Origin of the sequence: Ideonella alba, assembly GCF_018069845.1 — a bacterium.
GTDB classification, from domain to species: domain Bacteria; phylum Pseudomonadota; class Gammaproteobacteria; order Burkholderiales; family Burkholderiaceae_C; genus Ideonella; species Ideonella alba.
In genome coordinates, this window is the sequence record NZ_JAGQDD010000030.1 from 1 (window position 1) to 42,688 (window position 42,688).

Here is a 42,688-nt window from a genome sequence, read left to right on the forward strand (position 1 = left end):
AATCCGGGGCTGGCAGCATCACATTCCGACCTGATCAGGGCATCAGCACGCCGTTCGGTGTGTTGTGCAGACCTTCCCTAGCCGGCATAACCAGCCCGGCGTATGCAGTTTTCCAGATCGACGAAACGAAGGTCAACCGCCGATTTGCACACGCGCTGTTTCGCTCGAACCTGGCAAAGGCCTACTTTCGAACGGAATCGACAGGAATCATTGAGTCACGGCTGAGGCTATATCCCGAATCGCTACTCTCCCTTCGCCTAGCCCTGCCTTCGCTTGAGCAGCAAGCGCGAATCGCAGGCTGGTTGGACCGCGAAACCGCCCGCATCGACGCCCTGATCGAGAAGAAGACCCGCTTCATCGAACTGCTGCGCGAGAAGCGGCAGGCGCTGATCACGCAGGCGGTGACGCGAGGGCTGGATCGGGACACACCACTGAAAGACTCGGGCGTGGACTGGCTGGGATTGGTCCCGTCGCATTGGCGTGTGATGAGTTTGAAGCAGGTTGTCGCGATACCGATCACCGATGGCCCGCATGAAACCCCTGTGGCTTGTGCAGAGGGCGTTCCCTTCGTCTCTGCGGAGGCAGTTTCCACAGGAAGGATTGACTTCAGTAGGATTTGGGGATTCATTTCGGAAGAAGACGATGCGCGATTCAGCAAGAAGTATCGGCCGCGGCGTGGGGACATCTTCATGGTGAAGTCGGGTGCGACCACTGGCGTCACAGCGATCGTCGACACAGATGAAAGGTTCAACATTTGGTCGCCTTTGGCTGTGATACGTTGCGGTGACAAGGTACTGCCCGAGTTCATGTTGAATTTCATGCGCTCGCGAAACTTCCAGGAAGCGATTGCATTGAACTGGAGCTTTGGCACTCAGCAAAACATCGGGATGGGGGTGATTGGGAATCTGCGTGTCGCGGTCCCGCCTATCGAGGAACAAATCGCGGCCGTTCGACAGTTGGATGTTTGGCTGTCGCGCATTGCCTCACTTGAGTTGGCCACAGCAAAGAGCGTGGGGCTGCTCCGCGAACGCCGCGCCGCACTGATCACCGCCGCAGTCACCGGCCAGATCGAAGTACGCGCCGAAGTGCCAGAAGAACAACCGGAGCCGGCGTGAGCCAGATCCACCACGAGTGCGAGCTTGAGCGCCACATCGTGGCCCAACTCGCCGCAGCCGGCTGGTTGGTGGGCACGTCGGACGCCTACGACCGCGTCCGTGCGCTGTACCCCGAGGACGTGACCGGCTGGCTGCAGGACAGCCAGCCCGAGGCCTGGAAGAAGCTGCAGCGCCTGAACGGCGACAACACCGCCGCCCTAGTGCTGGACCGGCTGGTGAAGACGCTAGAGGGCGCCGACGGTGGCACGGTGACAGTGCTGCGCCGGGGCTTCGCTGTGGCCGGCGGCGGCCAGTTGGCGATGAGCCAGGCGCTGCCCGAGGACGACCGCAACGCCACCGTGATTGCCCGATACGCGGCCAACCGGCTGCGCGTGGTGCCGCAGCTCGTCTACTCGGTGGACACGGCCGACCGCATCGACCTGGTGTTCTTCATCAACGGCCTGCCGGTGGCCACGGTGGAGCTGAAGACCGACTTCACGCAGAGCGTGGAGGCGGCGATGGCGCAGTACCGCGACGACCGGCCGCCGCGCAACGCCAAGACCGGCCGGGCCGAGCCGCTTCTGACCTTCAAGCGCGGGGCGGTGGTGCACTTCGCGATGAGCGACAGCGACATCCGCATGGCGACGAAGCTGGCCGGCGCCGGAACGTTCTTCCTGCCTTTCAACCGTGGCAACGATGGCGCGGCTGGCAACCCGCCTGGCGAGGGTGGCACCTATCCCGTGGCCTACCTGTGGCAGCGGGTGCTGCAGCGCGACCAGTGGCTGCGCATCTTCCACCGCTTCGTGCTGCTGGAGCGCAAGGCGGTGGAGGACGCGCAGGGCCGCACCAGCTTCCGCGAGACGCTGGTTTTCCCGCGCTTCCACCAGTGGGAGGGCGTCACGCAGATGGTCGCTGCGGTGCGGGCCGAGGGCTGCGGCCAGCCCTACCTGATCCAGCACAGCGCCGGCTCGGGCAAGACCAACACCATCTCCTGGACGGCGCACGAGCTGATCCGCATCCGTCGACCCGACGGCGAGCCCTACTTCCACAGCGTGATCGTGGTGACCGACCGCACCGTGCTGGACAAGCAGTTGCAGGACGCCATCGCGCAGATCGAGCACCAGACCGGCGTGGTGCGAGCCATCGACAGCGAGGCATCGGCCCTGCCCAAGAGCCAGCAGCTTGCGCAGGCGATGCTGGCCGGCACGCCGATCATCGTGTGCACGCTGCAGACCTTCCCGCACGCGCAAAAGCTGATCCTGGGCGAGCAGAGCCTGCGCACCCGGCGCTTCGCGGTGGTGATCGACGAGGCGCACAGCAGCACCGGCGGCACCACCGCCGACGACCTGCGCTATGTGCTGACCGGCCAGAGCGAGGCCGAATGGGAGAAGCTGAGCGCCGACGAGCGGCTGTCGGTCTGGCAGTCGTCCCGCCAGCGGCCCGGCAATGCCAGCTACTTCGCCTTCACCGCCACGCCCAAGCACAGCACGCTAAGCCTGTTCGGCCGGCCGCGCGATGTCAAGGCGCCGGTCAGCAAGCACAACCCGCCGGCGCCGTTCCACACCTACACGATGCAGCAGGCGATCGAGGAGGGCTTCATCCTCGATGTGCTGCGCAACTACACCAGCTACGCCACCGCGCTGCGCCTGGGCACGCAGTTCGACCAGGGCGACGACCGGCGAGTGGACAAGAAGGCCGCCGGCCGTGCGCTGGCCCGCTGGCTGAGCCTGCACCCGACCAACATCGGCCAAAAGGTGCAGTTGGTCGTCGAGCACTTCCGCACCAACGTCGTCCACCTGCTGGGCGGCCAGGCCAAGGCGATGATCGTGACGCCTTCGCGCGCGGCCGCGGTCAAGTACCACCTGGAGCTGCAGCGGTACTGTCAGGCCAACGGCTACAACAACGTGCACCCGATGGTGGCGTTCTCGGGCGACGTGGCGAACCGCGATGCCAAAGAGGATGGCTTCCCGGACAACCATGCCTTCAACGAGCAGAACCTCAACCCGGGGCTGAACGGCCGCGACATGCGCAAGGCCTTCGACACCAAGGACTACCGGGTGATGATCGTCGCCAACAAGTTCCAGACCGGCTTCGACCAGCCCAAGCTGGTGGCGATGTACCTGGACAAGAGGGTGTCGGGTGTGGAGGCGGTGCAGACGTTGTCGCGGCTGAACCGCACGATGGCCGGCAAGGACAAGACCTACGTCATCGACTTCGCCAACGAGGCCAAGGAGATCCTGGAGGCCTTCCGCACTTTCTACCGCGACGCCCAGGTGTCGGATGTGCAGGACCCGAACATCGTCTACGACCTGAAGCAGAAACTGGACGCGATGTTGCTGTACGAAACGGCCGAGGTGCGCGCCTTCGCTGCGGCGGTCGTAGATGCTGGCGTGACGCACGAGCGGCTGTTCAGCTTGACGCAGGCGCCGGCCGATCGCTTCAACGTGCAACTGAAGGCGTTGAACGAGGCCATCGACACCTGGGAACTGGCTTGGCGCAAGGCCGACGAGGCGGGCGACGAGAAAGGCAAGGCCGACGCCGACGCCCAGCGCGCCGAGCTGACCAAGCAACGCGACGCGCTGATGATTTTCAGCGAGGGACTGAGCAAGTTCGTGCGCACCTACGAGTATGTGGCGCAACTGGTGGACTTCGGCGACCCCGACCTGGAAGGCTTCGCCAGCTTCGCCCGGCTGCTGCGCAAGCGGCTGAAGGGGCTGACCGCCGAACAGGTGGACCTGGGCGACCTGCTGCTGACGCACTTCAAGGTGAAGGCTAAGGATCAACTGGACGGCGTGAAGACGACGCGGGTGCCTGCGGGCGAGGAAACGCCGGTGCTGCACCCGATCACCGACAACGGCCTGCGCCAGGCCAAGGACCGGGAGAAGGCCTACCTGTCAGAGCTGGTCAAGCGGTTGAACGAGGCGCTGGGCAAAGAGGTGAGCGATACCGACCAGGTGGCGCTGGCGGTGCACGTCACCGAGAAGCTGCGCACCGATGCCGTGGTGATGGCCCAGGTGCTGAATAACCCGAAGGACCAGGCGCTGAAGGCCAACCTGCCCGGCGCGATGGTGCAGGCCATCGTCGGCGCCATGACGACGCACAACGCGCTGTCAACGAAGCTGCTGAGCGACGAGGCGGCGCGGGGTGTGTTCCTGGACGTGGTGTACGAGTTGCTGAAGCGAGGGCAAGTGGACGGCATGTTCGGCGCAGACGCCGGGCGTTGATCGGACGCTGGTTGAGAGGGATGCAGTTGTGTGGTTAGTGGGCGAGACTGATGCTCCAAGGGCACTTTGGTACGAGCAAGTCAGCCGCGGAAGCCGCCTGAAGTGGCTGACGGTCCCCGGCACTTGGGGTAGTGGCTCTTCGTTGGCTTGCTCCCCCTACATGTTCCTGTTGGCAGCGACTCGCGCAATGGTGCTGGGCGCAAAGCCCGGCTGGCGAGGGCACATGGCCGCGCGGTTTGCGGCTGCGTCCGCGCTTGCCTACATGCAACGTGCCAATAGCGGCGGCAGTTACCATCTACAACTGCATCCCGACATCGATGACGCCAAGGACTATTTCGGCCTGTCAGTCAAGGGCACGGTAGGTGCTGGCTTCGCAGTGCTTGAAATGCAGGCGCAGGGCTACGCTTGGTTGGGGCACTGGGAAGAAGCGTTTTACACACCAGGGGAGAAGTGCCCAGACTTTGTCTTTGGTCGGGATGATGTTGTGGCTGCAGTCGAAGCCAAAGGGACGGAGGCCATCGGCTCGCAACTTGAGCGTGCGATCAAGGACGGTTGGCGGGAGCAGGTGCGGGATAGCGCAGCCTGGGGCGCTGACGAGGGCTGGTTGATTGCCACATGCCTCAGCAGGACCACGCCAACTTCACTTCGGCGGGCCTATCAGGACTTCGCAGGTGGGGCAGCCCCCTCAGGGTTTCCTGTGGCTCCAGGAGCAACCGACCGCAATCGCATGACGACTCAAGCCGCACTGCAGTGCGTCTTGGCTGGAGTCTTGAACTGGGTCGGTTTGGGCGTTCCGCCCTCATCGTCATCGAATCGCGTCCTGGCAAATGCCTACAGATTTCTTCGCGGCCCGGGCAATGAGTCTGTGCTCCTAGGCGAGTCAGGCACTGTCTCGGTGTCGGGCCTGGGGACGCTGACGATGACCCCGCTCTGTCGAAGGCAAACGATTCGTGACTTGGCCAATAGACTCAGGGACAGGTCGCGATTCCCTGAGCCTGATGTTGATCGAGCGACCGACTACCGGAAACCTTTGGCGCTTGAGCCGGGGGGCGGTGTTGAACTTTGGTTGTTGGACGGGACAGGAATGAGGTTCGAGCGGGGATAGATCGCGCCTGCCTTAAGAGGGCATGCGGTGCATGCCTACGGGTAACTTTGCGGGTAACTTGTGGTCGTTTGGCAACGAATTCATAGGTGGATGTGAGTGACCCCGGCTCCACCATCACACTGCACGCTCCGGCGTGCTTGCTTCAAGGCCCTGGCGCATCGGCGCCCGGGCCTTGTTCATTGGGGCGTCGCCGCCCGCTCCAGCATCAGCGCCCGGATCGCGCCGACGGGCGCATTGCCGTAGCTCAGGAACTGCTCGTTGAAGTCCTTCACGCGGAAGCGCTCGCCCAGCTGGGCTTGTCGGGCCTCGCGCAGCGCCATGATCTCGCTGTAGCCGCTGAAGTAGCTGGTCAGCTGCACCGAGGTGAGGGTCACCCGGCGCCACTTCTCGCGCGCTTCCTGCGGGGTCTGGAAGGCCTGGCGTGTCAGCAGGTCCAGGGCCTCGGCCTCGGTCATGCCTTGCACATGCACGGCGTAGTCGAGGATGGCATTGGTGACGCTGCGCAGGTTCCACTTGCACCACATCAGCCACATCTCGGGCGCGTGGTCGCCCCAGCCGTTCTCCAGCATCATGCGTTCGCTGAACACGGCCCAGCCCTCGATCATGGCGCCGTTGCCGAACAGCGTCTTGACCAGCGACGGTGAGCGGTTGGCATGCACCAGCTGCGTGTAGTGGCCGGGCACCGCCTCGTGGATGTTGAGGATCTGCAGGATCCAGTGGTTGTACTCGCGCAGCGTGCTCTCAGCCTGCTCATCGGTTAGCTCGTCGAGCGGCGTGACGTTGTAGTAGGTGCGGTCCTGCGGCCGGTAGGGACCGGGGGATTCGATGCCTGCGCCTGCCACACCGCGCTGGTACACCGGGGTTTCGCGCACCACCAGCGGCTTGCGCGGGTCCTGGCTGATCAGGTCCTTCTGGCGCACCCAGTCCTGCAGCGTGGCGATCTGGCGGCGGATCTCGGGGTAGAAATCGGCGCGCGCCACATGCCGCTCGCTGAGCTTGTCGATCACCCGGCCGATCAGCGCCAGGCGGTCGGTGGGTGGTGCGGCCGGGCCGATCACGCGGGGCCACAGGCCGCGCGCCAGGTCGGCCATCTGGGTCAGCAGCTGCTCGCGGGCCTGCAGGGCGGCGTCATAGGTCTGCGCAGCGCTGCGCTCGGACTGGATGTCGAGGCGGAACTTCTGCTCGTAGAGCGCGCCACCCAGGCGGAACGGTCGGGCGTAGCCGGGCTCGGCGTCCATGCGGCGCAGCTGCGCGCGCAGGAACTCGACATACCCGTCCACCGCCGCCTTGGCGGCATCCAGGCGCGCCTCGAACTGGCGCCGCTCGGCAGCGCCCAGCGCCTTGGAGGCACGCGCGGCACGCCCCAGTTCGTCCAGCACCGACAGGTTGCCCGGTGCCTGCGCGATCGCCAGCGCGGTGTGCTCGCGCGTGGGCTGCTCGATGGCCTGCTGGGCCGCCTGGTAGTAGGCCGGGACGGCCTGCAGGCGTCGCAGCAGCAGGCGCAGGCGCTGGGGCTCGGGGGCGAAGCGGGTCTGCAGCATCAGGTCGATCGGGCCGGCGATGCTGTAGGCGGACGGATCCCAGCGGTACTGGCGCAGCACCTCCAGCTCGAAGCGGTCCTGCTCGAGCTTGTTGCGCAACTGGATCAGGTCGGTGCGCTGCTGGATGCCCAGTGTCCGGGCGTCCACCGCGGCCAGGCGCTGCTGCCAGTCGGTGACGAAGGCCAGGCGCGCCGCGCGGGCCGCCGCATCGGGCACCGGCAGACGGCCGCTGCCTTCGTAGCGGCCGGCGTAGATCGCGGCATCCGGGTCGATGCGCCACAGCGCCTCGATGAAGGCGTGGCTCAGGGCGGCGAAATCGCGTTGCGCGCTGGTGGGCATGGGGGCAGGGCGGTGGTGGGCGGCCAGGCTGGGCACAGGGGCCAGGACCAGGCCGGCCACCAGGGCGATGGCGGCCAGCGGGGCCTGGGCGCTGAAGCGCCGATAGCGGTGGGGGTGACTCATCGTGAAGCCCAGCATAACGTGGCCCTGCCGGCTTGAGCCATCCGGAGCATTCCAGGGGTCTCACGCGCCTTGGTACGATGCGCGCCGTTCCAGATTTCCGCACAGGAGAAGACCATGGCCATGGATGTGGTGGACTACGAGATCAAGGGCTCGGAGATGCAGTTCGTCGAGGTCGAGCTCGACCCCGGCGAAGCGGCGGTCGGCGAGGCCGGCAGTCTGATGTACATGGAGGCCGGCATCGGCATGGACACCGTCTTCGGCGACGGCTCCAACCAGGGCGGCGGCTTCTTCGGCAAGCTGCTGGGCGCCGGCAAGCGCCTGATCACCGGTGAGTCGCTGTTCACGACCGTGTACACCAACAATGCGCCGGCCAAGCAGCGCGTGGCCTTCGCGGCGCCGTACCCAGGCAAGATCATCCCGATGGACCTGCGCCAGATGGGCGGCATGCTGGTGTGCCAGAAGGATGCGTTCCTGTGCGCGGCGCGCGGGGTGTCGCTGGGCATCTACTTCCAGCAGAAGCTGTCGGTGGGCTTCTTCGGCGGCGAGGGCTTCATCATGCAGAAGCTCGAGGGCGACGGCCTGGCCTTCGTGCACGCGGGCGGCACCGTGGTCAAGCGCGAACTGAAGCCGGGCGAGACGCTGCTGGTCGACACCGGCTGCGTGGTGGCCTTCACGCCCAACGTGAACTTCGAGATCCAGTACGTCGGCAAGATCAAGACCGCGCTGTTCGGCGGCGAGGGCCTGTTCTTCGCCAAGCTCAGCGGCCCGGGCACGGTGTGGCTGCAGAGTCTGCCGTTCTCGCGTCTGGCCAGCCGTGTCTTCGCCGCCGCACCGCAGATGGGCGGCTCGCGCGAGGAGGGCTCGGTGCTGGGCGGCGTGCTGGGCGGCGGCCTGCTGGGTGGCGTGTTGGGTGGCGACGACGAGTGAGGGACTTTCGGCCCGCGGCGGCGGCCCGCAGCGTGCGGCGCGCGGCCCCCGTGCGGGTTATCCCGTGGGGGCGTCTACACTGACAGGTTTGCTGTTGCTGGTGTTGACGTGATCCTTGTGAACCGCTTCTTCCGCGCCCTGCGCGACGCTCTGGTCTGTGGCCTGGCCGGTGTCCTGTGGCTGGGTGCGGCGCCGGCCGTTGCGCAGTCGGCGACTGCGGTCCCGCCGCCGGGCCAGCGACCGATCTTCGTGCTGAACTCGCTGGATGCGAACGTCAGCGTGATCGATCCGGTCAGCTTCAAGGAAGTCAAGCGCATCCCGGTGGGCAAGGAGCCGCACCACCTGTACCTGACCCCGGACGAGAAATCGCTGCTGGTGGCCAACGCCGTGGGCGACACGCTGACCTTCATCGACCCGCTGACCGCCCAGGTGCAGCGCACGCTGACCGGCATCGTCGACCCCTACCAGCTGCGTTTCTCGCCCGACATGAAGTGGTTCGTCACGCTGGCCAACCGCCTGAACCATGTCGACATCTACCGCTGGCAGCCCGAGAGCAGCACCGAGCCGCTGAAGCTGGTCAAGCGCATCGCCACCGGCAAGACGCCCAGCCACCAGTGGATCGACAGCAAGAGCTCGGTGGTCTATGCGTCGATGCAGGACAGCAGCGAACTGATCGCGGTGGACCTGACCACCCAGACCATCCGCTGGCGCGTGCCCACCGGCTCGCTGCCGGCCGACGTGTACCTGACGGCCGACGACAAGACGCTGTTCGTCGGGCTCACCGGCGACCGCTTCGTCGAGGTCTACGACGTCTCCAGCGGCCCCGCCAAGCTGGTCAAGCGCATCGAGACCGGCGAGGGCGCGCATGCCTTCCGTGCGCTGGGCGACAAGCGCCACATCTTCGTCAGCAACCGGGTGGCCAACACGATCAGCATGATCGACACCCAGAGCATGAGCGTGGTGCGCACGCTGCCTGGCCCCGGCGGCCCCGACTGCATGGACGTGTCGGCCGACGGCAAGACGCTGATGCTCAGCTCGCGCTGGGCGCGCAAGGTGACCTGGATCGACATCGAACAGGGCAAGGTGATCCGCCAGGTCAACGTGGGCCGCTCGCCCCATGGGATCTACACGCTGGACCATGCCCCGCGGCAGTGACGCGCTGCGCCGCGGGCTGCTGCTGGCCGCGGTCGCCTGGCCGCTGGCGGCGGGTGCCGCCTGCGATCGACCGATCTACCTGAGCTTCGACACCGGCCACATGGGCGTGGCGCCCTTGGTGGCCGAGGTGCTGCAGCGCCAGCAGGTGCCGGCGGTCTTCTTCCTGGCCAACGAGCGCACCCAGGAGGGTGGCGGCAGCCTGGATGAGCGCTGGGCGCCCTGGTGGAAGGCGCGTGCCGACGAGGGACACCTGTTCGGCAGCCACACCTTCGACCATGTCTACTGGCGCGCCGACCGTGCCGATGGCGGCTTCGAGATGCGGCCCAGCGCCGGTCCGCACAACGGCCAGACCCTGCACTGGAGCGCGCAGGACTACTGCCAGGAACTCGAGCGCGTGCGCACCCGCTTCACGCAGATGACGGGCCGCAGCATGCCGCGCCTCTTCCGCGCGCCGGGAGGCAAGACCTCGCCCGCGCTGCTGCGCGCCGCGGCGTCCTGCGGCTGGACCCATGTGGGCTGGAGCCCCGCCGGCTTCCTGGGCGACGAGCTCTCCAGCGAGCGCTTCCCCAACCGCGCGCTGCTCGACAAGGCGCTGCGCGACATCCGCCCGGGCGACGTGCTGCTGGCCCACCTGGGGATCTGGTCGCGCCAGGACCCCTGGGCGCCCGCGGTGCTCGAGCCCTTGATCACCGGGCTGAAGGCGCGAGGCCTGTGCTTCGCGTCGCTGCGCGACCACCCGGCCTACCGCGCGGCGCTGGCCGCCTCGCCGCCATGAGCCTCGTCGACACCGCCCAGGCCGCCGTCGACGCGCTGACCGGGGCCTTCGGCGACGCCCAGCAGGCCTTGTTCGAGGCGGTGGTGCAGCCACTGCTGTTCCACGCAGGCCTGGGCTCGTTCATCAGCGACGCCTTCGACGCCACCGGCTGGTTGCTGGTGGGCGTGTTGCAGATCGCCGCGATGCTGCTGCTGATCGCGCCGCTGCAGCGCTGGCGCCCCGATGAGCCGCGGGCCACCAGCGCCGTGGCGCAGACCGAGCGCCGGCAGGCGGTGCGCGTGGACGTGCTCTACACGCTGATCCACCGGCTGGGCCTGTTCCGGGTGGCGCTGTTCTTCGCGGTCGATCCGCTGTTCAACGCGCTGTTCGGCTGGCTGGCCGTGCATGGTGTGGACGGCTGGCACCTGGACCAGTGGATCGCGCCGTGGTGGCCCGGCGTCAGCGACACGCAGTTGGCCGGCTTTCTGGTCTACCTGCTGGTCTTCGACCTGCTGAACTACGCGCTGCACCGCGCCCAGCACCAGTTCAACTGGTGGTGGGCGCTGCATGCGCTGCACCACAGCCAGCGGCATGTGACGATGTGGAGCGACAGCCGCAACCACCTGCTCGACAGCCTGATCGTCGACGCGGTGTTCGTGCTGGTGGCGCGCGTCATCGGCGTGGCCCCGGGGCAGTTCGTGGCCTTGATCGCGCTGTCGCAACTGGTCGAGAACCTGGCGCACGCCAACCTGCGGCTGTCCTTCGGCTGGTTGGGCGAGCGCCTGCTGGTGGGGCCGGCCTTCCATCGGCGCCACCACGGTGCCGGCATCGGCCATGAATCGCATGGCAAGGGCACGCTGGGCGGCTGCAACTTCGCCGTGCTGTTCCCGCTGTGGGACATGCTGCTGGGCACCGCCGACTTTCGCCATGACAACGGGCCCTGCGGCATCCGTGACCAATGGCCTGACGAAGGCGGTCGCGACTACGGTCGCGGCTTCTGGGCACAGCAGCGCCTGGGCTTGCTGCGCCTGATCGGGCGCGCATGATCCGCCGCACCTGATCCGCCGCACCTGAGGCTATCCTCCGCACCATGAAGCTGCTGCTCGATTCGTTCTGGCGCGCCGGCGCCTACCTGTTCCTGCCCCGGGTGATGGGCCTGACGCTGATGCCGCTGCTGCTGTCCTCGCTGCTGGCGCTGGGTCTGGGCTGGCTGTTCTGGGAGTCCGCGGTGGCCGGCGTGCGGTCCACGCTGGAGGGCTGGTCGCTGGTGGCGGCGATGCTGCAGTGGATCGAGGTCAACCTGGGCGCGTCGTGGCGGTCGCTGGTCGGGCCGGTGATCGTGCTGGCGCTGGCGGTGCCGCTGATCGTCGTGCTGAGCCTGCTGCTGGTGGCCTGGTTGGCCACGCCGGCGGTGGCCCGTCTGGTGCGCGAGCGGCGATTCCCGACGCTGGAGCAGCGCCATGGCGCGTCCTTCGTGACCGCGGTGCTGTGGTCGGTGGGCTGCACGCTGGTGGCGCTGGCGGCCCTGCTGGTGACCATGCCGCTGTGGCTGATTCCGCCACTGGTGCTGATCGTCCCGCCGCTGATCTGGGGTTGGCTGACCCGCCAGGTCATGGGCTTCGACGTGCTGGCCGACACCGCCAGCGCCGCCGAGCGCCGCACCGTGGTCGCCGAGCACCGTTGGCCGCTGCTGCTGATCGGCGTGGTCACCGGCTATCTGGGCGCGGCGCCCTCGCTGATCTGGGCGGTGGGCGGTGCGGCGGCGCTGATCTTCGCGCCGCTGATGATCGCGGTGGCGGTGTGGCTCTACACGCTGGTCTTCGCTTTCGCGGCGCTGTGGTTCGCCCACTATGCGCTGGCGGCGCTCGACGAGTTGCGCCGCCGCCAGACGGTCGAGGTGGTGCCCGTCGAGCCGCCTGCCGCACCGCTGCCCCCCGTCACCGACGCACCGAGGTTGCCATGAGTTTCGGTCTGCTCGTGATCGGCGACGAGATCCTCTCGGGTCGCCGCCAGGACAAGCACCTGCCCAGGCTGATCGAACTGCTGGCGGCCCGCGGCCATGCGCTGGGCTGGGCGCAGTTCATCGGCGACGACCGCCCGCGCATCATCGCCGCGCTGAAGGAGGCCCGCGAGAGCGGCGACATCGTCTTCTCGTGCGGCGGCATCGGCGCCACGCCCGACGACCACACACGCCAGTGCGCCGCCCTGGCCGCCGGCCTGCCGCTGGCGCTGCACCCGGGCGCCAAGGCGCTGATCGAGGAGCGCATGCGCGAGGTGGCCGCCGAGCAGGGCGTGGCCTGGGAGCCCGAGCGGCCCGACAACGTGCACCGCCTGAACATGGGCGTGTTCCCGGCAGGCGCCACGCTGATCCCCAACCCGTACAACAAGATCCCCGGCTTCAGCCTCGGGCGCCTGCACTTCGTGCCCGGGTTCCCGGTGATGGCGCACCCGATGATCGAGTGGGTGCTCGACACCTGCTACGCCGACCTGCGCCCGCAGCCGCATGCCGAGCATGCGCTGTACGTCTACAACGGCCTGGAGGCCACGCTGACGCCGCTGATGGAGTCCATCGAGGCGCGCTTTGCCGGCGTGCGGGTGTTCAGCCTGCCCAGCGTCGACCATCCGCAGCGCGGGCGTCACATCGAGCTCGGGGTCAAGGGCGAGCCGGTGCTGGCCGCCCAGGCCTTCGAGGCGCTGAAGGGCGGATTGGCGGCCTTTCCGGAGCTGCGCGTCAGCACCGAATGAGGGCGCCGCGAATGCACCAATATGATGCATATTGATCACCAGGACGGTGCATTGCCTCAGGTGACGTCCGTCAAGTCCCGTGCTTCCTCGGGGACCCGCCCCGCTGAAACCCCCTGGCCGATCACCAGATTTGGGCACGCTTTCTGCTACATTCCGCCCGCTGCAGTCGGGTTCCACGGGTGAACCCTGTCATGGGGCCCTGTACCGCCCGACCGCCGTTCCCGGAATTCATTCCCGATTCTTCTCAGCCAACCATCCGCCAGGAGCCTTTCTGATGGCCAAGACCGTCGCCGACGTGATGAAGCTCGTGAAGGACAACGACGTCAAGTTCGTTGACTTCCGCTTCACCGATACCCGTGGCAAGGAACAGCACGTCTCCGTGCCCGTGTCCGCTTTTGACGAAGACAAGTTCCAGTCGGGCCATGCGTTCGACGGCTCGTCGATCGCTGGCTGGAAGGGCATCGAAGCGTCGGACATGCTGCTGATGCCGGACCCGAACACGGCCAACATCGACCCGTTCTTCGAAGAGCCGACGCTGATCCTGACCTGCGACGTCATCGATCCCACCGACGGCAAGCCCTACGAGCGCGATCCGCGCTCGCTGGCCAAGCGCGCTGAAGCCTACATGAAGGCCTCCGGCCTGGGCGATGTCGCCTACTTCGGTCCGGAGCCCGAGTTCTTCGTGTTCGACAGCGTCCGCTGGGGCAACGAAATGGGCGGCTCGTTCTTCAAGATCGAGTCCGAGGAAGCCGCCTGGAACTCCAGCAAGGAGTACGAGCACGGCAACACCGGCTACCGTCCCACCGTCAAGGGCGGCTACTTCCCGGTCCCGCCGGTCGACAGCGGCCAGGACATGCGCTCGGAGATGTGCCTGCTGCTCGAGCAGCTGGGCATCCCGGTGGAAGTGCACCACCACGAAGTGGCCAACGCCGGCCAGATGGAAATCGGCACCAAGTTCAGCTCGCTGGTCCAGCGCGCTGACTGGCTGCAGCTGCAGAAGTACATCATCGTGAACGTGGCCCATGCCTATGGCAAGACCGCCACCTTCATGCCCAAGCCCATCGTTGGCGACAACGGCTCCGGCATGCACGTGCACCAGTCTGTCTGGAAGGACGGCAAGAACCTGTTCGCGGGCGACGGCTATGCCGGCCTGAGCGAGTTCGCGCTGTACTACATCGGCGGCATCATCAAGCACGCCCGCGCGCTGAACGCGATCACCAACCCCGGCACCAACAGCTACAAGCGCCTGGTCCCCGGCTTCGAAGCCCCGGTCAAGCTGGCCTACTCGGCCAAGAACCGCTCGGCCTCGATCCGCATCCCCTACGTGGCCAACCCGAAGGGCCGTCGCGTGGAAGCCCGCTTCCCGGATCCCTCGGCCAACCCGTACCTGTGCTTCGCCGCGCTGCTGATGGCGGGCCTGGACGGCGTGGAGAACAAGATCCACCCGGGCGAAGCCGCCACCAAGGACCTGTACCACCTGCCGCCGGAAGAAGACGCGAAGATCCCGACCGTCTGCCACAGCCTGGACCAGGCCCTCGAGTACCTGGACAAGGACCGCGCGTTCCTGACCAAGGGCGGCGTGTTCACCGACGCCTACCTCGATGCCTACATCGACCTGAAGATGCAGGAAGTCACCCGCTTCCGCATGGCCGTGCACCCGGTCGAGTACGACATGTACTACGCCCTGTGATCCCTCGCGGGATCGCGCACGAAAGGGACGGCCTGGCCGTCCCTTTTTCTTTGGGGCGCCGCAGTGGCGTCGGCCGGCGGGCGGCGCCGGGCGTTGATCCCCAGCCTGTCATCACGCTGCGCTGCCAATCCAGCGACAATGCCGCCATGCGATCCCCTCCTGCCCCCCGTGCTCCTGGTGTGCTGTTGGTCCTCGGCCTGGGCCTGCTGGCGGCGTCGGCCGTCCGGGCCCAGTCGGGCACGCAGGTGTACTACGTCTGCCCTGGCAACGTGTTCACCAACACCATCACCGCCAAGGAAGCCGAGCAGCGCGGCTGCAAGGCGCGCGAAGCCCAGCAGCCCACGTCGGTGGCCATGCCCAAGGCGCGGCCGGTGCCCTCGGCCTCGCCCGGCAGCGCCAAGGTCAATGACGCCGACCAGCGCGCCCGCGAGAGCGACGCCCGCCGCATCCTCGAGTCCGAACTCGCCAAGGAGGAGGCCGCCCTCGAGGCCTTGCGTCGCGAGTACAACAACGGCGAACCCGAACGCCGCGGTGACGAGGTGCGCAACCCGCAGAAGTACATCGACCGCGTGGCCGAGATCAAGGCGGCCATCACCCGCAAGGAAGCCGACATCGCCGCACTGCGGCGCGAGATCAGCAAAGTGGCCTCGTGATGCCCACGCGACCGGTGACCCCGTCGCCCAGCGAGCGTCACTGGGAGGCCTTCGACCAGCTCGCCACGATGGTGGCGGTGGTGCGCCCCGATGGCCAGTGCCTGTTCGTCAACAGCGTGCTGGAGTCGGTGATCGGCCTGTCGCGCCGCACGCTGACCTCGCGCTCGCTGCTGGAATGGTGCCGCGAGCCGGCCCAGCTGCTCGAGGCCCTGCAGGCGCTGGCCGCCAACCAGTTCTCCACCCGCCGCTTCGAGAGCGCGCTGCGCCGCGCGGTGGTGGGCGCCACCGAGCCGCTGCCGGTGCATTTCATCGTCAGCCAGATCGACCACTCGCACGAGCGGCTGCTGGTGGAGATGATCGAGATCGAGCAGCAGACCCGCCAGGACCGCGAGGAGCGCGTGGCCGGTCAGTCGCAGGTCACGCGCGAGCTGATCCGCAACCTGGCGCACGAGATCAAGAACCCGCTGGGCGGCATCCGCGGCGCGGCGCAGCTGCTGGCGCTGGAGCTGCCCTCGCCGGAGCTGGGCGAGTACACCCAGGTCATCATCCACGAGGCCGACCGGCTGCAGGCCCTGGTCGACCGCCTGCTGGCGCCGCACCGCAAGCCGCACATCGTCAGCGACGTCAACATCCACGAGGTCTGCGAACGCGTGCGCTCGCTGGTGCTGGCCGAGTACCCGCGCGGCCTGCAGGTGCTGCGCGACTACGACGCCTCCATCCCCGAGTTCCGCGGCGACCGCGAGCAGCTGATCCAGGCGGTGCTCAACATCGTCCACAACGCCTGCCAGGCGCTGGCCGAACAGATCGACCAAGGCGATGCGCGCATCGTGCTGCGCACGCGCGTGTCGCGGCAGGTGACGATCGGCAAGCAGCGCTTCCGACTGGCACTGGAATTGCATATCCAGGACAACGGACCGGGCGTCCCCGAATCGCTGCGAGACCGCATCTTCTACCCGCTGGTATCGGGGCGGGAGGGCGGCTCAGGCCTCGGGCTCACGCTGGCGCAGACTTTCGTGCAACAACACCAGGGCACGATCGAGTGCGACAGCGAGCCGGGACGCACGGTCTTCAAGATCGTGATTCCGTTGCCCTGAGCACCCTGCATGAAACCCATCTGGATCGTTGACGACGACCAATCCATCCGCTTCGTGCTCGAGAAGGCCCTCGCGCGCGAACAGCTGCCGGTGCGCAGCTTCGCCAACCCCCGCGATGTCCTGCACGCCCTGAACGACGGCGACGAGCCGCAGGTGCTGGTCAGCGACATCCGCATGCCGGGCGGCTCCGGCCTGGACCTGCTCAGCCAGGTCAAGCAGCGCCTGCCGGGCCTGCCGGTCATCATCATGACCGCCTACTCCGACCTGGACAGTGCCGTGTCGGCCTTCCAGGGCGGCGCCTTCGAGTACCTGCCCAAGCCCTTCGACCTGACCAAGGCCACCGAGCTGATCCGGCGCGCGGTGGATGAGAGCCTGCGCGAGGAGGTGGGCGATGAACGCCACCAGCCCGCGCCCGAGATCCTGGGTCAGGCCCCGGCGATGCAGGATGTCTTCCGCGCCATCGGCCGCCTCAGCCAGAGCAACGTGACGGTGCTGATCACCGGCGAGAGCGGCTCGGGCAAGGAACTGGTGGCGCGCGCATTGCACCGCCACAGCCCACGCGGCGACGGCGGCACCAACGGCCCCTTCATTGCCATCAACACCGCGGCCATCCCCAAGGACCTGCTGGAGAGCGAGCTCTTCGGCCATGAGCGCGGCGCCTTCACCGGCGCGCAGACCATGCGCCGCGGCCGCTTCGAGCAGGCCGATGGCGGCACGTTGTTCCTCGATGAAATCGGCGACATGCCGTTTGACCTGCAGACGCGCCTGCTGCGCGTGCTGTCCGACGGCCAGTTCTACCGCGTGGGCGGCCACCAGCCGCTCAAGGCCAATGTGCGGGTCATCGCCGCCACCCACCAGAACCTGGAGCAGCGCGTGCGCGACGGCGCCTTCCGCGAGGACCTGTTCCACCGCCTGAACGTGATCCGCCTGCGCCTGCCGCCGCTGCGCGAGCGCGCCGAGGACATCCCGGCGCTGGCCCGTTTCTTCCTGCAGAAGAGCGCCAAGGAGCTGGGTGTCGAGCCCAAGCGCATCACCGACGAGGCCCTGGAGAAGCTCAAGGGCTTCGAGTTCCCGGGCAACGTGCGCCAGCTCGAGAACGTCTGCCACTGGCTGACCGTGATGGCACCGGCCCAGGTGATCGAGCTGAAGGACCTGCCGCCCGAGTTGCTGGGCGCGCTGGCCGCCGAACCCGCCTCGGCCGCACTGCCCACGCCGGTGATGCACGAGCCCGCGGCTCCGGTGCCGATGGCGGCGCCGGCGGCAGTCGCCGCGTCGCCAGCGGCGCCCATGCCGGCCGGGTGGCTGGACGATCTGGAAGGCGTGGCCCGCCGCATGCTGGAGTCCGGTGCACCCGAGGTCTGGGACGCGCTGACGCGCCAGTTCGAGGCCCGCCTGATCCACACCGCGCTGCTGATCACCCGCGGTCGTCGCATCGAGGCGGCGCAGAAGCTGGGCATCGGCCGCAACACCATCACGCGCAAGATCCAGGAACTGCAGATCGACGACTGATCGGCGGGCCATGAGCGGGCCATTCGCGGGGCGTGCGACACTGCCCCGCGATGCCCTCGTCCGTGCTGTTCATCGTCTGCGTGCTCGTCTGGGGCACGACCTGGTTCGCCATCCTCTACCAGTTGGAGGCGATCGCGCCTGGGGCTGGCGTGGCGCTGCGCTTCACGCTGGCGGCATTGGCCGTGGCCTTGTGGGCCTGGTGGCGCGGCGAGAACCTGCGCCTGCCCGTGCGGCTGCACCGCTGGTTCGCGCTGCAGGGCCTGGCCGGCTTTGCGCTGGCCTACTGGTGCGTCTATGAGGCCGAGCGCCACGTGGTGACCGGGCTGGTGGCGGTGGGCTACGCGGCGTCACCGCTGCTCAACATGGTGCTCGCCCGCTGGCTGCTGGGCAGCCCGATGTCGCGCCGCGTGGCCATCGGCGGCGTGGCCGGCGTGGGGGGCGTGGTGATGATCTTCTGGCACGAGTTCGCACGGCTGGCCGCGTCGCCATCGGTTCTGACCGGCGCGGCGCTGACCGCGGCGGCGGTGCTGATGTCCTCGGTCTCCAGCCTGTGTGCCGCGCACTACCACCGCCAGCAGGTCAGCGGGCCGGCGCCGCTGGCCTGGGCGATGGGCTATGGCGCGCTGTGCATGGCGCTGCTGTCGCTGGCCAGCGGCGAATCCTGGACCCTGCGCTGGAGCGCGGCCTTCGGCTGGTCGCTGGCCTACCTGGTGCTGGCCGGCTCGGTGCTGGCGTTTGGCAGCTACTACGCGCTGATGAAGCGCATCGGCCCGGCGCGTGCGGCCTATGTGGGCGTCAGCACGCCGGTGGTGGCGATGACGGTGTCGATGCTGTTCGAGGGCTACCGGCCCGAGGCGCTGGCCGTGGCCGGTGCGCTGCTGGCGGTGGCCGGCAATGTCTGGGCGCTGTGGCCGCAGCGCGCCGGTCCATCGATCAAGGCGCCAGCGTGACGATCACCGGCGCGTGGTCGCTGGGGCGCTCGTTCTTGCGCGGCGCCTTGTCGATCTCGCAGGCGCTGACGCGCGGCTGCAGCGCCTGGCTGACCAGGATGTGGTCGATGCGCAGGCCCTGGTTCTTGCGGAAGGCCAGGTTGCGGTAGTCCCACCAGCTCCAGCTCTTGGGCGGCTGCTCGAACAGGCGGAAGGCATCCACCAGACCCAGGTCCAGCAGCGCACGAAAGTGGGCACGCTCCTCATCGGTGCAGTGGATCTGGCCCGCCCAGCCGACCGGGTCGTAGACGTCGCGGTCTTCGGGCGCGATGTTGAAGTCGCCCATCAGCACCAGCGGGCCATGGCGCGTCAGCTCGTCGGCCAGCCAGGTTTCCAGCGCCCGCAGCCAGCCCATCTTGTAGACGAACTTCTCGCTGTCGGGCGCCTGGCCGTTCGGGAAATAGCCGCCGACCACGCGCACGCCATCCACGGTGCCGGCGATCACGCGCGCCTGCTCGTCGGCGAAGCCGGGGATGTTGCGCACCACGTCGGTCGCCGCGCTGCGCGACAGCAGCGCCACGCCGTTGTAGGTCTTCTGGCCGTGGAAGACCACGTGGTAGCCGGCGGCCTCGATCTCGGCCTGCGGAAACTTGTCATCGGTGAGCTTGGTCTCCTGCAGCACCAGCGCATCCACCGGATGCGCAGCCAGCCAGTCCAGCAGTTGAGGCAGGCGCACGGCCAGCGAGTTGACGTTCCAGGTGGCTAGTTTCAAAGCAGTCCTAACGTACTGTATTTATTGAACTTTATCTATTGAGATCTGGTCGGTACCCCCACGCATACCCCCAGTTTTTTCCGCTGCGAGCCCAGGCGATGGCGCTGGGCGGCAATCTGTTGTCACCATCCTACAAGCGGTCCTCGGCGCGCGTTCTTGGATGCGCGGGCAGAGCGTCATGCGGCCCCCAGCGCCGCCGCGTTCACCTTGAGCGCAAGCGCCTGGCAACGCTGCAGCAGGACGTCGAAGGGTTCGGCGTCGTCCAAGAGCAGGCCGTCCTCGATCATGCGCTGGTAGTCCTCGGCCAGCGTCTTCCGCGCTTCGCCGCTCGGTGCCAGATCCAGTGCACCGGTGACCGCTGCGCGGTAGTCGATGGGCGCACCGTCTGGCATCGATTCGGCGAAGAAGATGCTCTTGTGCTCTGCGACGGCGAGCGCCAATGCGCGGTCCTTCGCGGCGCTGTCGGCGAAGCCGGCAGCATCGAGCCGCGTCACGTCGTGCCAGTGGCGCGCGTAGCGGTCACCGCCTCGAAAGCTGCCTTGGGCGCAGAAGACATGGATGGCCGTGGCCTTCTCCCAGAACGTGCGCTCGGGGCGCATGACCTGGGGCACGGCCGATGGAAAGCTCACGTCCGGCAGGTGCGGCGCTGCGTCGCACGCTACCAGTCGCGGCTCGTTGGGCTCACCCGTCGATCTCGCGCCGAACTCCAGCAGGACCGAGGGGCGCACATAGCCCGTGCCTTCGCCCAAGGCCTCGTAGTCGATGAAGATCTGCTCGCCTTCTGCGCGGGCCTTCGCCGGTAGCCCCTGCTCGGCGATTGCCTCGGTGAGATCAGGCGCCAGCTTGCCGCTGACAAGTTCGGCAAGGCGCTGCCGGATCGCCTTGCTCCACTTCTTCTCCTGGCTGCGTGATGTGGGCCAGGGGGAGTCGGCCTTCTGGATCAGGTCCGGAGCGATGGCACGGATGTCGTAGGTGAGGTCCACATCTTCCGAGAAGCGCTTGATGACGCCGTAGGCCTTTGAGAGCGATGTACCGCCCTTGAAGACCAGGTACGGCGCGTGCCGTCCGGTGAACAGGTGGTGCAGGGCCCATACGACCCACACGTCCTTCTCGAGCAAGTGCAGGGGACGGCCCGAACGCTCTGCCGCGACGAGTAGCACCTCGCGCTGGTCCTCGCGCGGCAGGGCGAAGTATTCAGGCACGGGTCACCAGGCTGCTGACCTGGCTCGCAAGCCAGGTGGGCAGGCGCGCGCGCGCGTTGGCGACGGCCAGCAGTTCCGACGCCGGCAGCCTTTCCCTGAGCTGACCGAGCGCCGCTTGAGATCCCGACGGCCCTACCCAGGCCAGCGAGCGGATGGCTTCGCCCGCGGCCTGCCCTGGATAGAGCAGTTGCCACGGCGGGGCATGCTTCAACTCGACCGTCTGCGCGCCGAGCTTGAGCTTGCGGCTGCGGCCCGAGGTCAGGAAGACCTGGCGCACCGGCACCTGGGTCGTCAGACCCAGCGCATTCGCTGCAGCCGCGCCGTTACCGACGACGGTTTCGCCGCGCTGGCTGGCCCACTCCTGGACCACCTTGGCGACATCCGGTGCCCGTGCGCCGAACTTGCCCTTCACCGGCAGGACGTAGACGCCCCGCCCGGCGCGCAGCAGTTCGCCGCTGCGCGCCAGGCGCGACAGCGCCTGATCCACCGCAGCCCGGCTGCCCAGGTGCAGCAGAGCCTTGGCGGACAGGCTGGCGCCTTCCGGAATCGAGGCGGCGTGCGCGAGGACTTGCTGGGCGAGGTTGGGCACGGTGATTTCTTGGTTGTCAGAATTATGAATCGTTTTCTGACGACTTTCAAGTGAAGTGCTCCGCTATGGCGTGAGCTTGACTCCTTTCGGCACCCTGGTGCCTACATGCTCCCCCCTGTTTAAGCGAAACTATTTTGTTATAAAATCCGCCTAAGCGAAATCGCTGACGAGGTGACATAAAGCATGAACCCGCCCACCAAGGACACGATCCCAGGCCTGCTGCTGCGCAGCATCCCGCGCGGGCTTGTGCTCGGCGTCGAAGACGCACTCAATGCTGGGGCTGCGCGCGCGTACGCCGCCGCAAAGGGGATGGATGAAGGCCACCTTCCGCATGTCTTGGGCCAGCTCCGGCACTTCAACATGAACGAAGCCTTCTACCGCGCGCTCGCGGCGGCCGAGGCGGCGCCTACGGCCATCCAGGGCAACGGCTTGGTGACCGGCCGCACTGGCGTCTTCACCCTCGCCAGGTTCAATATCCCCGAAGGATCCTGGATCAACGGTCGGCGCAGCCAGACTCGCCGCCAGATGGCGTTCGCAAACAAGGCCATCGAGCCGCTGGTGCAGCCAGAGTTGTTCGATCAGTACCAGCCGCCGGCTGAAGCCGTGGCGTTCTTCGTGGCCTGCTTCTCGGGGTCATTGCAGATCCAGCCTGAATCGCCCACCTCGATCCAGATCGCAGTGCCCGACCGGTACATGCGCGGCTGGCTGTTCCGCGAGCCGCTGGAGGTGTTTGCCAAGCGCTATGACGTCCAAGAGCCCAGCCAAATCGACCTGGCCGTGCCGAGGCTCAAGAAGAACATCGGCAAGAAGGACATGGACGGCACCTCGTCATGAGCCGCGGTGGCGTTCAGGGATTCCAGTGTGATCGCCTCAGCCAGATGTTGGCTGCGCGCCGCCTGACCCAAGCGCAGCTCGCTTCGCTGGTGGGGGTGTCGCCCGCGACGGTGAGCAAGTGGCGCGCTGGAGCCCAAGCTCCAGAGCGAGAAGCGCTCGATCGATTGGCCGACGTTGTCAATGTTACGCCCGAGTGGTTCACCAGGCCGCCCGCGGAGAAGGTTTCGCTGCCGCTTTTCCGGAGCAACGCCTCTGCGCATGTGGCTGCCCGGGCCATGCTGGAAGCTAGGATGGAGTGGGCTCAAGACATTGCGTTGGCCCTGACCGAGTTCGTCGACTTCCCGGCGCTGAACCTGCCGAGCCGCAACTTCACCGATCCTGAGCAGATCACCAAAGAAGAGATCGAACTGGCGGCGGCGGAGTGTCGCGATCTCTGGCGCCTTGGGCGGTCGGCTGTCCAGGACTTGGCGCTGGCCATCGAAGGCGCTGGGGTTGTGCTCGTCCGTGAAGAGACTGGTATCGCGCAGATCGAAGGCCTGTCTGCGTGGAGCGCAGTGCTTGGAAGACCGCTGGTACTTCTCTCCGCCGACAAGGACAACGGCTATCGAAGCCGCTTCGACCTGGCCCATGAACTCGGTCACCTGATCCTGCACAGGCACATCGCACGTCCGACCGATCGGGAGCGTCACAAGGAACTTGAACAGCAGGCCCACAGGTTTGCGGGCGCGTTTCTCCTGCCCGCGGAGACCTTCGCATCCGAAGTGCGCATGCCGGTGACCTTGGACGACTTGCTGTTGATGAAGCGTCGTTGGGGCGTATCCGTTGGCGCGATCTTGATGCGGCTGCGGGCTCTCAAACTCCTGGACGATGAAGGAGCTCAGGCGCTGTTCAAGCGTCGGTCGGCGCGATGGGGCGCCAAGTCGGAACCGGGGGATGGCGATCGAGCGCCTGAGCGACCCCGCTTGCTGCGTCGCACGATCGACCTGCTCGTCGATGAGAACGTGATGCCGCTGGAAGCCATTCCTCGGCATCTCGGCCTTGCGTCGCACGATATCGAGATGCTGGCTGGGTTGCCCGAAGGCTACTTTCAGGGGCGAGGCAACGTCGTTCAACTGGCCCGCATCCGTCAGTCGGCGGATGCGCCTGCCAGTTCAGCGTCTGCGCCGAGCACCGTGCTGCCATTTCGTGACCCCCGAAGGTCTTGATCGAATCCACCGCTTGCTTGGAAAGTGAGAACGCCCCATGGCTCGGACCATCTACGACAAGCCAACGCGGGCGCTTCTCAAGGACATGCTCGCCGAGTGGAAGCTCAAGCCCGACGAAACGTTCAGCGCCCAGCGTGCGGTTGAGTGGTTCGCAAAGAACTACCCGAAGCTGAAGGCCGGCAGCATCCACGCGCACCTTGTTCAGGCTTCGACGAACGACCCGAGTCGTCGCCACCATCCGGCGACGAATGCCACCGATGATCTCCTGTTCAAGGTCGGGTCACGCGAGTACCGGCGCTACCAGCCTGGCGTCGACCCAGCGCCGATTCATCAGCCGGGCAAGACTCAGATCGCTGGCGCCGGTGGGGCGATGGTCACCGTCGATGAGGAGGACGACGATGCTGGGGCAGCCGTTGACGCCGCGCTCGCCGGCTCGACCCAGTTCGCCCTGGAGAAGGACCTGCAGCGCTACTTGGCCGATAACCTCCAGCTCATCGAGCCCGGGCTGACCTTGTTCCAGGACGAAGACATCACCGGGTTCGAGTACCCCGCGGGCGGAGGCCGCCGCATCGACATCTTGGCAAAGGACAAGTCGGGCAACTTCGTTGTGCTCGAACTGAAGGTCGAGAAGGGCTACGACCGCGTGGTCGGGCAACTGCTGCGCTACGTGAACTGGGTGCGGAAGGAGCTTGCTGAGCCGGGCCAGCGCGTGCGCGGCATCATCGTTTGCAGGACGATGTCTGAAGACTTGGTCCTGGCCTGTGCCAGCAACAAGGAAGTGGAGCTCTACGAGTACCGCCTCCAAGTGACGGTGTCGAAGGTCCCCTCTCTTGAGCTCCCTGCGTAAGCGAGCAAGCCTGTTTCATGATGCTCGGTATTCACCGCCTTCGGGAGACTTGTCATGACTGCGCCGCGCCCGCTCCGCAACCCTGAGGTGTGCGTCAATCTGTGGGCCTATGCCGATGAGGCTGGCTACATTGCCCGCGTCGCAGCACGAAGCTACGTGCTGGATGGCGACGACGCGGCCAAGCTGGCTGTCTTGCATCAGTTGGCCGCCACCGACTTCCTACACGCCGAGTGGATGGGTGTTTCCAAGAAGTTCGTGATCAGCAATCCTGATGGGGAGCGCATGGAAGGCGTTGCCCATGCCTCGATGTTGAATGACGGGGTGACGCCCGGAGTGTTGTTTGGGCCGCTCTTCAACAAGCTCGAGGCCGCGGTGCCAAAGCAGGCACGCACCGCGAACGGAGGCTACGAGGCCTTCTCGTTGAAGCTGCCCGAGGACCCGCTGACGGTGACGACTGTGGTCATGGAGATGGACGACGGGCGCTTGGTCCCGATGGTCTCTAACAAAGCTTGAGCGAACTGCATGATCTGACGTGACAGGGGCTCTTGCCGGTGGGAAACCACATTCGGAGCGACTCGGTGTACTCACGGCTAACGCGGTCAGGGCGGCAGTGCCGCCGCACATCACAAGTTGGACGACGGTGCTTGGAGGTTGGGCTTGCCGTGTCGACCCACGCTACCACGCCGTTCTCGCCGTCAAGGTCTGCGCGGTCGCAGGGCGAGCGCTTGCGGCCTGCGGCCGTCCTCGAACCCTGACGGCTGCGCTGCGCCGTGGTGCTCCGGTCTCGGGCAATCCCGCCCGACACACCGGAGTCCATCATGTCCACGTCTTCGATCTCATCCGTGGGTGCCGCCGATACGCTGCTGGTCCGCGATGTCGACGGTCAGTACCGGCCGGCGCATGCCGACGAAGTGCTGTGCCATGCACGGCGGCTGCTGGCCAACCGCGTGCGGCGAGGTGCCACGATGTCATCGCCGCAGGCCGTGAAGGACCATCTGCGCCTGGAGCTCGGTGCGCTGGAGCATGAGGTCTTCTGTGTGCTGTTCCTGGATGCGCAGCATCGCATCATTGCGCTGAAGCAGATGTTCCGCGGCACCGTGTCGCAGACCTCCGTCTACCCGCGCGAGGTTGTCAAGGAAGCACTGTCGGTGAATGCGGCGGCGGTGATCCTGGCGCACAACCATCCGTCGGGATCCGTGGAGCCGAGCCGGGCCGACGAGTTCTTGACGCAGACGCTGAAGACGGCGCTTGCACTGGTCGACGTGCGGGTGCTCGATCACCTGGTGGTGGCCGGTGCCGACGTGTGTTCGTTTGCGGAGCACGGGCTTGTGTAGCTCGCGCAGGCGCCGCGTTGCGGCGCCACTTGCCGCTCACGCCAGGCCGATGCGCCGGACTTCGAGCGCGAAGGCGCCGGCCTGGCGCTCGGCGATCATGAGGCCGACCTGGCGGATGCGGGCAGGGTCGAGTGCCGGTGCGCCGGGGACCTCTCGGCCGCGAAAGGTGGCGCGGAAGGTGGACAAGGGAATATGCAGCGTCTGCCAGGTAGCGCCCGGGGCAAAGCTGGCCTGGTAGTTGATGCTGTCGAAGGCATCTTCGGTCAGCAGATTCAGCTTGAAGCGCTTGCCTGTGGCGCGGGCCTCGATGAAGCAGGTCTGCGCGCCGGGACCGCCTCGATCGGCGGGCGTTGACCGGATCGAGGCGAAGCCTCCGTTGCGTTCGAAGGAGACGGTGCCTTCGAAGACCGCATGGCCGGCCGAGTCGTGTCGCAGCCGGCTGCTCGAGACGCCGCCCATCACACGGTCGTCGATCGCGGCCCACTCGGCGACCGCGCCAGGGTCACCGAAGTCGAACAGCAGCCATGTCGTGTCCGGGTCGCTCATGTGGCGATTCTGCGGTGCTGGGTCGCTGCCTTGGCTGGCAAGATGCGCCTGAAGAAGGGAGACAGGGATGAACCTTGGTGAACTGCAGGCTGAGTTGCGGCACTTCGCGGCAGAGCGCGACTGGCAGCCGTTTCACACACCCAAGAACCTGACGACGGCCCTGATGGTTGAGGCGGCCGAGCTGGCGGAGATCTTCCAGTGGCAGACGCCTGAGGAGTCCCGGACTGCGCACGAAGACGCCGCGGCCAAGCAACGCATCGGCGAGGAGGTCGCCGATGTGCTCCTCTACCTTCTGCAGGTGGCAGATCACTGCCAGATCGATATGTCGCAGGCGGTGCGGGACAAGCTGGCGAGAAACGCGGTCAAGTACCCGGCGAAACGCGTGATCCCGCGGGTTTCGCCGACGCGCGCATCGGTGCCTGGTACGCATGTGCTGCTGGACTTCGAGAACGTCCAGCCTAGTGATGCGGAGCTGCGGGCGCTGGTCCCGGATGCTGGCCAGGTCTGGGTGTTCCATGGGCCGCACCAGCGGGAGGTCGAAAAGCGCTTCGCATCGTTCGGGACCGGTGCTACGGCCGTGCCGATCAGCAAGTCGGGCAAGAACGCGCTGGACTTCCATCTGTCGTTCTACATGGGCTACATCGCGTCGCGGAACCCCGAGTCGGCGATGGTCGTCGTCGCCAACGACAAGGGCTACGAGCCCATGTTGGAGCATGCAAAGGCGATGGGCTTCGTGGTGCGCCGACAGCCCCATGGCGAGGTGAAACCACCAGCGAAGAAGGCCGCGGCGAAGAAGGTGGCCGCCAAGAAGGCGCCAGCTAAGAAGGTTGCTGCGAAGAAGGCCGCAACGAAGAAGGCGGTGGCCAAGCCGGTCGCTGCGAAGAAGCCAGTTGCCAAGACGCCAGCGTCTTCGTCAGCGGCGAAGAAGGCGTCGCCGCCGAAGGTCGTGCCTGCCAAGAAGGCGGAAGCTCCCACACCGGCTGGGGCAAGGGGCGTGGCGGCTGGGCCAGGCAAAGTGTTGGCCGTTCCGGCCGCTGTGGCGCCGAGTGGCACCGGCGCTGTCCCTGCGTCCCCGTCGCCGAAGAAGTCGGTGTCCGACGCCGACATCAAGAGGATCACCGAGAACCTTCGCAAGGTCGGTGTCAATCGCCCGACGAAGCCGGCCGCGCTGCGGCGCTTGTTGAAGTCGCTGCTCGCCGCCGAGACCGGCGACGCCTCGATCGAGGTGGCCCTCGACAAGCTGGTTGCGGCCGGCACCGTGGTGATCAACGCCGAGAGCGACGTCAAGTACCCGTTGTTCGAGTCCGCTGCGGGGGCCGGAGCCGGCGCGTCGTAGGGCTCCGCTGCGCGGTTCGCTGGGTGGAGTCCGATGCGACTTACATGAGCTCGAAGGGCGACAGGACTCCGGCGAGGTGTCCGGGGTGCTGCTTGTCGACAACCAGCCAGAGGGTTGGTCCCTTCTGAACCTTCGCACGCTCCAGCACCTCGGCGATCGTCGTGTCTTCGTGCAGCAGATCCGCCTCACGCAGTCTGACCAGCTGCATGCCAGCTGCCTTCGCATCCTGAATCGGCTGGGCGAGGCGATCCTTCTTGCCGTCTCCGTTCAGGAACTTGGCCAGGCCGATCTCCGACACGAGCCACCACGACCTACCGATGCGCACGGGCAGGAAGGAGAACGAGTGCATCAACATGAGTTGCCGGGCCTGGGCGACCGGTTGCCAGGGCTCAACGGTCATGGGTGACTTGACCATCACGTCCTTGACCTTCCTCTCGAAGTTCGCCATCAGTGCTTCCTCCAATCCGATGCTCAGCTCGATTGCGGCTTCGGTTGCGTGGCGCGCGTAGGCGCCGATGTGCATTGCGTCGTTGCGGGCCGTCTGGACCGTCTTGAAGAGCGCCTCGAACGACTTGAACGTCGAGGGGAAGCGTTCGGGCAGGCCCGTCAGTAGCGGCGAGTCCGCCGCGCAGATGGCAAGCTTGGGTCTGTAGTGCTCGAGTGCTGCCTGTTTGCCGTGCAGCCGAAGGCCCAGGGCCTCAAGTGCGAAGCAGATAGCGCCAAAGCCCTCGGCATCGGCCAGGGCGGCGTAGCGCGCCTCGCGAAAGCGGTCGCGGTAGTAGACCCGCTCGCCGGGATTGAGGTCCTTCGGCGAGGAGCTCAGTCGGGATAGTGGACTGGGGAGCATGCTGTGGTCTGGTTGGCTCGGCGAGAGAGGATGGTAGTTGGTAGTTCTCGTGGGTGGGCTGGCTGTGGGAGCGGTGGCGACCTCTGTTGGCGTGGTGTCGATCAGGAGGTTCTTCCCGGGCGTGTCCCCGCTGCGCGGGGCCGGGCTGTTGCGCGGCGCGTCGAGCCGCTGTCAAAGGCCCAGCGTCTCGCCCCTGTCGGGCGGCCATCCCTCACGCGAACACGGCCAGGCCGGCGAAGCCGGCGGTCCTTGTGAGGCGTCCCTGTCCCCTGCCCGGGGATCGCGGGCCCTGGTTCCTTCACGCTACGCGTGAACGACGCCCGCTTGGCGAACTGGCCGGCTTGCAGGTCGCTACGCTGCGCTTCGCTCGGTGCGGCGCCCGCCAGATCGCCACCCCGGGCACCCGCCATGCCCGGAGCCGGGCCGCTGAAGACCAAATGCGTTGAATTGCCCGCAGCAGCTAAGCCGCTGCAAAGCCAGCGATCAGCGGCTCGACCGCCGCGCCAGTCGCTCGCCTGTGGCTCGCTCGGTGGCACGTCGGCCGCAGAGTCGCCGCTGCTCGTGGTCGTTTGGTCGGCTGCGCTGCAACCGCTGCGCCAGGCGAGCTGGCACATCGGCCGCGACGCTGCGCCGCCCGTGGGGAACATGGGGGAGGGCAGCCCGTGCGCCAGTCGTCCCACCGCGCTCCCCCCACGCGCCCCCGTCGAATTGCGAGGGGGACTTGTGGGGGGATCTTCAAGCGGTGGGCCGGGAAACCGGCTCACTGCTTCGGCTGCGAAGAGGCGCACCCATCCCCCACCCCTTCCCTCCCGAGGGAAGGGGCCATCCCCCACCCCCCGCCCGCCCCAGGGCGGGTGCGAGGTGAGTCCGAGCGAGAGGATCAGTTGTCAGGGAACCCGGACCGGGACCCGGCTGGTGGCTCTCGTTTGGAGATCGTCATGGCTCAAGTTTCTGTCACCCAGCGTCACGCCCACCTGGCCGGCGCCGTCAAGCTCGAACTCGTCAACGGCCGCGAAGGCAAGATCGCCAAGGCGGTGTTGACCGCGATCAGCAACACCCGGCGCGGTTCGGGCGAAGCCCGCGAGGAGGAATCCACCGCGATTCAGTGGACGCTCTGGGGCAAGCAGGCCGAGAACGCGGCGGAGTACCTGGGCAAGGGCTCGCACGTCAACATCGTCGGGCGGCTGCGCAACAACAACTACGAGAAGGACGGCGAAACCGTCTACGGCATGGCGTTCACGGCCGAGGAGATCGACTACCTCGACAGCCGTGCCGAGTCCGAAGCGCGCCGCAGCGGTGGCCCCGGTGCCGAAGGCGGCACCAGCAGCGCCGAGCGCCCCAGCACCCCCGCCGCGAGCCGCAAGCCCCGCAGCGGTCGCCAGCCGGCGCACGCCGACGCCTGACCCCTGACCGGGTGGGCGCCATGTTGGTCAATAGGCCAACGAGCCGCGCTCGCCCTTCGAAGCTCCATCAACGATCGAAGGAAACCACCATGTACTCGACCCCGACCCTGGCGACCCGCTTTGCCCGCAACACCCGCGTGGTGCGCGGCGACCAGCCGCTGAGCGAAGACCAGATGCGCGCCGCGGCGCCGTCCATCTTTGCCGAGGGCAAGCACGCCAGCCGCTCTGAGCGCTACACCTACATCCCCACCATCGACGTGCTGCGCGGCCTGCGCAAGGAGGGTTTCGAGCCCTTCATGGTCGCCCAGGGCGCCAGCCGCGTCGAAGGCAAGGCGGAGTTCACCAAGCACCTGATCCGCATGCGCCATGCCGGACAGGTCCAGGCCCGTCCCGAGGCTAACGAGATCATCCTGATCAACAGCCACGATGGCGCCAGCTCGTACCAAATGCTGGCCGGTCTCTTCAGGTTCGTTTGCTGTAACGGCCTGGTGGTAGGCCAGGTGGTGGACGACATCCGTATCCCTCACAAGGGCAACATCCAGGGCGAGGTGATCGAGGGAGCGTTTCGCGTGCTGGGTGAGTTCGAGGCGGTGAACCAGCACACCGAGGCGATGAAGGCCCTGCAGCTGCAACCGGCCGAGGAGATGGCCTTCGCGACGGCAGCCCTGGCGCTGCGCTTTGGTGAGCGCCAGACAGAGGAGGGCGACGACCTGGCCCCGGCCCCGGTCACTGCCCAGCAGCTGAACGAAGCGCGCCGACCCGAGGACATCGGCCGCAGCCTGTGGACCACCTTCCAGCGCGTGCAGGAAAACGTCATCCGAGGCGGCCAGCCCGGCCGCAGCGCGCAAGGGCGCCGCCTGCAGACCCGGCCGGTGGGCAGCATCGACCGTGGCGTGAGCCTGAACCGTGCGCTGTGGATGCTGGCCGAGGAGATGCGCAGGCTGAAGGCCTGATACAGGCCAGCGCGCCAGATTCAGCACCGAATCTGGCGCCTTGGCCAAGCCCGATCCGCCCGACGATTGGGCGGGTCGACCTGTCACCTCGATCGAGGAGTTGCCCATGCCGTCCGAAGACCTCCCCGCCGTGCTCAGGCAGCTCGACGCCCGTTCGCGCCAGGCCACTCAGGCCGGCGCCCAGGCCTTCGCGCGCCTGCTCACGCTGACCGAGCAGGGCGACTCCGGCCAGATCCGGCGCATCGCGGCCTTCCTGGCCGCGACCTACAACGGCCGGGCGTTTCCGTTGGACCTGTACGAGCTGCGCGCCGTCGACATCGCCATCAGCGACGACATGCTGTGCTGCCTGGACGCGCTGCGCTGGGGCCGCGCCGACCTGCACACCCTGGTCCCCGACGGGGACGCCCGGGTGCGGTCGGTCATCGCGCGCTGGGGACTGCGCTGGCCCAGCCCGGCCTGAGGCGCCCTGCCGCCTGCTGGTGGACAAGGCTGGCAGTGGTCCATCGCCGCGCGGGCCGGCTGGCGCCGGCCCGCGCAAGGGTCCGCGCCGTGCTCGCCTTCGGCTGCACGGCACGCTGGTGCTTGCCGCCAGCGCCCAGCTTGGCCCTGGCCTTCGGCCTCGGGCGCCAGGCCAGGGCACCGGCGGACATAGCAAAGCCCGATGGAGTGACTCGACCCTCAGCGCGCCCACCACCAAGCCGCCAAGGCCCAGGTGACGCCAGACGCGACGCCGGCCGTGGCCGCGTGCGTCAGCCAGGTCTGCCAGGGGTGGGCGCCACGGTGGGCCAGATTTGCCAGGTGCTGCATCGGGATCGCCACCCGGTGCAGGGCCGGCCCCACCTCGGTCCTGAACAGCATGCGCGCCGCTTCTTCCATCGCACGGATCTGCGCCTGGGCCGATTCGCGGGCCAGCTCTTCCGTTCGGCGGGCGATGTGTTTGAGCGCCTGCGCCTTGGCGTTCTCGGTGAGCACAGCCATGCGGCGCTCGTAGGCGTCCACCTGGTCGGCGAGGCTGTTGCCGGCGCCAACCACCGCCAGCCGACTGGCCTCCAGCGCCGGGGCCACGGCTTCCAGCCGCTCCAGCAGCGCCGCCATCTCGCCCAGCGCTTCGGCGATCAGCGCCTCGCGCGCAGAGCTCGGGGCCGTCATGCCGCGGCCGCCTCCAGGGTCAGCGCCGCAAAGCAGGCGTCCAACTCAGGCAGCACGCCCAGGGCCAGCCGGCGGGTGGCCAGTTTCTGGGCCCAGGCGATCTTCTCGGCGGCATCCCCGGCCTGGGCGATGAGCGCCTTGTAGTCCGTCGTGTCACGCACCAACCCTCCGAGGTCCATGCCCGTGCTCTTCAGCCGCCTGTAGATCTCGTTCGTGCCCAGCCGGCAGGCCAGGTCAGCCTGCGCGACAGGATGCTCCGCCACGAAACTCAGCAGGGGATGGAAGCTGCGCGCCAGTTCGTCGCGATCGTCAACCATGTTGAACAGCAGCCGAACCCGGGAGGCGGGTACGCCGATGCGGGCGAGCTCCACGAGCGTGGCGATGGTGTCTTGCTGCTGCTTGAAGGCCGGCACGGTCGGCACGACGAAGGCATCGAAGTCCTCGTGGCTGCCGCGGTACTGGTGCATCAGCGCCAGCAGTTGCTCGACATTGCTGGCACCGATGTCGACGACCGCGCTGCTGACGGTCTGCAGGTACTCCTGCAGGTCGGCAAACTGCGCGCCGCGCATCGTCTGCGTCTCGGCCTCGGTCGCGTTGAGGCTCTCCACGCAGATCAGCTCGGCGCCTTCGACGCGCGGCTGCAAGAGGTGGCGGGCGACGGTGGACTTGCCCACGTTGCCCGAGAAGTTGATGACGGCGATCTTCATCCTGGGTCCTTTCGACGCATGAAGGGGTTGGTGATCTGGGTGGCCATGTAGGCCTTGGCGACGTCCTCGCCCTTGGGGCCGCCGGTGAAGCTGGGGGCAGCGATCGGAGCAGGGGCTGGCGGATGGGCGGAACGCGCGGGGGCAGCGGCTTTCTGGGGATGCGGCGTCGCGTCGACTTCTGCAGCCTGCGCGATCTGATCCATCTGGGCGTGGTCGGACTCCTCAGCGGGAGAGGAGGGCTGCCGCCGCCTGGCCTTCGTCACCTCCCGGTGCACTGTGCTGCGGCTGACCTTGACGCCGACCTTGGCCAGCGCGCTGCGAATGGCTTGCAGCGTGTAGCCCGCCGCATGCAGGCGGCCGATCTCGTCGGAGAAGGAGCGCGCCTTGCGCGTGCTGCGCCCCGGGGGCTGGTCAGGTACCAGTCGAACGCTGCTGGCGCAGCCTGGGGCGTTGACGCTATCGCCGCATGCTGGTTCGCCCGAGTTCGCCGCCTTGGGAGCTGTCGAGTCGATATTGTTCAAGGCGAATTCCGCTGTGTCCTGAGGTCAGTGGGGCTGCGGTGCAGACCGTCCGGTTCGCATGCGTCGCGGGCGTGTTCCTCTTGCGTTCGATGCCGTCAGACATTCGCACCGCTGCTGTCCCGGTCCGGTCCTGCCCTGTCTCGATCACGTCCCGGGGGATTCCCGGGTCAGTCTCGCTCCAGCACCAGCGCGTCCCGCTGGCACGGAATCTTGGCCCGACGCGGGCCGCCGGGACTGCAGCATTTGCCCCGGAATCTCGCAGGCAGGCTGCGTGGATTCGGGCCAATACTGGTCTTCAAGGTGAGTGCAGAGATAGGCGGCCCGCCGCCAGTTTCACAAGCGCTTCGCGACCCTCCATTCGTCGGCTCATGAACACCATTGCCCATGACTTCGTTACGGTAGATATGCGCGGCTTGAAGGCTGCGCTGGTGGCGCGTGCGCAGGCCGATCGGGTCAGCGTGTCGGTGCTGGTCCGTGGCGCGGTGGCGCGTGATCTCGGGGTCGAATTGGAAGGCGAAGCGAGCCGCATGGATGCGCCGACAGCTGGTTCGGCGAGTGCTGCGACCGTCAAGCTGTCGATTCGACTGTCGGCCGAGGAGGCTCGCCAGCTCGCCGCGGGCGCGCGCGCTGCGGGCCTGTCGCGTGGCGCCTACCTGGCAGGCCTGATAGCCGACGTGCCCGTGCTGTCTGCCGGTGGCGGGCGCGACGCTCACCTTGCGGCGCTGACCGCCTCCTGCGCCGAGCTGGCCACCCTCAGCCGCAACGTCCACCGGCTGAGCGCGCTGCTGCGCCAGGCCGATGCCGAGTCGGCCCGCGCCTACCGAGGGCTGCTGGACACGGTAGCCGGTCAGGTTCGCTCGCACCTGGAGCGTGTGGCACCGGTCCTGTCAGCACTGCAGCCACGGGCCCGGCCAAGCGCGCCATCTCGGCCAACCCAAGCCAATCCTTGAACCACGAACCTGAGGAGACGCCCATGGCCTTGCCCCACGACATCGACGGCATGCTGGTCACCTGGGGGGATCGGCTGTTCTACCCAGGCAATCGCAGCGTACGGGCACCCCGTGAGCCCAGGCTGAACCCGGACGCGATGCGCCAGCGAGCCGCCGTCATCCGCCGGAGCATCGAAGCCACCGTGGTGCGACGGGCGCCTCAGGTGATGGTCAAGGTGACCGGGGGAGGGCGGGGCATGAAGGCCATCGTGGCGCACCTGCGCTACATCAGCAAGAACGGTCGGCTGGAGATCGAGGACCAGCGAGGCGAGACGATGCGGGGCAAAGACAGCCTGCACGACCTGGCCGACGAGTGGCGTTGGGGCGGTTCGAAGATTCCGGAGGAGTCTGCACCGGGTCAGCGGCGCGAGGCCTACAACATCATGCTGTCCATGCCGCGAGGCACCGACCCGCTGGCGGTGCAGCGCGCGGCACGCGAGTTCGCAAGGGTCGAACTGGCCGAGCACACCTATGTGATGGTGCTGCACGACCACCAGGCCAACCCGCATGTGCACATCAGCGTGCGGGCAGAGTCACGCCAGGGCCGGCGGCTCAATCCGCGCAAGGCTGATCTGCATCGCTGGCGCGAGACGTTTGCGGAGAAGCTGCGCGGGTACGGGGTCGAGGCTGAAGCGACGCGGCAGGCTACACGTGGCACGAGCAGGAACTATGAACCCCTGTGGCGCCTGAAAGCAGGCCAGGAGGGGCGGCTTCATACGGTCAGATCCAGTAGCAAGCGCAGCAGTGTTGCCGTTGCGGCGCGGGCGGAGGCAGTCGAGGCCTGGAAGCAACTGGGCCAGGCGCTGGCCACGTCTGGAGACTTGGCTGATCGGAAGCTTGCGAGGTCCGTCAGCAGCTATGTTCGAGAGATATCTGCAGCTGCGACAACCGACCGATCGGTCGACCATCGCGATCCATCACCGTCGCATGGCCTTCGAGGAGTCGAGTTGCCGCGGTGAATCGGCCACAATGCGAAAAACTTGGCGGCCCGCCAATTTCGCCTTGGCGCGGCCATGACCGGTGTTCAATCCGAAACGGATTGTGCTGCAGGGAGGCTGCGCTTGTCGATGTCTTGGGGACTACTGGGCCCGGCTACGGTTGCCGACGAGCGCCGTGTCAGAACGTTGGGTCTGGGCGCGGCCGTCCGTAGGTTCAACGAACTGGCCGTACCAGGGCTCGGGTCGGTCTGGTTCGGCAAGCAACTCGTCCTAGCCACCCTGGGCATTCACGTTGCCGAGTTGGCGCGCGAGGCCGGCTCAAGGGTCAGTAACGTGGAATGTGCCAATGCAATCGAAGCGCTGGCATGCTGGCTGGCCATTGGTCGGCGCGATCCTCAGTCGGGCTCGGATGACCGACCGGACCCACGTCTGCGTGGCACGTCGAAGCTACCGCGCGAGCACGGCATGGAATTCAAAGCTGTGCGCCATCGCAGCTTTTATGTCAGCCAGCCGATGCGCATGGGCACCACTTCGGCCCTTCAGCCTTTGGGCTTGGCTGCAGGGGGCACGCGCCGATTCAACGCCTTGGAGGCGACCGATACGGGTCGAGCCGTGCTGCGCGCGGCATTCCAGGGGTACTCCCCCGCCAATGTGCCCTTGGTCGAGCATTTGCTCAATTGGGTCCGTGGGGCAGAATTGAAGTTGAGGTCCGAAAGATTGATCAGCGCGCTGTCGCCCCGCATGGCGCTCGAATCTGAAGCCTGCGCTGCGCTGCGCGCCTGCCTGCAGGCGGGCTCCGCTGGTGAGCCCTCAGTTGATACGCGAAGGCGGCGTGCCGCGCTCGACTGGGTGGACCTGTCGCGCCGTAGCCCGAAACGCTGGGCCTGGGCAGATCGGCCAGACCCGATCGAGCCCGATCACTGGCACGACCTGCAGGCGGGCGCCAATCTCTTCGCGTTGCGCGACCAGGCCCTGGCCCTGCTGGATGCCGTGGAAGTGCAGGTAGCCGCCACACCGCGCGAATGCCTGCCGATGGGTGCTCCGCTGGCTCAGCCAGTACTGGTGGCCCTCAACGGGCTGCGCACGCTGGCTGGATCCTTCCTCGACCTGAACCATGCCGACCCCGACGCCACCGACTTCTGCCGCCAGTGCGTGCAGCTATCCGACACGGCCGTGTTGAAGCATTTGGTGCAACGTGACGGCCGTGTGCTCCGCCTTGCGCATAACGAGGTTCGGCCCGGCGGCGCGTTTCGGCGAGGGGCGCCGCCAGCGCCGGCCGACGATGCCAACGAACCTTCCGCTGCTCCGCAGCCCTCTGCCATGGACACGCTGGCCTGGCCGTCGGGAACCTCGTTTCGCATCCACAACCTGTTCCTGCTGAATCTGGATCTCCACAACGAGTTGGACGGATGGCTGCAAACCCACGGCCGAGCGAGGCTGGACACATGACGCGCCCTTCGTTGCTGCAGCACTTCGATGCGCCCGAGGGGCATGTCGGCGCCTTCGGCTGGCTTTGCGGCTACTCTGCCGACGCGCCCTTCATGGTGGACGCCACCGATCGCTTCACCCTCACCACCCGGCATCAGCGCGCGGCGTCCGGCCGAGTGGTGCTGGCCTTGGTGCTGGACCCAGGTCAGCCTCGCCTGGCCTGGGGCGATGTGCCGGGTGTCGTGCACTTGCCGGTGTATGCCGCCGACGCATTGCCCTTCAACCTGCTGCATGCCAAGGTGGCGCTGCTGGGTTTCCGCTGCGAGGACGCGGAGCCCGGCTGGCGTCTGCGCCTGATCGTGTCCACCGGTAACTGGACCACCCAGACCGTAGAAGAGAGCCTGGACATGGCCTGGTGCGTCGAGGTCGACCATGCCGAGCTGCAAGAACCCGACGACGACGCCCGTCTGCGCTGCGCCGATATCGCAGCGGCCGCCGATCTGCTGATCTGGCTTAGGAGGTACTTCGATCAGCGCCTGCTCGTAGCCCCGGTCCGACAGTCCGATGGGCCCACCTTGGCGCTGATCGCAGGCCTGGACGATGGTGCTGCGGCTTGCGCGCGGGTTGGCAGTGGCGTTAAACCGCGGTTTCTCGACTCGCGAGCCCTGAGCCTGCTCGATCAGTTGCCCGACTGGGTGGCCCACCACGCCGGCGCGAAGCGGCGCAGCCATCTGGTCATGGGCTCGGGCTTCTATGAGGGCCATGCCAACCCTGATGCGCTGCCCAGTGTTCCCGCCGGGATCGTCACCACGCTGCGACGCAACAGCCTGCTCACCAAGACCAGCAGGGTCGAACTGGTGGTCAACGAATCTGGCTGCCAGGCGATTGCCGCGTCGCGCGAGGCCATTGCAAGCGAAGGCTGGGGCTTGCTGCCGCCCAGCCGTGCCGAACACCTCTTTGGTGCCGATCACAAGCGGACCCTGCACGCCAAGTTCATCATCAGCTGGAATCCGAGCCCGTCGAATCCGAACCTGTGTACCAGCGGCTGGCTCTACCTGGGTTCCGGCAATCTCACGAACCCAGGCTTCTGCAAGGCAGCCATCTCAAAGGCCGGAAATCTTGAAGCCGGCGTGGTGTTGGCCACTGGCGATTTGGCCTTGATGCCTGATCGGCGCGACCCTGAGCGCTCCTCCATCGCCCATCTCCTGCCCTTCGAGCCAGGATCGGCTCTGTCCGACGCCGCGGTGCTGGCCGCGGGAGCCGAGATGCCTGAGCGGCCGCCGGCCTGGGTGGCGCCCTTGGTGGCCTTCCTACAGTGGCAGCCAGGCCCTGCCGCGCCGCGTCTCTTCACGACCGACCCTGTGCCCGCCGGCATTGAGCTGCTCGACCCTCAGGGACAGCCCTGTAGTAGCGAAGCCGGCGCCTGGATCTGGCCCGATCCAGTGTGCCCGCCCCAGGCCTGCCTGCGCTGCCCTGGACAGCCGGAAACCTGGATCCCCGTGATCGACGAGTTCGGCCGCATTGCGCCCGTGCCGCTGCCAGCGATGGACGTCCAGGACATCACCAGCGCCCTCGGGGCCTACCCCGCGGCGCCGGAGGACGCCAGCCCGGACGATGACGAACACCTCGATGGCCCCTTGAGCGCGCGTCCAGGGGCGCCCGAGACGGCAGCCTCCGGCGCAGGACAGTACGCCACACGGCAGATGATGCAGTTGATCGATACCATCGCGCGTCGGCAGGTGCTCATTCCCGCCGCCGACTGGCGCGCTTGGTGCCTGCGACTGGAGCAGTTGATGATCCTCGCCAAGGACAGCGATACGGTCCAGCGCTTCAAGAGACTGCCGTTTCACCCGCTGCAGCCGCTGACGGACGACAGTTTCCGGCCGGAGCACGCCCTCGCCGGCTCAACAGGCGCCGCCCAGGCTTACTTGGAGGCGCTGCACCGCATCGCTCAGGCCTGGGGCTTGCCTCCCTTGCACTCGGGAGGCAGACCATGACTCGCGCGCCGCGTTTCGCTGGCTGGGGCCAGGTTGCTGATGCACTGCGCGAGATGGCCAGCACTCCGCAACCTGGCGGAGAGGCCCCGCAGGCGCTGAACGAGGGCCAACGCCGCAGCCTGCGCGTTGTTGCCGAGCGCTTGGTGAACCACGGACTGCTGGTGGCCGACGAAGTGGGTATGGGCAAGACGCGCATCGCCGTGATGACGGCCAAGGCGGTGATCGAGGCCGGGGGCCGAGTAGCGGTGCTGATTCCGCCAGGCTTGGGCTACCAATGGGTGGACGAGTTCAAGCACGGCCAGGTGATGTGCCAGCCGGTGTTGAGAAGCCTAAGGCAGTACCTCGATGCCTGGGCGGTTGACGAGGCGAAGTCCGACGACCCGCCGGCCCATCCCTGGGCCTCGCAAAATGTGCTGCTTGTTTCCCACAGTTTCACCAACTGGCGTCTGGGTGCCAAGTCCGAGGCGTGGCGGTGGGTGTTGCTGCCGGAGTTGTATGCGCACTGGCGAGCGGCCACCACTGGCCGCCTGCCCAACGGCTACCACGGTGACGACCGTGCCACGGATGACCGCGCTCGCCGTGCTGCCGCCGATATCGTGCGGATCGCGAAGCGCCGTGACGGCAACGCCGAACGCCGGTTGATGGACGAGTTGATCGAGGGAACACCGTGGAAGCTCTCCTTAGAGGCCGCCGAGTACGCAAAGACCGGTACCTTGCGCCACTGGCTTGAGCAGGCGGTGGGTCTCGGTCTTGGGCACTTTGATCTAGTCATCATCGACGAAGCGCACAAGAGCCGGGGCGAAGAGTCGGGCCTGACGCGCCTGCTCGATCAGGTCATTCTGGCCCAGCCAGAAGCGCGCCGCCTTGGCATGACCGCCACGCCCATTGAACTGGCAGCCACCCAATGGCATCACACCCTTCAGCGCATCGGCGTGGCTGCGGCCCCCCTTGAGCCGGCGATCCGTGCCTATGCAGAGGCAGTCGAGCAAGTCCGCGCGTTGCCCGCACAAGCCGAGGCACGCCACAGACTTGCTGAGGCTGCCCAGCTCTTCCATGCCGCATTGAGCCCCTATGTGTTGCGCCGCGACAAGCGCGAGGCCGAGTCGGTCATCGCCTTCCAACGGGGCACCGGTCTGCCCGCCCATGCCTACCGCGAGCATCAGCCGGTGCTGGTGCCGATGGAGTCGCTCTCGGCGCCCTGGGCCCGTGCACTTTGCGCGGCCGAGGCGCTGTCGCTGATGGGCGGCCAAGTGACGGGTGCCGCCGCACAACGTCTGCGCCTGAGCCTGGGCAGCGGGCATGGTCTGAGTGCCGTACTGGATGCAGGAGCTCGCGCCGCGGCATCCGACGAGGAATTGTCTGCCGACGCTGACCCTGAGAAGGACCACTCCGATGTGGACGAGGCGGTGCTCGCCGCCGACAAGACGCAGGCCCGAGTAACCTATTGGCTCGGCCTGCTGCGCCAGACCTTTGACCGCAGCGCCGATGCGCTGTACGAGCACCCAGGTCTTCGGGCAGCCATACAGGCCATTGAGGCAGCCGACGCCGAGGGCGAGAAGGTGCTTGTTTTCGGCAGGTTCACGCGGCCGATGGAGGCCCTGGCGCGCATGCTCAACGCACGCGCGCTGCTGCGACACTTGGACCAGCGCCGTCCCTGGGCGCAGTCCACTCTTGACGACGAGGATTGGCACGCAGTTCAACTGGCCCATCGAGATCTGGGCCGCCCTGGCGCCTTCCACCGCGAGGCGTTGCAGGCGCGGCTGGGCGAGCAGTACAAGGCTCTCGAAAACACACGTGAACGTCTACGCGATGGACTTGCTCGCCGCCTGTCTCTCGGCCTGGCTCAACTGCCGCCCAACCCCCGGCTGCGGGCCCTTCAGCAGGCCATGGAGCGTGATCCGCAGCTCAGCCGTTCTACCTTGGCTGCGGCCCTGCACGAACACCTGGGGCCCGGCGCCGAAACCTGCAGCGATCTCGCTTGGGCTCAAGGATTCGAAGACCTGATCAATGCCCTGTGCGACCGAGACGAAGGTGACAGGAACCGTGACGGCAGCCTTGACGATGCCGAGGTGGGGGACTTGTGGGCCAACATTCTCCAGCGCCTGCACGATGAGTACGACGCGCCCACCGGCAGTTTTGCGCGATTGATGCGTGGCAGCACGTCGCAGCCTACTCGGCGCCTACTGCAACTGGCCTTCAACCGCGCACACAGCTTCCCTAGGGTGCTGGTGGCACAGTCCATTGTCGGCCGTGAAGGCCTCAACCTGCATCGCGCCTGTCGTACCGTGCTGCTGCTCCACCCAGAGTGGAATCCGGGCGTTGTCGAGCAGCAGATCGGACGGGTGGACCGCGTGGGCAGCCATTGGGAGCAGATGCTCCATCGAGCGCAGCGTGAAGGGTGGGCGCCTGAGAAGTGGCCCCGCATCCGCGTTTGGCCCCTCGTTTTTCAGGGCACCTACGACGAGTACAACTGGCAGGTTCTGCTAAGGCGATGGGATGATCTGAGATCGCAACTCCACGGGGTAATCCTGCCCGACTCATTGCGAACTGATGACCCCCAGTTCAATCAGAACATAGACAAGATCAATGCACTCGCGCCTTCTTTCTCGCCCTCGCTGTAACCGGTCGAGTCGAAGTGGTTTCCTTGCATACTCGACGTCACGCCGGGTTGTAGTAATCGTGCGCGCTCGCGCCCGGGTGGTGGCAGGAAGGGATGGCAACTGACTGGCACCTGGACAATTGGCACCTGCATGCTTGAGGCAGATCGCGCTTGAAAAAGGAACGGTCTTCGCGAGCTTGCTGCTGCGCTCATTGTGAAGCCAACAGCATTGAAGAAATGACTGTGACTCGTACAGATGCGCCGGGACGGTGGCGCTCTCAGGGTCAATTCGAGACAGGGAGAAAACATGTCAGGCGGAGTCAAAGGCGCAGTTGAAGCAGCGGGCACCACGGCACACCACGCCAAGTACTTTGCATGGGAGCTCACACGTCGTCGTGCGGCTTCAGAGGAAGACCGCCTGGCGCAGTCGCTGTTCGATGCCAGTGTTGACCTGAACCCGCATCAGATCGATGCCGCTCTCTTTGCTCTCAACAACCCCCTCAGCAAGGGCGTGGTGCTGGCCGACGAGGTCGGCCTGGGCAAGACGATCGAAGCCGCGCTGGTGCTGTGCCAACTCTGGGCCGAGCGCCGTCGCCGCCTGCTGGTGTTCTGCCCCGCATCGCTGCGCAAGCAGTGGGCGCAAGAGCTGGCCGACAAGTTCAACCTGCCGTCCGAGGTACTGGACGCGCGCACCTGGCACCTGCTGCGTGAAGGCGGTACCTACGACCCGCTGGACCGCGATGTCATCAGCATCATGTCCATCCACTTCGCAGCCCGAATGGAGGCCCAGCTCGGCGCCGTACCTTGGGACCTGGTCGTCATCGATGAAGCGCACAAGCTGCGCAACGCCCACCGCAAGAGCCATGAAACTGGGCAGGCCCTGAAGCGCGCCTTGGCTGGGCGCAAGAAGCTGCTGTTGACGGCCACGCCCCTGCAGAACTCCCTGATGGAGCTGTACGGCCTGACCTCGCTCATTGACGAAGAAATCTTCGGTGACGAGCGCAGCTTCCGTTCACAGTACAGCAGCATCGACGGCGACATCCATTCGCTGCGTCGCGGACTGCAGCCCTTCATCAAGCGCACCCTGCGGCGCGACGTGCTGGAGTACGTGCCGTACACCCAGCGCCACGCGCTCACCAACCCGTTCTCGCCTGCCGAAGAGGAAGTTCAGTTCTACGAACTGATCTCGGCCTACTTGCGGCGCGATTTCAGCTACAGCAGCCGCTCGACCGCAAGCCGCAAGAGCAGGAGGTTGTAGTTTTCGCCCGTGCTGCGCGACCGATTCAGCAGGCGAGCGAGCACCGAAGCCGAGCGGTCGGCGCTCATCCGGTCAGCGCCTCGAGGTAGGGGCGCATCACGTTGGTCATGCGGTTGACCTTGGCGTAGCGCCACAGGTCATCCATCGTCACTTTTCGCTGCTGCCAGGCCTCGCGAAGGGCTTCGAGCGCCACGTCGAGGCCCACCTTGCTGCGCAGCTTGAAGCAGTCGGTGATGGTCTTGGCGAGGTTGTAGACGCGGACCGGCGCGCCGTCGTGTATCGACCCAGTGAGAACCTGCTCAGGTGTTAATGTCGAAAGGACGACATCATGAGTACGTTGATGGACGAAGAG

At 66.9% G+C, this 42,688-nt stretch carries 39 protein-coding genes; 29 read left to right on the forward strand and 10 right to left on the reverse strand.

Annotated features, from left to right (window positions below):
* The 3 genes from KAK03_RS23545 to KAK03_RS23555 all read left to right on the forward strand — a co-directional run.
* Positions 1 to 1,115: restriction endonuclease subunit S (locus KAK03_RS23545; RefSeq protein WP_210857128.1), on the forward strand; the 1,115-nt coding region annotated here is incomplete at its 5' end.
* A complete protein-coding gene (locus KAK03_RS23550; RefSeq protein ID WP_210857129.1) occupies positions 1,112 to 4,318 on the forward strand; it encodes a type I restriction endonuclease subunit R in 3,207 nt (1,068 codons plus the stop codon). The genes KAK03_RS23545 and KAK03_RS23550, both read left to right, overlap by 4 nt.
* 223 nt (positions 4,319 to 4,541) lie before the next feature.
* Positions 4,542 to 5,423, forward strand: a complete 882-nt coding sequence (locus KAK03_RS23555; RefSeq protein ID WP_210857130.1) for a hypothetical protein — start codon at positions 4,542 to 4,544, stop codon at positions 5,421 to 5,423.
* Between the two features lie 176 nt (positions 5,424 to 5,599).
* On the opposite strand, the gene KAK03_RS23560 is transcribed toward KAK03_RS23555, so the two are convergent.
* The gene (locus tag KAK03_RS23560) at positions 5,600 to 7,426 is read right to left on the reverse strand and encodes a DUF885 domain-containing protein (protein ID WP_247661386.1); all 1,827 of its coding nucleotides are present in this window, start codon (positions 7,424 to 7,426) and stop codon (positions 5,600 to 5,602) included.
* 114 nt (positions 7,427 to 7,540) lie between these two features.
* On the opposite strand from KAK03_RS23560, the gene KAK03_RS23565 reads away from it, so the two are divergent.
* The 11 genes from KAK03_RS23565 (at position 7,541) to KAK03_RS23615 (ending at position 18,903) form a co-directional block, all read left to right on the forward strand.
* Complete coding sequence (locus tag KAK03_RS23565; RefSeq protein ID WP_210857132.1) at positions 7,541 to 8,353, forward strand: TIGR00266 family protein; 813 nt, start codon at positions 7,541 to 7,543, stop codon at positions 8,351 to 8,353.
* Positions 8,354 to 8,527: 174 nt separating this feature from the next.
* Positions 8,528 to 9,508: a YVTN family beta-propeller repeat protein gene (locus KAK03_RS23570; protein WP_445663766.1), complete on the forward strand. Its 981-nt coding sequence runs from the start codon at positions 8,528 to 8,530 to the stop codon at positions 9,506 to 9,508.
* Positions 9,492 to 10,283 carry a polysaccharide deacetylase family protein gene (locus KAK03_RS23575; protein ID WP_210857133.1) on the forward strand — a complete coding sequence of 264 codons (792 nt, stop codon included), beginning with the start codon at positions 9,492 to 9,494 and terminating at the stop codon, positions 10,281 to 10,283. Before KAK03_RS23570 ends, KAK03_RS23575 begins: the two co-directional genes overlap by 17 nt.
* Complete coding sequence (locus KAK03_RS23580; protein ID WP_210857134.1) at positions 10,280 to 11,308, forward strand: sterol desaturase family protein; 1,029 nt, start codon at positions 10,280 to 10,282, stop codon at positions 11,306 to 11,308. Before KAK03_RS23575 ends, KAK03_RS23580 begins: the two co-directional genes overlap by 4 nt.
* A gap of 44 nt (positions 11,309 to 11,352) precedes the next feature.
* A complete protein-coding gene (locus KAK03_RS23585) occupies positions 11,353 to 12,225 on the forward strand; it encodes an EI24 domain-containing protein (protein ID WP_210857135.1) in 873 nt (290 codons plus the stop codon).
* On the forward strand, positions 12,222 to 13,007 hold the full coding sequence (locus tag KAK03_RS23590) for a competence/damage-inducible protein A (RefSeq protein ID WP_210857136.1): 786 nt from the start codon (positions 12,222 to 12,224) through the stop codon (positions 13,005 to 13,007). Before KAK03_RS23585 ends, KAK03_RS23590 begins: the two co-directional genes overlap by 4 nt.
* A gap of 274 nt (positions 13,008 to 13,281) precedes the next feature.
* Positions 13,282 to 14,697 carry a type I glutamate--ammonia ligase gene (glnA, locus tag KAK03_RS23595; RefSeq protein ID WP_210803902.1) on the forward strand — a complete coding sequence of 472 codons (1,416 nt, stop codon included), beginning with the start codon at positions 13,282 to 13,284 and terminating at the stop codon, positions 14,695 to 14,697.
* Between the two features lie 179 nt (positions 14,698 to 14,876).
* Positions 14,877 to 15,350, forward strand: a complete 474-nt coding sequence (locus KAK03_RS23600; RefSeq protein WP_310738719.1) for a hypothetical protein — start codon at positions 14,877 to 14,879, stop codon at positions 15,348 to 15,350.
* Complete coding sequence (gene glnL, locus KAK03_RS23605; RefSeq protein WP_210857137.1) at positions 15,350 to 16,444, forward strand: nitrogen regulation protein NR(II); 1,095 nt, start codon at positions 15,350 to 15,352, stop codon at positions 16,442 to 16,444. The genes KAK03_RS23600 and glnL overlap by 1 nt, the downstream gene beginning before the upstream one ends.
* A 9-nt stretch (positions 16,445 to 16,453) precedes the next feature.
* Positions 16,454 to 17,953: a nitrogen regulation protein NR(I) gene (gene ntrC / locus KAK03_RS23610; RefSeq protein ID WP_210857138.1), complete on the forward strand. Its 1,500-nt coding sequence runs from the start codon at positions 16,454 to 16,456 to the stop codon at positions 17,951 to 17,953.
* Between the two features lie 50 nt (positions 17,954 to 18,003).
* Complete coding sequence (locus tag KAK03_RS23615) at positions 18,004 to 18,903, forward strand: DMT family transporter (protein ID WP_210857139.1); 900 nt, start codon at positions 18,004 to 18,006, stop codon at positions 18,901 to 18,903.
* On the opposite strand, the gene xth is transcribed toward KAK03_RS23615, so the two are convergent.
* The 3 genes from xth to KAK03_RS23630 form a co-directional block, all read right to left on the reverse strand.
* Positions 18,887 to 19,654, reverse strand: coding sequence for an exodeoxyribonuclease III (xth, locus tag KAK03_RS23620; RefSeq protein WP_210857140.1), 768 nt, complete (start codon positions 19,652 to 19,654; stop codon positions 18,887 to 18,889). The genes KAK03_RS23615 and xth overlap by 17 nt on opposite strands.
* A gap of 176 nt (positions 19,655 to 19,830) precedes the next feature.
* Entirely contained in the window at positions 19,831 to 20,856 is a 1,026-nt protein-coding gene (locus KAK03_RS23625) for a nucleotidyl transferase AbiEii/AbiGii toxin family protein (protein ID WP_210857141.1), read from the reverse strand.
* Positions 20,849 to 21,445 (reverse strand): DUF6088 family protein, encoded by a 597-nt coding sequence (locus KAK03_RS23630; protein WP_210857142.1) that lies wholly within the window; start codon positions 21,443 to 21,445, stop codon positions 20,849 to 20,851. The genes KAK03_RS23625 and KAK03_RS23630 overlap by 8 nt, the downstream gene beginning before the upstream one ends.
* Before the next feature lie 183 nt (positions 21,446 to 21,628).
* Here KAK03_RS23630 and KAK03_RS23635 point away from each other — a divergent pair, with 183 nt between their 5' ends.
* The 5 genes from KAK03_RS23635 to radC all read left to right on the forward strand — a co-directional run bounded on the left by KAK03_RS23635 (position 21,629) and on the right by radC (position 25,665).
* Positions 21,629 to 22,279, forward strand: a complete 651-nt coding sequence (locus tag KAK03_RS23635; protein ID WP_210857143.1) for an alpha/beta hydrolase — start codon at positions 21,629 to 21,631, stop codon at positions 22,277 to 22,279.
* A complete protein-coding gene (locus KAK03_RS23640; RefSeq protein ID WP_210857144.1) occupies positions 22,276 to 23,484 on the forward strand; it encodes an XRE family transcriptional regulator in 1,209 nt (402 codons plus the stop codon). The genes KAK03_RS23635 and KAK03_RS23640 overlap by 4 nt, the downstream gene beginning before the upstream one ends.
* 37 nt (positions 23,485 to 23,521) lie before the next feature.
* Positions 23,522 to 24,331: an endonuclease NucS domain-containing protein gene (locus tag KAK03_RS23645; RefSeq protein WP_210857145.1), complete on the forward strand. Its 810-nt coding sequence runs from the start codon at positions 23,522 to 23,524 to the stop codon at positions 24,329 to 24,331.
* A 54-nt stretch (positions 24,332 to 24,385) separates the two neighbouring features.
* Positions 24,386 to 24,844: a hypothetical protein gene (locus KAK03_RS23650; protein ID WP_210857146.1), complete on the forward strand. Its 459-nt coding sequence runs from the start codon at positions 24,386 to 24,388 to the stop codon at positions 24,842 to 24,844.
* 305 nt (positions 24,845 to 25,149) lie between these two features.
* Positions 25,150 to 25,665: a RadC family protein gene (gene radC / locus KAK03_RS23655; RefSeq protein ID WP_210857147.1), complete on the forward strand. Its 516-nt coding sequence runs from the start codon at positions 25,150 to 25,152 to the stop codon at positions 25,663 to 25,665.
* 36 nt (positions 25,666 to 25,701) lie between these two features.
* On the opposite strand, the gene KAK03_RS23660 is transcribed toward radC, so the two are convergent.
* The gene (locus tag KAK03_RS23660) at positions 25,702 to 26,211 is read right to left on the reverse strand and encodes a CIA30 family protein (RefSeq protein WP_210857148.1); all 510 of its coding nucleotides are present in this window, start codon (positions 26,209 to 26,211) and stop codon (positions 25,702 to 25,704) included.
* A 67-nt stretch (positions 26,212 to 26,278) separates the two neighbouring features.
* Between KAK03_RS23660 and KAK03_RS23665 the strand changes: the two genes are divergently transcribed.
* The gene (locus KAK03_RS23665) at positions 26,279 to 27,547 is read left to right on the forward strand and encodes a nucleotide pyrophosphohydrolase (protein ID WP_210857149.1); all 1,269 of its coding nucleotides are present in this window, start codon (positions 26,279 to 26,281) and stop codon (positions 27,545 to 27,547) included.
* A 40-nt stretch (positions 27,548 to 27,587) separates the two neighbouring features.
* Here KAK03_RS23665 and KAK03_RS23670 read toward each other — a convergent pair whose 3' ends face one another.
* Entirely contained in the window at positions 27,588 to 28,394 is an 807-nt protein-coding gene (locus KAK03_RS23670) for a CBS domain-containing protein (RefSeq protein WP_210857150.1), read from the reverse strand.
* Positions 28,395 to 29,332: 938 nt separating this feature from the next.
* On the opposite strand from KAK03_RS23670, the gene KAK03_RS23675 reads away from it, so the two are divergent.
* The 3 genes from KAK03_RS23675 (at position 29,333) to KAK03_RS23685 (ending at position 31,210) form a co-directional block, all read left to right on the forward strand.
* Positions 29,333 to 29,797, forward strand: coding sequence for a single-stranded DNA-binding protein (locus tag KAK03_RS23675; protein ID WP_210857151.1), 465 nt, complete (start codon positions 29,333 to 29,335; stop codon positions 29,795 to 29,797).
* 89 nt (positions 29,798 to 29,886) lie between these two features.
* On the forward strand, positions 29,887 to 30,750 hold the full coding sequence (locus KAK03_RS23680) for a DUF932 domain-containing protein (protein WP_210857152.1): 864 nt from the start codon (positions 29,887 to 29,889) through the stop codon (positions 30,748 to 30,750).
* A gap of 106 nt (positions 30,751 to 30,856) precedes the next feature.
* Positions 30,857 to 31,210 carry a DUF7673 family protein gene (locus tag KAK03_RS23685; protein ID WP_210857153.1) on the forward strand — a complete coding sequence of 118 codons (354 nt, stop codon included), beginning with the start codon at positions 30,857 to 30,859 and terminating at the stop codon, positions 31,208 to 31,210.
* A 218-nt stretch (positions 31,211 to 31,428) separates the two neighbouring features.
* Here KAK03_RS23685 and KAK03_RS23690 read toward each other — a convergent pair whose 3' ends face one another.
* The 3 genes from KAK03_RS23690 to KAK03_RS23700 are packed head-to-tail and all read right to left on the reverse strand — an operon-like array spanning position 31,429 to position 33,127.
* Positions 31,429 to 31,899 carry a hypothetical protein gene (locus KAK03_RS23690; RefSeq protein ID WP_210857154.1) on the reverse strand — a complete coding sequence of 157 codons (471 nt, stop codon included), beginning with the start codon at positions 31,897 to 31,899 and terminating at the stop codon, positions 31,429 to 31,431.
* Positions 31,896 to 32,606 (reverse strand): StbB family protein, encoded by a 711-nt coding sequence (stbB, locus tag KAK03_RS23695; protein WP_210857155.1) that lies wholly within the window; start codon positions 32,604 to 32,606, stop codon positions 31,896 to 31,898. The genes KAK03_RS23690 and stbB overlap by 4 nt, the downstream gene beginning before the upstream one ends.
* Positions 32,603 to 33,127 carry a helix-turn-helix domain-containing protein gene (locus KAK03_RS23700; protein ID WP_210857156.1) on the reverse strand — a complete coding sequence of 175 codons (525 nt, stop codon included), beginning with the start codon at positions 33,125 to 33,127 and terminating at the stop codon, positions 32,603 to 32,605. The genes stbB and KAK03_RS23700 overlap by 4 nt, the downstream gene beginning before the upstream one ends.
* Positions 33,128 to 33,495: 368 nt before the next feature.
* Between KAK03_RS23700 and KAK03_RS23705 the strand changes: the two genes are divergently transcribed.
* The 6 genes from KAK03_RS23705 to KAK03_RS23730 all read left to right on the forward strand — a co-directional run bounded on the left by KAK03_RS23705 (position 33,496) and on the right by KAK03_RS23730 (position 42,336).
* On the forward strand, positions 33,496 to 34,077 hold the full coding sequence (locus tag KAK03_RS23705) for a hypothetical protein (protein ID WP_210857157.1): 582 nt from the start codon (positions 33,496 to 33,498) through the stop codon (positions 34,075 to 34,077).
* 23 nt (positions 34,078 to 34,100) lie between these two features.
* Positions 34,101 to 35,075, forward strand: coding sequence for a relaxase/mobilization nuclease domain-containing protein (locus KAK03_RS23710; RefSeq protein WP_210857158.1), 975 nt, complete (start codon positions 34,101 to 34,103; stop codon positions 35,073 to 35,075).
* 21 nt (positions 35,076 to 35,096) lie between these two features.
* The gene (locus KAK03_RS23715; RefSeq protein WP_210857159.1) at positions 35,097 to 36,503 is read left to right on the forward strand and encodes a hypothetical protein; all 1,407 of its coding nucleotides are present in this window, start codon (positions 35,097 to 35,099) and stop codon (positions 36,501 to 36,503) included.
* Complete coding sequence (locus tag KAK03_RS23720; RefSeq protein ID WP_210857160.1) at positions 36,500 to 38,479, forward strand: phospholipase D-like domain-containing protein; 1,980 nt, start codon at positions 36,500 to 36,502, stop codon at positions 38,477 to 38,479. The genes KAK03_RS23715 and KAK03_RS23720 overlap by 4 nt, the downstream gene beginning before the upstream one ends.
* A complete protein-coding gene (locus KAK03_RS23725; RefSeq protein WP_210857161.1) occupies positions 38,476 to 41,100 on the forward strand; it encodes a DEAD/DEAH box helicase family protein in 2,625 nt (874 codons plus the stop codon). Before KAK03_RS23720 ends, KAK03_RS23725 begins: the two co-directional genes overlap by 4 nt.
* Positions 41,101 to 41,385: 285 nt before the next feature.
* Entirely contained in the window at positions 41,386 to 42,336 is a 951-nt protein-coding gene (locus tag KAK03_RS23730) for a DEAD/DEAH box helicase (protein WP_210857162.1), read from the forward strand.
* Between the two features lie 64 nt (positions 42,337 to 42,400).
* Here KAK03_RS23730 and KAK03_RS23735 read toward each other — a convergent pair.
* The coding region (locus KAK03_RS23735; RefSeq protein ID WP_445663765.1) for a type IV toxin-antitoxin system AbiEi family antitoxin domain-containing protein at positions 42,401 to 42,688 on the reverse strand (288 nt) is incomplete at its 5' end.

Excerpts from the sequence above, each read along its gene's own strand:
- KAK03_RS23555 (WP_210857130.1), top strand. The coding sequence starts at position 4,542 with ATGGCCGCGCGGTTTGCGGCTGCGTCCGCGCTTGCCTACATGCAACGT.
- KAK03_RS23560 (WP_247661386.1), bottom strand. The coding sequence starts at position 7,426 with ATGAGTCACCCCCACCGCTATCGGCGCTTCAGCGCCCAGGCCCCGCTG.
- KAK03_RS23565 (WP_210857132.1), top strand. The coding sequence starts at position 7,541 with ATGGCCATGGATGTGGTGGACTACGAGATCAAGGGCTCGGAGATGCAG.
- KAK03_RS23575 (WP_210857133.1), top strand. The coding sequence starts at position 9,492 with ATGCCCCGCGGCAGTGACGCGCTGCGCCGCGGGCTGCTGCTGGCCGCG.
- KAK03_RS23580 (WP_210857134.1), top strand. The coding sequence starts at position 10,280 with ATGAGCCTCGTCGACACCGCCCAGGCCGCCGTCGACGCGCTGACCGGG.
- KAK03_RS23585 (WP_210857135.1), top strand. The coding sequence starts at position 11,353 with ATGAAGCTGCTGCTCGATTCGTTCTGGCGCGCCGGCGCCTACCTGTTC.
- KAK03_RS23590 (WP_210857136.1), top strand. The coding sequence starts at position 12,222 with ATGAGTTTCGGTCTGCTCGTGATCGGCGACGAGATCCTCTCGGGTCGC.
- glnA (WP_210803902.1), top strand. The coding sequence starts at position 13,282 with ATGGCCAAGACCGTCGCCGACGTGATGAAGCTCGTGAAGGACAACGAC.
- glnL (WP_210857137.1), top strand. The coding sequence starts at position 15,350 with ATGCCCACGCGACCGGTGACCCCGTCGCCCAGCGAGCGTCACTGGGAG.
- ntrC (WP_210857138.1), top strand. The coding sequence starts at position 16,454 with ATGAAACCCATCTGGATCGTTGACGACGACCAATCCATCCGCTTCGTG.
- KAK03_RS23615 (WP_210857139.1), top strand. The coding sequence starts at position 18,004 with ATGCCCTCGTCCGTGCTGTTCATCGTCTGCGTGCTCGTCTGGGGCACG.
- KAK03_RS23635 (WP_210857143.1), top strand. The coding sequence starts at position 21,629 with ATGAACCCGCCCACCAAGGACACGATCCCAGGCCTGCTGCTGCGCAGC.
- KAK03_RS23640 (WP_210857144.1), top strand. The coding sequence starts at position 22,276 with ATGAGCCGCGGTGGCGTTCAGGGATTCCAGTGTGATCGCCTCAGCCAG.
- KAK03_RS23645 (WP_210857145.1), top strand. The coding sequence starts at position 23,522 with ATGGCTCGGACCATCTACGACAAGCCAACGCGGGCGCTTCTCAAGGAC.
- KAK03_RS23650 (WP_210857146.1), top strand. The coding sequence starts at position 24,386 with ATGACTGCGCCGCGCCCGCTCCGCAACCCTGAGGTGTGCGTCAATCTG.
- radC (WP_210857147.1), top strand. The coding sequence starts at position 25,150 with ATGTCCACGTCTTCGATCTCATCCGTGGGTGCCGCCGATACGCTGCTG.
- KAK03_RS23660 (WP_210857148.1), bottom strand. The coding sequence starts at position 26,211 with ATGAGCGACCCGGACACGACATGGCTGCTGTTCGACTTCGGTGACCCT.
- KAK03_RS23665 (WP_210857149.1), top strand. The coding sequence starts at position 26,279 with ATGAACCTTGGTGAACTGCAGGCTGAGTTGCGGCACTTCGCGGCAGAG.
- KAK03_RS23670 (WP_210857150.1), bottom strand. The coding sequence starts at position 28,394 with ATGCTCCCCAGTCCACTATCCCGACTGAGCTCCTCGCCGAAGGACCTC.
- KAK03_RS23675 (WP_210857151.1), top strand. The coding sequence starts at position 29,333 with ATGGCTCAAGTTTCTGTCACCCAGCGTCACGCCCACCTGGCCGGCGCC.
- KAK03_RS23680 (WP_210857152.1), top strand. The coding sequence starts at position 29,887 with ATGTACTCGACCCCGACCCTGGCGACCCGCTTTGCCCGCAACACCCGC.
- KAK03_RS23685 (WP_210857153.1), top strand. The coding sequence starts at position 30,857 with ATGCCGTCCGAAGACCTCCCCGCCGTGCTCAGGCAGCTCGACGCCCGT.
- KAK03_RS23690 (WP_210857154.1), bottom strand. The coding sequence starts at position 31,899 with ATGACGGCCCCGAGCTCTGCGCGCGAGGCGCTGATCGCCGAAGCGCTG.
- stbB (WP_210857155.1), bottom strand. The coding sequence starts at position 32,606 with ATGAAGATCGCCGTCATCAACTTCTCGGGCAACGTGGGCAAGTCCACC.
- KAK03_RS23705 (WP_210857157.1), top strand. The coding sequence starts at position 33,496 with ATGAACACCATTGCCCATGACTTCGTTACGGTAGATATGCGCGGCTTG.
- KAK03_RS23710 (WP_210857158.1), top strand. The coding sequence starts at position 34,101 with ATGGCCTTGCCCCACGACATCGACGGCATGCTGGTCACCTGGGGGGAT.
- KAK03_RS23720 (WP_210857160.1), top strand. The coding sequence starts at position 36,500 with ATGACGCGCCCTTCGTTGCTGCAGCACTTCGATGCGCCCGAGGGGCAT.
- KAK03_RS23725 (WP_210857161.1), top strand. The coding sequence starts at position 38,476 with ATGACTCGCGCGCCGCGTTTCGCTGGCTGGGGCCAGGTTGCTGATGCA.
- KAK03_RS23730 (WP_210857162.1), top strand. The coding sequence starts at position 41,386 with ATGTCAGGCGGAGTCAAAGGCGCAGTTGAAGCAGCGGGCACCACGGCA.